General features: G+C 64.6%; 35 protein-coding genes and 1 pseudogene (1 of these 36 running past the window's edge). 17 read left to right on the top strand and 19 right to left on the bottom strand.

Features of this window, described 5'->3' with window-relative positions; all coding sequences use genetic code 11:
* From BST14_RS07400 to BST14_RS07410, 3 genes are all read right to left on the bottom strand, one after another.
* A protein-coding gene (locus BST14_RS07400) for a hypothetical protein (protein WP_231122295.1) crosses the window boundary here: on the bottom strand, window positions 1–1,575 show its 5' end (the start). It extends 1,587 nt beyond the left edge of the window; the window shows 1,575 of its 3,162 coding nt (coding positions 1–1,575); its start codon is at window positions 1,573–1,575; its stop codon lies beyond the left edge, outside the window.
* 41 nt (window positions 1,576–1,616) lie between these two features.
* Window positions 1,617–2,009 carry a hypothetical protein gene (locus BST14_RS07405; protein ID WP_036473501.1) on the bottom strand — a complete coding sequence of 131 codons (393 nt, stop codon included), beginning with the start codon at window positions 2,007–2,009 and terminating at the stop codon, window positions 1,617–1,619.
* A 793-nt stretch (window positions 2,010–2,802) separates the two neighbouring features.
* Window positions 2,803–3,162: a hypothetical protein gene (locus BST14_RS07410; protein WP_051641682.1), complete on the bottom strand. Its 360-nt coding sequence runs from the start codon at window positions 3,160–3,162 to the stop codon at window positions 2,803–2,805.
* A 287-nt stretch (window positions 3,163–3,449) separates the two neighbouring features.
* Between BST14_RS07410 and BST14_RS29415 the strand changes: the two genes are divergently transcribed.
* Entirely contained in the window at window positions 3,450–4,034 is a 585-nt protein-coding gene (locus BST14_RS29415; protein ID WP_139813795.1) for a hypothetical protein, read from the top strand.
* Window positions 4,035–4,981: 947 nt separating this feature from the next.
* On the opposite strand, the gene BST14_RS07425 is transcribed toward BST14_RS29415, so the two are convergent.
* From BST14_RS07425 to BST14_RS07440, 4 genes are all read right to left on the bottom strand, one after another.
* Entirely contained in the window at window positions 4,982–5,914 is a 933-nt protein-coding gene (locus BST14_RS07425; RefSeq protein WP_036473497.1) for a ParA family protein, read from the bottom strand.
* Between the two features lie 760 nt (window positions 5,915–6,674).
* Window positions 6,675–6,908, bottom strand: a complete 234-nt coding sequence (locus BST14_RS07430) for a hypothetical protein (protein WP_051641681.1) — start codon at window positions 6,906–6,908, stop codon at window positions 6,675–6,677.
* Window positions 6,909–6,912: 4 nt separating this feature from the next.
* Window positions 6,913–7,791: a ParA family protein gene (locus BST14_RS07435; RefSeq protein WP_036473494.1), complete on the bottom strand. Its 879-nt coding sequence runs from the start codon at window positions 7,789–7,791 to the stop codon at window positions 6,913–6,915.
* A 78-nt stretch (window positions 7,792–7,869) separates the two neighbouring features.
* The gene (locus BST14_RS07440; RefSeq protein WP_036474044.1) at window positions 7,870–9,510 is read right to left on the bottom strand and encodes a ParB/RepB/Spo0J family partition protein; all 1,641 of its coding nucleotides are present in this window, start codon (window positions 9,508–9,510) and stop codon (window positions 7,870–7,872) included.
* A 576-nt stretch (window positions 9,511–10,086) separates the two neighbouring features.
* On the opposite strand from BST14_RS07440, the gene BST14_RS07445 reads away from it, so the two are divergent.
* The 10 genes from BST14_RS07445 (at window position 10,087) to BST14_RS07490 (ending at window position 23,201) form a co-directional block, all read left to right on the top strand.
* Window positions 10,087–10,317: a hypothetical protein gene (locus BST14_RS07445; RefSeq protein WP_081284089.1), complete on the top strand. Its 231-nt coding sequence runs from the start codon at window positions 10,087–10,089 to the stop codon at window positions 10,315–10,317.
* On the top strand, window positions 10,292–11,140 hold the full coding sequence (locus tag BST14_RS07450; protein ID WP_225337319.1) for an ESX secretion-associated protein EspG: 849 nt from the start codon (window positions 10,292–10,294) through the stop codon (window positions 11,138–11,140). Before BST14_RS07445 ends, BST14_RS07450 begins: the two co-directional genes overlap by 26 nt.
* A gap of 33 nt (window positions 11,141–11,173) precedes the next feature.
* Window positions 11,174–12,751, top strand: a complete 1,578-nt coding sequence (locus BST14_RS07455; RefSeq protein WP_036473488.1) for a MinD/ParA family ATP-binding protein — start codon at window positions 11,174–11,176, stop codon at window positions 12,749–12,751.
* A 3-nt stretch (window positions 12,752–12,754) separates the two neighbouring features.
* Window positions 12,755–14,170 (top strand): type VII secretion integral membrane protein EccD, encoded by a 1,416-nt coding sequence (gene eccD / locus BST14_RS07460; RefSeq protein WP_036473487.1) that lies wholly within the window; start codon window positions 12,755–12,757, stop codon window positions 14,168–14,170.
* Window positions 14,170–15,549 (top strand): type VII secretion-associated serine protease mycosin, encoded by a 1,380-nt coding sequence (gene mycP / locus BST14_RS07465; RefSeq protein WP_036474042.1) that lies wholly within the window; start codon window positions 14,170–14,172, stop codon window positions 15,547–15,549. The genes eccD and mycP overlap by 1 nt, the downstream gene beginning before the upstream one ends.
* Window positions 15,530–17,140: a hypothetical protein gene (locus tag BST14_RS07470; RefSeq protein WP_225337320.1), complete on the top strand. Its 1,611-nt coding sequence runs from the start codon at window positions 15,530–15,532 to the stop codon at window positions 17,138–17,140. Before mycP ends, BST14_RS07470 begins: the two co-directional genes overlap by 20 nt.
* 352 nt (window positions 17,141–17,492) lie before the next feature.
* The gene (locus tag BST14_RS07475) at window positions 17,493–18,887 is read left to right on the top strand and encodes a site-specific integrase (RefSeq protein ID WP_081285079.1); all 1,395 of its coding nucleotides are present in this window, start codon (window positions 17,493–17,495) and stop codon (window positions 18,885–18,887) included.
* Window positions 18,888–18,958: 71 nt separating this feature from the next.
* On the top strand, window positions 18,959–20,647 hold the full coding sequence (locus BST14_RS07480; RefSeq protein ID WP_081285078.1) for a hypothetical protein: 1,689 nt from the start codon (window positions 18,959–18,961) through the stop codon (window positions 20,645–20,647).
* The gene (locus BST14_RS30805; RefSeq protein WP_064942977.1) at window positions 20,644–22,791 is read left to right on the top strand and encodes a hypothetical protein; all 2,148 of its coding nucleotides are present in this window, start codon (window positions 20,644–20,646) and stop codon (window positions 22,789–22,791) included. The genes BST14_RS07480 and BST14_RS30805 overlap by 4 nt, the downstream gene beginning before the upstream one ends.
* Window positions 22,788–23,201, top strand: coding sequence for a hypothetical protein (locus tag BST14_RS07490; RefSeq protein WP_036473482.1), 414 nt, complete (start codon window positions 22,788–22,790; stop codon window positions 23,199–23,201). The genes BST14_RS30805 and BST14_RS07490 overlap by 4 nt, the downstream gene beginning before the upstream one ends.
* Before the next feature lie 24 nt (window positions 23,202–23,225).
* Here the strand turns inward: BST14_RS07490 and BST14_RS07495 are convergent, their stop codons facing one another.
* A complete protein-coding gene (locus tag BST14_RS07495; protein ID WP_036473479.1) occupies window positions 23,226–23,921 on the bottom strand; it encodes a TetR/AcrR family transcriptional regulator in 696 nt (231 codons plus the stop codon).
* Window positions 23,922–24,702: 781 nt separating this feature from the next.
* On the opposite strand from BST14_RS07495, the gene BST14_RS07500 reads away from it, so the two are divergent.
* The 3 genes from BST14_RS07500 to BST14_RS07510 all read left to right on the top strand — a co-directional run bounded on the left by BST14_RS07500 (window position 24,703) and on the right by BST14_RS07510 (window position 29,211).
* Window positions 24,703–27,780 (top strand): MMPL/RND family transporter, encoded by a 3,078-nt coding sequence (locus BST14_RS07500; protein ID WP_081285076.1) that lies wholly within the window; start codon window positions 24,703–24,705, stop codon window positions 27,778–27,780.
* Window positions 27,781–27,859: 79 nt separating this feature from the next.
* Window positions 27,860–28,261, top strand: coding sequence for a PaaI family thioesterase (locus BST14_RS07505; protein ID WP_100882369.1), 402 nt, complete (start codon window positions 27,860–27,862; stop codon window positions 28,259–28,261).
* A gap of 56 nt (window positions 28,262–28,317) precedes the next feature.
* Entirely contained in the window at window positions 28,318–29,211 is an 894-nt protein-coding gene (locus BST14_RS07510; RefSeq protein WP_023870467.1) for an alpha/beta fold hydrolase, read from the top strand.
* A 116-nt stretch (window positions 29,212–29,327) separates the two neighbouring features.
* Here BST14_RS07510 and BST14_RS30810 read toward each other — a convergent pair whose 3' ends face one another.
* Together BST14_RS30810 and BST14_RS07520 are read right to left on the bottom strand one after the other, a co-directional pair.
* Window positions 29,328–29,750: a DUF6188 family protein gene (locus tag BST14_RS30810; protein WP_036473472.1), complete on the bottom strand. Its 423-nt coding sequence runs from the start codon at window positions 29,748–29,750 to the stop codon at window positions 29,328–29,330.
* A gap of 74 nt (window positions 29,751–29,824) precedes the next feature.
* Entirely contained in the window at window positions 29,825–30,430 is a 606-nt protein-coding gene (locus BST14_RS07520; RefSeq protein ID WP_225337321.1) for a TetR/AcrR family transcriptional regulator, read from the bottom strand.
* Between the two features lie 334 nt (window positions 30,431–30,764).
* Here BST14_RS07520 and BST14_RS07525 point away from each other — a divergent pair, with 334 nt between their 5' ends.
* The 3 genes from BST14_RS07525 (at window position 30,765) to BST14_RS07535 (ending at window position 33,701) form a co-directional block, all read left to right on the top strand.
* Window positions 30,765–31,364, top strand: coding sequence for a TetR family transcriptional regulator (locus tag BST14_RS07525; protein ID WP_023870462.1), 600 nt, complete (start codon window positions 30,765–30,767; stop codon window positions 31,362–31,364).
* A gap of 268 nt (window positions 31,365–31,632) precedes the next feature.
* Entirely contained in the window at window positions 31,633–32,217 is a 585-nt protein-coding gene (locus tag BST14_RS07530; RefSeq protein WP_036473470.1) for a hypothetical protein, read from the top strand.
* Entirely contained in the window at window positions 32,214–33,701 is a 1,488-nt protein-coding gene (locus BST14_RS07535; protein ID WP_036473468.1) for a coiled-coil domain-containing protein, read from the top strand. Before BST14_RS07530 ends, BST14_RS07535 begins: the two co-directional genes overlap by 4 nt.
* A 141-nt stretch (window positions 33,702–33,842) precedes the next feature.
* Here BST14_RS07535 and BST14_RS07540 read toward each other — a convergent pair whose 3' ends face one another.
* The 9 genes and pseudogenes from BST14_RS07540 to BST14_RS07580 all read right to left on the bottom strand — a co-directional run.
* Window positions 33,843–34,130: a WXG100 family type VII secretion target gene (locus BST14_RS07540; protein ID WP_036473467.1), complete on the bottom strand. Its 288-nt coding sequence runs from the start codon at window positions 34,128–34,130 to the stop codon at window positions 33,843–33,845.
* Window positions 34,131–34,186: 56 nt separating this feature from the next.
* The gene (locus tag BST14_RS07545) at window positions 34,187–34,477 is read right to left on the bottom strand and encodes a WXG100 family type VII secretion target (protein WP_036473466.1); all 291 of its coding nucleotides are present in this window, start codon (window positions 34,475–34,477) and stop codon (window positions 34,187–34,189) included.
* 97 nt (window positions 34,478–34,574) lie between these two features.
* Window positions 34,575–35,894: a PPE family protein gene (locus tag BST14_RS07550; protein ID WP_036473464.1), complete on the bottom strand. Its 1,320-nt coding sequence runs from the start codon at window positions 35,892–35,894 to the stop codon at window positions 34,575–34,577.
* A 27-nt stretch (window positions 35,895–35,921) separates the two neighbouring features.
* Window positions 35,922–36,239, bottom strand: a complete 318-nt coding sequence (locus tag BST14_RS07555; RefSeq protein WP_036473460.1) for a PE family protein — start codon at window positions 36,237–36,239, stop codon at window positions 35,922–35,924.
* A gap of 205 nt (window positions 36,240–36,444) precedes the next feature.
* Window positions 36,445–40,608, bottom strand: coding sequence for a type VII secretion protein EccCa (eccCa, locus tag BST14_RS07560; RefSeq protein ID WP_064942974.1), 4,164 nt, complete (start codon window positions 40,606–40,608; stop codon window positions 36,445–36,447).
* Between the two features lie 15 nt (window positions 40,609–40,623).
* The gene (eccB, locus tag BST14_RS07565; protein ID WP_036473459.1) at window positions 40,624–42,147 is read right to left on the bottom strand and encodes a type VII secretion protein EccB; all 1,524 of its coding nucleotides are present in this window, start codon (window positions 42,145–42,147) and stop codon (window positions 40,624–40,626) included.
* Window positions 42,144–44,084: a type VII secretion AAA-ATPase EccA gene (eccA, locus tag BST14_RS07570; RefSeq protein WP_081285072.1), complete on the bottom strand. Its 1,941-nt coding sequence runs from the start codon at window positions 44,082–44,084 to the stop codon at window positions 42,144–42,146. The genes eccB and eccA overlap by 4 nt, the downstream gene beginning before the upstream one ends.
* Complete coding sequence (locus tag BST14_RS07575) at window positions 44,081–44,389, bottom strand: YbaB/EbfC family nucleoid-associated protein (protein ID WP_036473458.1); 309 nt, start codon at window positions 44,387–44,389, stop codon at window positions 44,081–44,083. Before BST14_RS07575 ends, eccA begins: the two co-directional genes overlap by 4 nt.
* A gap of 176 nt (window positions 44,390–44,565) precedes the next feature.
* Window positions 44,566–45,273 (bottom strand): annotated as a pseudogene (locus tag BST14_RS07580) (Fis family transcriptional regulator); the annotation flags it as partial.

Consider the following 45,273-nt stretch of genomic DNA (forward strand, 5'->3'; position numbering starts at 1 on the left):
GTTGAGGGGCCCCTGGTCAGCATCCACAGCAGCGGTTTCCGATGCCGGGCTCTCCACACCTCTTGGATTGCTGGCTTCCATCTTGGGCGCGACGGCGATGGGCGTTCGTTGGCCGGGTCCCTCGAGTGCAGCGCTCAGCGCAGCGGCGACCTCGGCGGTGTTCTCAGCGGTCAGGACCTCGAGGATGAGCTCGTCAGTCACCGCCGCTTGGTGGGTCACCGTCATGCGTCCCAGGCGGGAATGGGTGTCGGACAGATCCACTGGCTCACCCGTCGCTTCGTCGAGGCCAGTCGCATAGATCATCGCGGCATCGCGCGCATACACCGGCCACAGCCGGTATTCGCGCGAGATCCGCATCGCTGCCCGCCGGCCACGGAATCGCACTCGCGCGGCGATCGCCGCGGCCCAGGCTGGCTGGAAGTGCTGTCGCCACGCTGGATCAGCCCACGGTTCGGGGTCGGCCAGCGCCTGCAGATATTCCGCGGCAGCCGAATCGACGAGCGCACGTAGTGGCGCATCGTTGGCGAACTCTTCCCGGGCTTCGCGCAGCCGCGTCGACCAGGCTTCCAAGAGGCGGGTCTGCTGGGGCCACACGATCGCCTGCTCGATGCCGAGCCGAGCGGCGGGCAGGCCGGCGCCGCCGTCGCGGACGTCTTTGGCCAGCCCGTCAAGATCCTCGGTGGTCACCCAGGCCAGGGTTGGCGTATCAAGGCGCATCTGTGGGTGAGGCGGCGGCAGCATCTGAGGCAACCGCATGTCACCAGCTGGCGGGAGCGTGACCCTCCACAGTCCGAATGGCCGCTTCTGGCCGGTGCTGGCTGCAGCTGCTGTTATGGCGTCCAGCACCTGCGGTTGGCCGTATCCGAACGTCAGTGTTCCCGCGGCCGCCAGCTCAGGGCATTCCTGGGTCAGCCACACCAGCTGGTCGCTGTGCTCGAATTCCTCTTCGACCTCCGAAGCAGGCGCACACCAAGGTGGCTGAACGCGGATCTCGGCCATAACGTTCGCCGGCAGCACCCCGGGCTCGGACACGACGGCCCCCCGCCGCCCGGCGCGGGCCCGCATGATGCGGTCATTGATCACCGCTGCCGAGGCCGCTCCGCTGCCTGCGGGCAGCGCTCCCAGCACGGCCGACCACCGGTGCAGGCGGCGCCCCAATTCAGCCGCGTCCTCGACAAGATCGTCGCGCTCACCGACTAACCAGGGATGCAGCTCGGCCACGATCTCGACCGAAACACGTTGCGCGCCAACTCCCCGAGCCAGAACGACCGCACGTCCCTTTCCGTGCCGCAGCTCCCAACCGCGCCCCACCAGCGGCGCCAACGACCGCCCCAGCTGCTCGACCAGTCCGGAATCCCCCGCGCCGGGGTCGGGAGTAATCAAATGGCGACACCCCGCACCTACCACCCATATCCGGGCAGGGTCCGCATCGGCATCCCCGGCAGGTATCGGCTGCAGTAGGCCACGATTGCCGTGCGCCCACTCGATTAGCTTCTCAAGCTTGTCGACGGAGTCCACCGGCCCGGTAAGGACATCACCGCCGACCGTGAACGCACCCGAGCCGGTGACAATCACGACGTGACGCTCAACGATTAGCGACGCTGTGTTTGCGTCCGTCATAGGCGGCCTTCAGGCGTGCGGGCGGCCAGGTACGGACGGATGCGCGCGCTGGCCCCCTGCTGGGTCATCCCGAGTACGGCACCGACTTCGGTGTAGGTCGCACCGGCCGCGATCGCCGCCGCGGCGGCGGGTCGCTCATCGAGGCCGGCGGCGCGTAAGAGCGCGGCGCGCGTCAGCTGCACCGCTTTGGTTTCAGCGGCACTGGCTCGTTCCACAGCTTTAACCAGTCGAGCACGTTGCGCAGGTGTAGCTTTGCGACGGGCCACGCGGCGCAGCCAGACATCCACTGCGGCCGCCAGAGATGAATCAGCCATCTTCGAGGCAAAGCTTGCCGATTCCCGTTGCGCGGCAGCCTGAATCGACGCGACGCTAGGATCCGTCGTCGTCATGGCCGCCTGCGTTCTGCAGCTACGTTCAGCACGGGTGTGATGCTATCCACGAACTGTGACACCAACAAGCATTCGTTGTGCTTGTCTACAAGTGTTTCTTGTGCCCCTTGATGACCTGGTCCAGGTCTGGCCTGCATAAAGGCACGACGCAAAACTGCTTATTTGTCACACTCAACGCTTTCAGCTAGTCAGTCCACGTGCGATCACTGTGTTCGCCATACTGAGCCGCCACGTCGTGTGGCGACCCACCGTGCCTGCGCGGATTACCTGGCCGCGTTTCTCGAGGATCTCCAAGTTGTGATAGATGCGTTCGTGAACCACGTCCGCGCCGAAACTAGTTGAAAGACCGCGCCGTAGTTCAGCGGTCGTCATTGGCCCGGCCGCTTTAGTCAGCGCGGCGAGCAGTCCTTGTCGCACCGCCTCCGGCGGGAGGCTAGGCATACGATGGACCTTCGTGGGTGGTCTGCGCCGTACTCGCCGAGGTTGGGAAGAACCGCCGCCCCCACCGCTGTGCCCCAACGGCCACAGGCTGCGAGGTGGCGGACGTGTCCTGGTCGGCAGCCAACAATGTTCCTGCGGATCCGTTCATCGCAGCTTTCACTGCCGCCAATGTGCGGCCACGGTCTACATGCCGACCCCTGGCCCGCAGTGCGCCTTCACCAATTTCGATGGCCGTCATGCCGCACACGATGATGATGCGTAGAACGCGCCACAGCCCGCACACCCGCGATCTATCCGCCATGTAGGTCAGGCGATTCCCCTCCCCCGTCGCTGATCAATCCCCGGTCGACAATTAGGTCGTCAGACCACGGAAATCCTCGTCAGCGCGGTCGCTTTCCATCGCGGCGTCCAGTACCTCCCACCCTGTATCGGAAAGCCGTCCTCTACCGTTGCCGGCCACGAGCATCGCGGCGGCCACGTCGGCGGCGGTGTCGCGGTTCCGGGTGAACATATAGTCGAGGTTGGGCTCTGCCACGCGCACTGTTTTCGGCAAGCTGCCGGCAAGGATCTCACGCACAATAGCGACCAAGGCTGGTTCACCACCAAGTAAGCCGCCAGCAATCCCGCCGGGCGGCCCAACTGCGCGCCGCTCGAGCGCACTCCACGAGACGACCCCTCGGGAGGTGCTGAACGTGATGGTCGTGGCGACCATGTTGGGGGCTCCTCGGTTCGCCGGATCAGTGCCCGTGACGTCGGTCGCACACGAGCCCGCGGTAGGGCGCGCGCACACCGGCGTCGAAACATGCATGGCGTCCTGATGTGGGCTCAGCGGACTGTTCATTGGCCAATTGCGGATCCTCTCGGTTCTGCTCTTAACTATCGGTGCTCCGAGTGACATCTCCCCCGAAACCGGCCGATCAGATCAGTCCCGCAGCCGGCTCGGGTGCAAACCTCCACTGTCCCGACAGATAATGCTTTGGTGCACACACACTATCGGCGTTGGTCGACGCGGTGAGTCCGGTCATCCGAGACGGCAAGAGTTGGCCGATTGGTACGCGCGCGGATGTCGCATGGATCACCACGGCTACCTCGATCGGCGTCAGAATCACGTCGGCGATCCCGCCGATATTCGATGACTACGCCACCGTTTTACTGCCAAAGCCCCAAGCTGAAAAGCAGAGCCACGACCAGGCTATCGTCGCACTACTCACTAGACAGTCGCCGGATCAACAGTGGTGGATTGGTTACCTCGACACTGGGTCCGCGGACGTCGTTTTCCCTGACGCGCCAAGAGTGACGTTGTATGCGAACTGGCCTTATGTACTCGTACAGGCCGGACCAGAACAGGCCGCCTGCTGGCGGTCCGACGACTTATGGTCGTCGCGGTCAACTCGCCTGCCGGACCTGATGTTCCCGGTGGATCGGTCCTGGCTGGTGTCCACGCTGTGGGACGACGACTGGACCTGTGTCGGCGGGCCGGTTCCGCTCATCGACGGCTTCCTGAGCGACCCCGATCTGAGGACCCGCGTGCGGCGCGTCGGCCCCAAAGAGGACGCCACTCCACCCGGGCGCAACGCGATCTGACCGCCGATGGGAATCGGTGAATAGCGCCAGATTTCCCCGAACCGACTGGACGTGAACAGATCCCGCGGGACTAACGCCACGCTGGATAATCACAGTCACCCTCGCGCGCAAAGTACTTGACCGTAGCGGACTTTCGCGGGTCAACAGCTGCTCCCGCTCTTCGCGACGGGCGGATGTGACTTATCAGGATGCGATCAGCAATTTGTTCCCGCTGCGACGCGCAGCCAGGCGAATTCGCGCGAATCAGTCCGGGATGAGCCCAAATTCGTATCTGAGTGCTTGTTCCACGAGTGCGCTTCGCGTGCCGGCGGCCCAGGCCTCGACGAGGTTGTCAAGCCGTTGACCGTTTGCGGCTGTCACTCCTGACAGAACGACGGTGCGTGGAGCGGTTGCGTGGCGACGCCGCCGCGGGACTGCGTGCGAGGACGGGCGTTCGAATAGTTGGCCCTCCCCTACGGCGTATCGCTGGGTAGTCCAGGTTGTCGCCAGTTTCGTCGCGTGGGTTTCGATGGCGTCCAAGACGATGGCGCCCATCGTTCGGGCGAGTCCGCGGCGTACCTTCTTTTCGGCGATCTGGGTTCGGTAGAGCTCGTCGTAGACTTCCGCTGATAGCAAGACCTCGGGTGGACGGGTTCTTGTGCTCGGCCGTCCGGTAGTTGTCTGTCGCGGTTTTGTGGGCTGTTCCGGGCTGGTCGTTGCTGGCGTGGTTGCGCGGGCCGATTCAGTCGCGGGGGCGCTTGCGAGTACCGGTTCGATGACCGAGGCACTTGCCGGCCGCGGGTCAGAGTGGGCCGGTTCGGCACTGACAGCGGTGTCTGCCGGTTGTGGCGAAACCGGCGGTGGAGTCGGCGCGGCAGCGGCGCGTGGACGGGCCGGCCACAGTTCGTCCAGGTCCTGATTGAGCGCCTCGGGGTCGAACAGCGGCTTGCCGCGGGTGCGTGAAGGGCTCATCCGACCCGCTCCCCCGCCGTCACTGATTCGTATCGGCCGAGCCGTGTGACGATTTGGCGGACGAGCTCTTGGTAGTCGGCGGCAAGGCCGGTGGGGTCACTCGTCCACATGGCGCGCTCGGGACTTTGGTTGTCGCGCAGCTTCGACAGTCGAGCTCGGCGGTCGTCGTTGGCTAGCGCAACGAGTTCGCCGGCGGTTTTGTGGAGCGTTCGCATGTCGACGGCGGCCGCGGGTGCGGAGCGGATCGTGATGTCGAACGGCGTTGTCCCGCTGCCTTCGAGCATTTCGCTGACTTGATCGAACACGTCCTGGTTGCGCTTTTTCGCTCGTGGGTTGACATCGAACAGCAGCACACCGAGAAGTTGGATGGAGGCACCGAGTTTGCGTGCTCGCCAGAAGCGTCGCGCCAACCGTTCGACACCGCCCAGGCTGGCTTGGTCGTCGCGGGTGGGGATCAACAGATAGTTGGCGACGGTGAGATAGGTATCGAGCAGCGGTACGTCACCTGGACCTGAGTCGATGAGGACCAGGTCATAGCCTTCGTCTTCGCATAGTTTGGCGAGCTGGTTTTCCAGGTTGGCGGCCATGTCAATGCCGTTCTCGGCCATCAGGTGAGCGCCGGCGCCGACGACGGCAAGTTGTGGACCGCCGGCGACTACGTCGAGGTTGGCCCGTACGTTGCGCACCGGGACAAGCGGCGCACCGAATTGCAGGGTCTGGGCCAGTGATTGTCCGCGGTCTCCGTCGACGCCGAGATCTTCGACGGTGACGTTGGCCTGTGGGTCGCCGTCGACGACGAGCACGCGACGGCCCCTTTTTCCCGCGGCGGCGATCATTTCCGCCACTGCGGCGACGGTCGTTGACTTTCCAACTCCGCCTTTCTGATTCGCTACGAGGATGGCCCGCGCATCGGGCCCAGTCATTGTCATGCGTCGCAACGTACGTACCCACCCGCGAGATGTCATGTAGGCGCACGGACGTGAAGTCGAACCGTTACCTAGCCCACTATTTGGACGTTGCGACCGACGGTCCTTCGCCCGTGGGCCCGGGCGGCGATCGGCCCGTGTGGTCACGGCACTGTGCTGCCGTCAATTCGGACGTCTGCGCGTCCGGGACATGTTGTGGGTGCACGGGTGGTCGCTAGAGCGTTGCGACCGCCGTGTGTTCACGCGGTGGGCCGCACGGGTAGTTGGCTGAGGCGTTGGACGTTGCGCCACACGGGCATACGTGCGTTGTCCGTGCGTGTGGCAACGCGTCGGTCAGCCGACAACGATGCGGCGCTAGACCCGGCACCACAGGCGTCACTGCCACGTACGCAGATTCGCACATAGGGCGGGCAGTCACCCGTTGATGACCCTCATGTTATCCGGTGCGATACCCGCGAGTCACACGTCTCGTTATCCGGTTATCGCCCGGATATCGCAGGTCACACGGGCTATATGGACGCGGCAGTGGGGGAGCCTGGTCGTGCAGCGGGAGGACCCTTCACCGCCCCTCGTGTCCGATGCGGCGCCAGGGCACTGAGTCGCGGCTTCGGATTCTCATGGGCGTAAGGCGAAATCAGCCCGGGTTCTTGAATGCGGCGGCGTGCGCACTCGGGTCAGCAACGTGACCTCAGTATCGTGTGCATTTGGCGTCGCCGCATGAGCCCGACGGCTCATCGTGGAGCGGCGGGGCTGTCAACGCGCCTTAGCGTCGCCCCGGTTCGAGGGGTTGTGGGTCGGGGAGGATCTCGCGGCCCTCGTTGTAGTCGTGCTCGATTACGCGCAGCTGGGCGACGATAGCTTCCTCGATGAATTGGGTGATGGTGTAGCGGCGGCCTGTGACGCGCTCGACGATGCGCACAGCCGCGCGGGCCCTGTGGTGCAGCTCGGTGGGGACATTGACCTTGCTGAGGTCGCTGGATTTGGCGGGGCCGTCCACGGAGCTAGGCTTTGATGGCTGCTGGGCGGAACATTCCTTGGCGCTTCATATGGTCAATGACGTTCTCGTAGTCTTTGCTGACGTCTTTGGCTCGGTATCCATACAGCGGGACGGGAAGGTAGTTGGTGTAGGCCTCATCCACGATCGAGCTACGTCGGACCGCCGGTGTGACCTTGTCACCGAAGCCTTCCTGTAAGTACTCCATCTGTTCGCGGTACACGCCGCCGGTGCCTGGCACGGCGCACGGCACGATGGCCAAAAGCGGGATGTCGATCCTGAAGGTCTTTTTGATGATCGCGAGTTCTTGCAAGAGCGCCTGGATGCCTTCTGATTCCTTGCCTGCTGGTTTGGTGCACATGATCAATCCCCATCCGCCGGAAGGGCCGTCCTCGTCGACTGAGGACGCGATCAGTGCCGTGGTGACTAGTGCGCTGTTGGAGCCGGGGGAGTCGATGAGGGTGACGTCAACAGGAGTGGCCGCTTCGAGGGCATCCCGCAGGCGCAGTACGCCTCCGGTCACGGCCGGTAGTTCGACCATCAGTTTGTCCAGAGTCGAGCGGGCGGCGGGCACGACCGTCAGGTTGCCGATGTGCATTTCGGTGGCCTCGTCGGTGGTGTATTCGGGTTCGCCGGCGTCGGTGAAACCCTGGATGATGCGAGCGGGCCGTTCGATGTCGTCGATTGTGGCTTGCTGGCGTAGTACATCGGCGATGGTGACACCGCTGATGTCGGGGTAGCCCAGCCAGGTGCTGGCGTTTGCTTGGGGGTCGAGATCGATGACGCGCACCCGCAGGCCAGAGCCTGCGAGCTGGATGGCGGTGGTCACGACGGTCGTCGTTTTCCCGACGCTGCCAGACATGTTGGCGACGGTGTAAGTGGACATCGATAATCTCCTTTGAGCATGGGGCGGGTGATGCAGCCTGCATCACCCGAGGCGGTTGTGACGGTCGATGCGGATGGTTTAAGCGCCGGCGGTCTCGAGCTGGCGGTGTTCCCATGGAGTCGGTTGGTAGCCGGCTCGGTTGATGAGCAGGTTGACGTGGGCGACGGCGTCGTCGTCCCAGGCCTTGTCTTTGAGTTCCGCGGTGTGTAGTTCAGCCGCGGCCACCGCACGGTGCCAGGCCCGTGCGTTTCGCGCCTTCTCCGCTGGGCCGTCAGCGGTGGCGTCCCAGTCCCGTAGCAGCGCGCTTACCGCTGATGTTGCGCTGCGCGCGGCCACGCCGGACAGGTATTGCGCCACCAGTATCTTGAGGAGCTCGGCGTTGGAGGGCTGCTGATTGATCAGTACCGCGCAGAATTCCCGCCTTGCGCGTTGGGCCTGGGCCGCGGCTTGGGCGTCTGCCTGTCGCTGGGCGGCTTCCGGAGACGGTTCGTCACTGTGGCCTGGATCCTGCCCTGTTTCTTCTCGAGGCGGGGGTGCGTTCGATTCGGCTGGCGGGTCGAGAATTTCAGCAGCGCCCGGCTGAGCGGCCGGGTCCGCGGCGGCCGCGTCGCCGATGCTCGACGTCGTCGACGTCAACCCTTCGCCGGCCAGGGGCCGTGCGTAGAGATCTAGGGCCCCTGAGGCGGGGTTGATGGCGCCGATGATCTCGGCGCCGGGCTCGTAGTCGGGGACGCGGTGGAGGTGGTAGTTCTCGCCGAGCTCGGCGCGGGGGTCCTCGACGAGGGGGATCCCTAACTCGTCGGCCTTGGCGCGGGCAGTGCGCTCGGCGATGACCCGCTCGGCGGCGCGGGTAGCGATCATCCCACGCGTGAGGATCAGGTGCAGGGCCTGCGTTTGTTCTTCGTGGCGCAGGTCGCTGAGCTGGTCGGGGTCCTTGGTCTTCTGCCAGCGCCGAGGCGGGCCATAGGGCAGCTTGCCGGCCAAGGCCGCGGCCTCGGCGCTGGGTAGGCGGCCGTCGTCGACGGCGTCGCGGACTTCGGGAGCCAGTAGCTTGAGCGCGAGCTTGCGCGACACTGTGGCTTGGTCGACGCCCAGTCGCTCGGCAATGGCGCGTTGGGAAAGTCCAATCTCGGAGTAGCGCGCGTACAACTCGCCCTCGGCAAGGTCGGAGAGGTCTTGGCGGCCAAGGTTTTCGGTAGCCATCGAGTCCAGATCGCCGTCGTCGACCATGATGGCGTCGTCGACGACGGCTGGGACGGTGTCTCTGCCGGCTTCGATCGCCGCGACGCGCCGGCGGTGACCGTAGACCAGTACGTAGCGCGCAGTGGCAGCGATGTCGGCGGCCGATGGTCGCGCCGCCATGAACGCATCGCGGGTGACCACCAGCACGGGCAGCCGTACGCCGCTGGCACGTACCCCGTTGAGGAGGTCTTCCCATTTGGGATCGCCAGGCTGCGGCTGTGATCGCCGGGGATCGTTGAACGGGTGCGGTGCGATCTCGGCCACGTGGATCTGGACGACCCGGTGCGCTTCGTTGGCGACCATGGCTGACATGCCCGCGATAAGGCCGGTTTCTTCCTCCGACGCCGCGGAGTCGGTAGCGGGGGAGGGGTCTGTGCTTGGTGCGGCGTCTCCGCCGGCCAGGGCCGCGAATCGGTTGGCGGTTTTGCGTCCGGCTGGCTTGGCTCGGCGGGCGGGGCGAGCTGTCGTTTGGGCCACGAGCACTCCTTTCTAAATACCGGTATTAGAGTAATAAATCGCGCGGCGCCTCAGCAAGCCTTTTGGCGCCTTTGCACGCTTGACCAAAGTGCTGCGGCCGTGATGCAGCGTGCATCACCCAACCCTCGAAGGCCACCGCAAACAAATCCTTCGTGTCACGTGACGATTTGGGGAGCGGGGGATTGGATAGCACGCGGTAGGGGCCTGGAAGACTCTGACGGGTTCACTCGCGTGGTCCCCATCATGGCAGCTCTTCGCGACACTGGCGAGACATGGGCCGCGCGCCCTGCGGTCATCGGGGAAAACGCATAGCGCATACCGAGCGCATACCGGGCGATGCGCCTCGCGCATACTCGCAGACTGCCTACCGGCATCGGCGGCTCGCGCATTGTGCTTTGGTGCGCGCGGTTGTCGCGCTGACTTCTTCGCTTCCCGAATTCTGCGGGGTGCGAACCTTCGCGATGGCTGCGCGAGGGCATGATTGGCGAACGGGATAGGCGATCTATTTGCCGTGTCCGCTTTATGTGCTCTACTGCGAGCGCGCGGGCAAAAGACCCATTGCGAAAGGGGTGACCGATGGCTGAATCAGACCTGGTACGGGAGTTGAGTGCCCGCGTTCTCGCCCAGGACGACAAGGTCCCGACTACCTTCCGTCTCAACCGGCGGACCCTCAAACGGCTTCGGACTCAAGAGAAACGCTGGTCGACATCGATGTCGTTCATCGTCGAGCGCGCCCTGGAACCGGTGCTGACCCAATTGGAGGAAGCCAAGCTGCCCACCGATGGAGCCGGTGCCGATGACGAATAGGTACGACGCGGTCGAGGTCGATGCGCACCAGGCCTGGTTTCTCGCCGACCACCTGCGCGTGGGGGCCTATCCGTGGATGCTGGCGATCACCGCCCCTTATGTCGATCCAGCGGAGCGGGAACCATTCAACCAGCGCTGCCTCGCGGAGCTGGCTGAGGCCGGCGTCATTGACGCAGAGGGGGACATCAAACCGTCTGTCGCGCAGGCGGTTAAGACCGTATGCCAGCCGCGCCAGTGGCTGGAATGGCGCACGATGATCGATCCCGAGCAGATTTTGCGGGGGGTGCTGGCGCGCACCTCACCGCCAGATGCCGTGGTCGCGTTGCGCTACGCGCAGATGGTGACGCTCACGCCGCTGCAGCTGACCCACAGCGAAGCGATCGTGCCGATCATCACCGCGGGATTGCCCCCCGATCAGCCGCCGGCTCGCTTCGAGGAGTTCTCACTGCCGATGGACACCGGCAAAGCCATCGACGACCGTGTCGCTCGTGGCGCTGACTTGATGGAAGCCCTCGTCGAGCTGGGCATCCCCGAACGAGAAGCTGAGATCATGGAAGTGGCCCGTGCTGGCGATCGCATCACCGTCGAACTGACCGCCCATGAGGCCACCAACGGCGCTCACCATCACACCGATGTCAGTGTCAACATCATCAGCACCGAGGTCGGGCAGATCCTCGTCAGCCCCACACCGGGGCAGCCTCGTGCCGGCGGGGTGTCCATTTTCGCTCCCGCTGAACCGTTTTCGATCGCCATGGCGGTGCGCGACCTCACCGAACGCCTCCCCTCGGGCTCGTGGTTCCCCGACGAAAACTTCAGTATCTGACCCTCTACCAACCCGAAAGTAGAAACCGAAGCGATGAGCACACCTTCTGATTCCTTCCCCCAAGACGACACCCCCCACCACGAACAGCCCACCTCAGACCAGCGCTACCCCTATCCTTCTGGGGCCGCCCCCCAGGAGGACGGCAGGCAGCCCAGCAACGGGCCAGACACCGGGCCAGGGCAGCGTGTGCGGTGGCCGGCGGCACCGCCTCCGCAGCAGGGGTCTACTCCCGGCGGCGAGGCGCCGCATCAGCCGCTGCCTCCTCCGCCGACCCGCGCGCCAGTGCCGCCGCCGTCGCGGCCACAACATGCGGCAGCGCACGGAGCGCCAACGTTCAAGCTGCCTGAACCGGCGCGGCCCAATGCCGAACCGCGCCAGCCGGATCCCGCTTGGCAGGCTGTCGAGGAGACGTCTAACGACAAGACCGCCGAGATCTCACTCGACCAGATCGCCGCGCACCGCGGCCAGCCCCCGCAGCACGAGCAAGGCCTTGACGGCTTTTTCACTGACACGCCGCTGCCGCATGAGCAGCACCTGCCGGCGGGCTGGCCTTCGACCGGGCCCTCGCAGCCGCCGGCCGCTGACCCGCACCAGCCGCTGTTCGGAGACCAGCCAAGCTCACCGGCAGCCTTCGCGCCCAGCGGCTACGGCGCGCTTGACGAAAGCCAACAGTTCGTCACCTCGCGGCGCCGACCTGTAGGCAAGGGCTGGCGAAAGCTGGTGTCGCAAATGACCTTCGGGCTCATCACGCCCGGGCCCAGCGCCAAGCAAGAAGAGCACGACAAGCTCATCCGCAGTATCACCGCACCGCTGCTCGACGTCTACGTGGTGGCGTTTGTCAGCGCCAAGGGTGGCGTGGGCAAGACGACCATGACCGTCGCCGCGGGCAGCGCGATCGCCCGCGAGCGTGGGGATCGGGTGATCGCCGTGGACGTCGACACCGATCTCGGCAACCTCTCGTCGCGGTTCGAGCAAAAAGGCGGCGCCGACGCCAACATCGAGGCGTTGTCGTCGCTGCAGGACGCCAGCAGTTATCCAACAGTCGCGACCTTCACCGTGCAGAACAAAGACCGCCTCGAAATGCTTGGCGCTCAGAACAATCCACGCTCCTCGTACACGTTGAACACGCAAGACTTCGAAGCGACGATGAAGATTCTCAAGAAGCACTACAACGTCATCCTGCTCGATTGCGGCACGGCGATCACATCACCGCTGTTTTCCACCATCGCCAATCACGTCGACAGCCTGGTCGTGGTGGCCTCTCAAGCCCCGGATGGACTCAACGGCGCCTGGACCACCATCCAGTGGCTGCAGGCGCACGGTTTCGCGCGGCTGTTGCCCCGCACGGTGATCGCGTTGAATTCGACGTTCAAGAACAAGCCGTTGGTGGACCTCGATGACGCCGAACAGGAGTTCACCGCCAAGATCCCGGGTGTGAGCGTGGTCAGGATCCCCTACGACGTCCACCTCGCCGAGGGACGCGATGTCACCTTCGTGGAACTCAAATCGCGAGCCCGAAAGGCCCTGATGGCGTTGGCCGGCTCGATCGCCCAGCACTATCCCGCCCGGGGGCCGCATCAGCACCGAACGACTGAAACTGGGGGTTTCTGATCGATGGATCCGGCCGCCGCTACCGGCCAAGTCCGCGTCGCCATCATCGGTGAAGACGCCGCGGTGGACTTGGCCCTGCCGACCACACTCGCCATTCGGGAACTGATTCCGCGGATCCGGGCAACACTGGCCACGGGTCGCGACGACGACGACGTGCCAGCCGATGCCGTCAACGACGACGGGTTGCGCCCTTACTCGCTAGCGCCTCTCGGAGGAACACCGTTTAGCTTGGACGCCACCCTGGCCACGCTGAACATCGATGACGGTGAGCAGCTCATCTTGTGCAAGCTGCCGCCGGGCCCCACGGCGCCGCCAGTGGTCGAAGACATCGCTGACGCCTCGGCGATTCATTCGGCCAGCCAGTTCAAGCCCTTCGAGCACGCCATGTTGCGCACCGCCGCCCAAGCGGTGGTGGTCACCGCGGCGACCTTAACGTGCGGCCTGGCGATCTATGGCTGGCACCGCGGCTACCGCGTGTGGTCGGCTGCAGCTTTGGGTGCGCTCGCGGTGGTCTTCGTCGCCGTCACCATCTGGCTGTACCGGCGCGGCCTGCTTGCTACCGCCGGCCGCCTGGGTCTCGCGGCCGCGGCGCCGCTGGCGTTGGCCGGCGCCGCGGTAGTGCCGGGTGATGCCGCGGCGCCGCGGGTTTTCCTGGCGGCGGCTTTCCTGGTCGCCTGGTCGTTGCTGCTGCTGGCCGTCACTAATAGTTGGGTGGCCACCCACACCGCGGTCGTCGCCGTGACGGCCACCGTCGCGGCCGCGGCCGGCGCCCGCATCCTGTGGCACTTGCCGTACTTGTCCCTGGGGTGCGGAGTCCTTGCGGTGTCCTTGCTGTTGGCCTCCAACGCCCCCACGGTGTCAGCGATGTGGGCGCGCTTCCCGCTACCGAATGTGCCCGCACCAGGCGAGCCCACACCCGCCGCGTCGTCGCTGGCCGAACTGGAAGATCTGCCCCGTAAAACCGCGACCTGCAACTCCTACCAGAGCGGTCTGATCGCGGCCTCGGTGATCTTGTCGGTGATCGGATCGGTGCTGGTGGTGTGGTTGCCTGACGCACCGCCACTGTTGGCGTGGTGGCTGGTGGTGGTCACCACCACCGTCACCGTGCTGCGGATGCGGATCTGGGACTCAGCGATCCCCGCACTGTGGTTTCTGGCGACCCCTTTTCTGACCGCGATCGCGTTGACGGTGTCGTTCACCGCCGCCGGCCACCTGGTCTCGGGCCTGTACGCGGCAGCCGCCGTGGTGGCTTTGACGCTCGTGCTGCTCGGCGCTGCAGCCATCAAACCGCGCGAGCTTTCCATCCCGCAGCGCCGCTGGCTGGACCTGTTCGAAAACGCCCTGCTGATCACGATTCCGCCGGCCATGTTGTGGCTCATCGGCCTGATCAGCCTCATCCGCAACCGAGGAATACTGTGATGATCCGCCGACTGGCCTCACTCGCCGCGACCATCGCTGTGCTGGTGGTGTCTAGCCCCGTGCCTGAGGCCGCCGCGCTGGCATATCCCGTCGTCGACCCAGCTGCGCTGCCCCCTGACGGTCCGCCCGCTCCAGGGCAAGAAATGCGCCAGAACGGCCAATGCCAGGTCTACGGCGCAATGCCCGGGTTCGACCCGGCCGCGGTGCCTCCCAGCCAGGCCATGCTCAACCTGCCCGAAGCGTGGAAAACCTCACGCGGCAGGGGAGTGGTGGTCGCGGTGATCGATTCCGGTGTCACACCACAGCCACGCCTGCCCAACCTCGCCCCGGGCGGGGATTACATCGATCCACCCGCCGGGGGTTTGTTCGACTGCGATGGACACGGCACCGCGGTCGCCGGGCTGATCGCAGCCCAGCAAGGCCCTGACGGATTCGCCGGCGTGGCCCCCGAGGCCGCGATCGTCTCAATCCGACAAACCTCAGCGCAGTGGGCACCCAAGACACCCTCAGGACAAGATGCCCAGCAAGCAAAGACCGCCGGCGATGTCGCCACGTTGGCGCGGGCGGTCCGCCACGCCGCCGACATCCCCGGCGTCCGCGTCATCAATCTCTCGCTGATCGACTGCTTCCCTGTCTACAAGCAGGTCGACCAAGCAGCGCTGGGCGCGGCCGTGCGCTACGCCGCGATCGACAAGGACATCGTCGTGGTGGCCGCAGCTGGAAACACCGGTGAGAGCAACTGCACCAGCAATCCGCTCACCGATCCCAATCGTCCCGACGATTCCCGAAACTGGGCCGGCGCCACCACCGTCTCCACCCCATCGTTTTGGCAGCCCTACGTCTTGTCAGTGGGCTCCCTGACCCCCGAAGGGCAGCCGTCGAACTTCACTATGGCTGGCCCATGGGTGGGCGTCGCTGCACCCGGTGAACAGGTCGTCTCGCTCGGCAACGGCCCAAACTCGGGCATCATCAACGGTCTGCCATCCAGCAAAGAGCCGTTGGTTGCCATCAACGGGACCAGTTTCGCGGCAGCCTACGTCTCCGGCGCCGCCGCCCTGGTCCGCTCCAAGTTCCCCAACTTGACCTCCCGTCAGGTGGTCAACCGCCTGGTCGCCTCGGCGCACAACGCCGCCCGTGCACCGTCCAACCTCGTCGGGGCCGGCGTCATCGACCCGGTAGCCGCGCTCACCTGGGACATCCCTCAAGGTGACGCCCTGCCGGCGCAAATGCCGATCGTGCGAGTCGCCCCGCCAGCACCACCGCCACCGGATAATCGGCTGCCGCGCCTGATCGCCTTCGGTGCGGGCATCGCGGCGATCGCCGCCGCCGTCATCGCTGTCACCGTGATTGGAATGCGCCGTGGTCGCACCACCCGCTAGCCGCGAGTCGTCTCGATTCTCCCCAGCGTGGCCCAGCTGGCGGCGCCTGACAACACTGGCCTCGCTGCTGCTGCTCGGGTGGGCGACGCTGCTGCCGCCAGGGCGAACACCCCAGTGGTGGCACTACGCCGCGGCGGTCGCGGCGGTCGCCGCATTCGTGGGGTCCTGGCACGGCCAGCACGTGTCGACGACGGTGGCCCGCTGGACTCCCATGGCGTGGCATAACCGCCGTCAACGCTCCCAACGCACCGGTCACCGCAGGCGCAGCGCAACCCCGGCGCAGCCGCCGCCGACGCCCCGGGAGAGCGCGCTGCAAGCCCGCATCGTCATCCACCTGCGCACCCATCCGCATGCACTGAGCGCCCCCGGCGACCACAGCGACCAGCTTCCGTGGGAGTTCATCACCGCTTGGCTGGATCGTTATGGGGTGCGCGCCGACGCGCTGACCATCTGCTCGGTGACCCGCACCCCACCGGCCAGCGGATTGCGCAGCGACTCAGCGCCGCTGCTCAGCGGCCGCAACAGCCAGCACCGCGACACGTGGCTGAGCTACACATTGCGCGCAGAAAACAACGTGGGGGCCTTGACCGCCCGCCGGACCACACTGAGAACTCCTCCCGGCGTGACCTCCGACGACGACACCTCGCAATCACAACCGCATCGCGCGGCGCTAGCCGACACCGTGGCGCGCCGGCTTATCGCCGAACTGCGGGAACGGGGATGGCTGGCCACCCTCAGCGACGAGGAAGAACTTCCTCGGTTCGTACCGCCGTCGGCAACGGTGCGCAAGGAAACCTGGACTGGCACAGAGTATTCCGATGGCTTCCGCGCCGTGTACGCCGTGGATCCCGCAGCGCTGCCCGATGTCCTGGAAACCCTCACCACCCTGCACACCAAGGCCACCTGGGTGGCGGTCACCATACGCTCACGCGGCCGCCAACCAGCCACCGTCGAAGCCGTGGTCGGCACGCTGACTGCCAGCCGGCCGCCCCGGCAACTGCCGGGCCTTACTGGGTTTCACGGATTGCATCGACACATCGCGCCGGTGCTGGCAGCCACCGGCATCGATGCGGGCGCCGACGTCGAGCTGCCGGCGACCGAGGTGGCGCCGTCAACACTGGCGGCGCTGCGGTGGCCGACGGCGGCGATCGGTGTTCCGATCGGCTATAACCGCGCACGCCAGCCGGTATATCTGGGGCTGGCCTCACCGGAGCCGGTGCGGATCACGGTGACCGGCACCCGACAGTTCCACATCGGCATCATCGCCCGCCTCGCCTTATCAGGCCAGCCGGTTGCCCTCTACACCGCCGATCCACGCCAGTGGACCGCTCTGGCCAATCACGCGGCGCCGCAACAATTCTCGATACGCCCTACCACACCGCCGCCTGACGCGATTGTCGTCAGCGACGCCAGCAGCGATGCACCCACCGGTGCGATCACGGTGACACTGCGCCGCCCGCAGTCTGCTCAGGCTCCCGCCACGACGATCGTCATCACCCAGGACGGCCGGCACCCGGACCTGTTCTACATCACCACCGCGCATGGCCGTCAGTGGCTTAGCACGCGCCTTGTTCCCGTGCCCAACGAGTAAGCGAGGTCAAAGGTCATGTCGACTACCCCAGAGGAATTCCTCGCCGATACGGTCGAGCTGCCTGAGCGGATGCCGGCGTTACCGTTCCCTGCCGAGTCGGCGTGTCGACTAGGTTCAGGGTTTTTTTGAGTGCAGTCTGGGGATGGCGCGGTGGCTGGTCAGCAAACCAGTCGCGGGAGGGTTTCGCTTGGTGGGCTGGCGAGTTTTCTGGGTTCCGGGTGCATGCTCAGCTCAGGGTGTGCGACCGCGGCTGTTAGCCGGCTGGGTTAATCTCGCGAATCGCGAAGAATCGGTTGGGGTTCGGCCGGGTGACCCTATCTTTTTGTCACCGGAGCGGTGAGTCGACGCGCGGCTGTCCGCGTATGCCCAGACGAGAGTCTTTCGCGGTTACACCGCTGAGACACGGCGCAACCATGTGACCGACCTGCGCTTATTTTTGACCTTTCTGTGGGCAAAGAAGGTGGGTTGGTGGGAAGCGACCCGTGATGATGTCGAGGACTATGAGCATTGGCGTCGGTTCGCCGAGCACAATCCTCGCCGTATCGGCGGGGCGAAGTGGGATCGTGAATTGTCAGCGTTGGCAAGCTTTTACGCTTGGGCTTCCGAACACCGGCATGTTCCGCGTAGTCCCGTAGCGATGAAGCGTGTGATCGCTCGTGATGGCGCGGCGGTCACGGTGCCCGCGGCACGGGCGAAGGATGTGCGCCGCAGTAATGTGCACTGGCTTACGCCTCGCAGCTGGCGGCGGTGGATTGATGTCGGGCTACGCGGCTATACCTGCGACGGTGTGCTTGACCGCGGTTGGGGTGGACGTTTAGAGGACCGCAACGTCGCTTATGTGCGGCTGATGGTGACATCGGGTCTTCGACGAGCCGAGGGTGGTTCCCTTCTGACAGTTGAAGTCCCGGCCCGTCGCGGGGATACGAGCCGCTACTGTCGAGGACGGATCGCCGCCGAGGTCACCAGGGCGAAGAAACCGAGAACGTTCTACGCTGCCGCTGATGCTGTCGCTGAGGTGGAGACTTACTGCGATTCCTCCCGCGCGCTCGCGGTCCGCGGCGCGCAGCAGGCGCGGCGCTATGAACGCCTGGTGGAGCGGCGTGTTGTCACTGAGATAACCCGCGGTCTTAGCCCGCTGGTGGTATGGCGGTGCCCGGATGGCTCCATCGTGCGACGTGAATTGAACAGCCTGACCGTCAATGAGCGAATTACCCTGTTTGTTGAAGGCGAACATGGGCTTGAGCCGTTGTGGCTGTGGCTGAATGAGCAGGGACTGCCGTTTCAGGTGCATTCGTGGGACGGTGTTTTCACCGCGGCTAATCGCCGATGCGATACGGTCCTGACTCCGCGGCAGCGGCTCGGGTTGGATCCGCACAAGGTGTATGCGCCTTATGCCACACCGCATTCCGCACGGCACAGCTTTGCCCTCTACATGCTGGTCGTGCTGAATTCTTTGATGGATCAACGGTATGGGCTGACACCTGAGGATCGTCGGGACTTCCGCCATCTCTACGGCGATCCGTGGTTCATGGTGCAAAATCTCCTCGGTCACGCTTCCCGGGAAACCACCGTTGAGCGTTACCTCGCACCGGTAGCTGATCTGCAACTGCGCTCGATGCTGGCAGATGCTGTCGATCCGGTGCCAGCGCCCATGCCTGAGCTGGATGCCGTATTCGCGCGTATTGCCCGGGAATCGGAAGGCATTCAAGACGTTGATGACTTCGGTTGGGCAGGCGGCGGCACATGACTGTGCGTGGCCGGCCCGCAGTGCTTCCGCCTTCCGATCACCGTCGACCCAAGGCGCTGGCACCGCAGGGCTTGGTTGTTTTCCACTGCAACGCTGCGGGCCGGGTCAAGGAATATGACTTCGCCACGTTGCCGGTTGACGAAGCTTTGCAGCGATCGTTAGCGGCGTTGTTCGCCCGCCGCTGCGTGCCACAAACCTGGACCACGCATAGGACCTCGCGCGGCATGTGGCGACAAATCGTGCGGTTCGCCGAATTCCTCGTCGAGCAACCAGAGCACGTGCGCGATCTCGATGATCTCAGCGCCGCCATGGTCAGACGGTGGCGCAATAGCGTGGTCATGCTCAACGACAAACGCCCCTTCACTGAGGTCGCGCTGCTGTTGCAAGAGGATCCGCGACTGCAGTGCGGGCCGGTGGCCGACGAACTTGTGCGCCGCTTCAGGCGAGCGCAAAGCGCCACACAGTCATACAGCCACGACGAGTTTCAGCTCATCAAGGTCGCGGCCCGACGGACCTTCCGCGCCGCGTTAGCGCGCATCGAACATAATGCTCGGCACTTGCACCGTTGGCAGCAAGGGGAATTCGTCGGAGACAGCCCGGATTGGCTGGTCGGGCACGCGTTGAGCGTTCTCGCCGATACCGGGTCCATGCCCGAGTACACGATGAAGAACGCCAGAACCAAAGAGGGAGCGCATCTGCTCAAAAAGCGATATCACGGACCGCTGGGTGGCACCAGGGCAGAGGTGACGTGGCAGCGGCTGTTTTTGTCCAGGATGGAGGCGGCAGCGCTGGGGGTGCTGATGATGGCCGAATACGGGTGGAACTTGTCGGTCATCGACGGGCTGGCGGTGCCTAAGGCATCACCTGATGCTGGCCACGATGGTCGGCCGACGTATCGGGTGGCTTTGGAAAAGCCGCGACGCGGCGCTGGGCGGTATCACGAATCCAGGAACTTCACCGATGACGGTGCCGCCTCGGCCGGGCGGTTGATCACGCAGGCCTTGCGGGCGACCCGTTTTGCTCGCGCGTTGGTCGAACAGATGGCTCCGGGAACTGACCGGCTCATCGTGTGGCGCACCGGCAACCGCGGTCATGTGTGGGTGCGCGGGGACCGTCATCCTCCTGTCGGGGATTTCCGTTTCGGGGTGTCGTCTTTTGACGCATCACTGTGGGCGCAAGCTCAAGGGTTGACCGGTTCGCCATTTCGTCGCGGTCGCAGAACGGTTGTCGCCCTGGGCCGCCGTGAGCCCACGCAACACTCTGAGCAGACCTTCGATCGTAGTTATGCCTTGGTGGACAAGCGTGTTCAGGCCGAAGCCGTCGAGGTGATAGCCGCGGGTGCTGAGGATGCGTTGGGTCGTGCTCAAAAGGGGGTTCTGGTCGCCGAATTGCGCGACCGGCCGGCAGCGGGCGATGTTGAGACAGCGACAGCCGATTGCGCCGACCCTGCGTCAAGCCCGTTCGCAACCTCACCCGAAGACGGCTGCACAGCTTCGTTTTTGATGTGTCTGGCCTGCCCCAACGCGCACGTCCATCCCGGACACCACGCGCGACTGGCGCATTTGCATCAGGCTTTAACGAATCTGCGCTCGGTCCTTCCCTCCAAGACGTGGCGTCGCGATTGGGCCGAACACCATGGCCGCCTTGAAGACCTCAAAACACGTCTTGGCGATCCGCTCTGGGAGCAAGCGCTGTCACAACTGACCGATACTGACCGCGGTCTGGTCGATCATCTGCTGGTGGGAGTGCTCGACACATGAGCACTGCGGCGCAAGATGATCCGTACTTGTTGCTGATGCCTGGGCCGCGTAGCCCGGTGGTGGCACCAGATCTGGTCAAACCTATTCACGCCCACCTCAACCCGTACTACGGGGATCCTGTGTGGTCGCTTGCTGCTCTGACAGAAAACCCTTCGGCGGTACGGCCCAAGATCCACTGGAGAAACTGCCCCGCAGCGTTCGAGAACGAACTGCGCCTTGCTGTCTGGTGTCTTATCAATGGCGAGCTGCGCCCCACTTTTGTCCGCAGCCGCGGTACCAGGATGCGAACGCGCCCGGCGGTCTCGACGCTCATTACCATAGTGCGTCACTGGCTAGAACTGGCCCAATGGCTCGACAGTCGCGGCGTCCGGGGGCTGGCCGATTGCGACACCACCACCCTTGATGGCTACGGTCGGTATCTGCTGGCGACCAAGGCCGAAGTCCGCTCCAGCGCGCTTCGGCGCCTGGTCGCACTGACTCGATTGTGGGCGCTCGACCAAATCAGCCCCGCCCCAACCGGTCTTGGGCAACCTCCGTGGGAAACCACCGGAGTCGACGACTATCTGCCAAGGCCAATCCCGTTGGGTAATGAGAATGCCGCTGCGCCGTTAGCTGAGGAAACGCTCGGGCCGCTCCTTGTCTGGGCCATGCGCGTGGTCAACGACCTAGGCGACGACATCCTTCGCGCGCACGCCGAGCATGCGCGTCTGCTCAATGCGATACCCGACAGTGCGCGTCCCGAGGGCCGACGGGCATTGTGCGCCTACCTTGATGCCCTTCTTGAGTCCGGTGATCCGTTGCCCGTTCATATCGAAGGGGACCGGGTCACGTTCGTGGCCGCCTACATTTGCGGTCGCGTCGGCGCTGCGAAGTCGCAGATGAAGGAATATCCGCGCCGCGACCAACTGCTGGCGGCCGCGACGCAACGCCTGTCGGGCTGTCCGCTTGGCATCCCGATCACCGGCCGCATCGACGGAAAGCCCTGGCGCGACGACATCGACTACGTGGAAGCGTGGCCCTTGTGGCGCCATCTCGGTACGGCGGCATTCATCGTGTGTGCCTATCTCACCGGGATGCGCCCCAGCGAAGTACTTGGTCTGACAACGGGTTGTTGCCCTGACCCCGAGCCTGACGCCGCGGGCACAGTCGGGCGACACTTGATCCGCGGCCGCGAATACAAAAGCGCGGTCGACGAACACGGCAACCATCTCTCCGCCGGGACGGACCGCGACGCGCCGTGGGTGGCAATCACCCCCGTCGTCAACGCCATTCGCGTTCTGGAGAAAATGGTTCCCGACGGGGGGCTTCTGTTCGACTCATCGGCCCACGATAGATACAACCAACCCACCGCGACGGGTTCAATGGTCCATAGGTCGATGCGTTCCAGGATCGATGAATTCGTTGACTGGGCCAACACTCAAGCCGCACGACACAACCTGGCCAGCGAGACAATCCCGCCCGACCCGCACGGCAGAATCGGGCTCAAACGCTTCCGCCGATCCCTCGCCTGGCACATCGCCCGGCGACCAAATGGACACGTCGCACTGGCCATCCAATACGGGCATATGCGTTCGGCCGTCGTCTCCGGACGCTACGCCTCGCGCGGCCGCGACGGTATCCACGACCTGCTCGACATCGAAACCGTACGCGCCGTAGCCGACACCGTCGCCGAACTTCGAGACCACCTCAACGACGGCGGTGGAGTCTCGGGCCCAGCGGCCCGCGACGCCATCAAAATCGCGGCACACGCACCCACATTCAGCGGGACAACGATCACCGCGAAAACCGCTCGCCGGCTCGTCGCCAACCCTGACCTGATGATCTACGACAACCCGCAAGCGTTACTGCTGTGCCGCTACAAGCCAGACCGGGCCCTATGCCAACGCGACGGCATCAAAGATGCCCCCAAGCTGGAAGCTTGCGATCCCCGCTGCGGCAACGTCATACGCACCGATCGGCACGCCGCCCAGCTACGCACCCGCGCCGACCAGCTCGAACAACAGGCCACCCACACCCCCCAACCGATCGGTGAACGGCTGCGCGCCAACGCCGCAAAACTCCGCCACTACGCCGACACCCACGACAACACGCGCGTCACCTCGAGCGGGGAAGACAAACACCACCTGACCGAGGAGCCCATGTGACCGCTGCACTCGACGAACGCGACCGCATCCGCGCCGCCATGGACCGCATCTTCGCCGGCACACCCCAGCGTTCCAACGGTGCACTGACGATCGTTGCCCTCGCACAAGAAGCCGACGTACCCCGCAACGCCCTAACCCAACGCCACACCGACCTGAAAAACCAGTTCTACCAACAGGTACGGGGAAAGGGCGGACCATCAGAACTGGAGACAAGACTTCGTAACACCATTGCAAAGCTTCGCAAGACCATCGTCAACAAGAACGGCGAGCTTAAACAACTCCGAACAGATGTCCCCGCCCTCGTACGCGTCGTCAACCAGCTCACCCTGGAAAACGATCTACTACGCAGCCAGTTAGCCCAATCCGGACGCACAGTCATTGCGTTTCCCAAGGTGCACCCGCCCATGTGAAGGCCCCCCAAAGGTTATGCCGCGTTACCTGGAACGGTTTGTGCCGGACGAGGATTTCCGGGCCGAGGGCCGCGACGGGGGTCTGTCTGTCGGGCGGCGGTGCGCGGCGAGGAAATCATCGACGATGCGTTCACAGTCGTGACGATCGATTGCGCGCAGCCCGGTGAGTCGAGCGAACGCCACCGGGCCGACGAGCTGGCACAGAATCAGTTCTAGATCGAAGTCGTCGAGATCGGCCCGGGCTTCAGGGCCTTCCAGAAGGCTGTTGAACGGCCGGCGATAATGGTCGATGATCCGCGTCCGCAGCGCGTTGCGATCGTAGGTCTCCTCTGTGCCGTCCGGTGTTGGCCCGAGCGCGACCCAGGCCAGCGTGGTGACATGCAGCGGCGCCTCTTGAAAGAGGGTCGCCTGTCGGCTCAGCAGCTCGATCAGCTGGTCGCGTAATGTTCCCGTGGCAGGTGGTGGGGTGACCTGCGGTAGCAACCGTTCAAATGTTGCGGCCAGCAGCTGAGTAGAGCTGCTGAAGTGCCGATACAGCGTGGTGCGTGCGACCTTGGAGGCTTTGGTGACCGCGTCTATGGTGACGGCTTCGATGCCACCGGCATTGAGGAGTTTCGTGGCCGCATCCAGCAACCGGGTCCGTGACCGAAGGCGGCGGGGATCGACGTCGTCGTCGACATCGACATCGACATCGATCGGGATTTCAGCGTCACGCTCCACGTAGTCACCGTAAACCCCCCACGGACCTGGCCTACAGCGAATCGCATCGGGGAAGTCGTTCAATCCGACGAACGGTACTAGTAGTATCGTAGCGATACTACTAGTACACTTCGGCGGTGTAGGCCAAGCACCGAAGGAGGATTGGTGATCAGGCAACCGGTCGAGCGGTTCGGGACCCGGGGGAGTCGACGGCGCTGCCCCCAATCGGCCGGCCGCGTGGCGATCGAAAAATCCAGCTTCTGCCTCCGCGCGGCGACCTCACGGACGAAAGACGTCAAATCCTGATGAATGTGCCGATTTCGCTGACTAAAACCCACCTCTGGAGACGTGCGGTTCGGGATATCCGGCTGGCCAGTCGCGGTATTGCCAAGCGGCTGCACCCAGCGCCGCCGGTCCACCAGGGCCGCGTTCGTCCACGTCACTATCCCCCTCGCTCTTGCTCGTACCTGGACGACGATCTGATGAGTCGGGAAATGTACGATCATGTTCGCGATGAGCCGATCAGGCTCAGTTCCCGGCTGGCATTTCGCCTACGGCGTTCGTGAGATTGTCAGCAGCCAGAGATGACCCATGGCCAACGTCAAATAATCTGCATACCAATGGATTACGCAATGACGTACCCGATACGGAACCGGCAACAGGACATCGAGGTCGAGCGCAAGGGCCGACGCGGCGTCGCGGCGTGGGCGGGCTGGCGGTAGCAATTTCGCCGACACCATGAAAGGGTACCGATAGTACTGTTGCGATACCATTGGTTTCTTTCCAGTAGTGGAGACGGGGGATGGTAGATACCGGGTGGGTTTCGTCGGGCGTGGCGACGTTGAGTCGGCCGGTCCGGGAAAGACTCCGTAAGGTCACCGCTGGTGAGGGCGTTTACAGCGATCGATTAGCCCGCGTGGCGCGGTTTAGTATCCGGCACAAGGTGCTGGTCATCGGTGCGTGGGTGGTGGCTGCCGGCGTCCTGGCCGCGGTGTTTCCGCAATTGGAAACAGTCGTAAAGCAGCAGTCGGTGAACCTCATTCCCTCTGATGCGCCGTCGCTCCAGACCGTTGAGCGGATGGGGATCGCATTCGGCGAGCAGGGGTCCAAGACGACCGTCTTTGTCGCGGTGGAGGAACCGACGGGCCTGAGTGCGCCGGTGCGTCAGCGTTACAACGCGATGGTTTCGCGGTTACGTGCCGATTCCAAGCATGTGCGACTGGTTCAGGATCTGTTGGCCGACCCGGTTACTGCCGGTCAGGCGGTGAGCCAGGACGGCAAGGCATGGTATCTGCCGGTCGGGATAGCGGGCACGCTCGGCGATCCCCGAGCGGCCGAATCCGTCCAAGCGGTGCGCGCTATCGCCGCCAATTCGTTTAGCGGTACCTCCACGACCGTCCGCGTAACCGGCCCTCCCGCGACGTTCAGCGATCAAATTGACTCGGCTGAGCAGGATTTGATTGTCGTCTCCGTCGTGACCGCGGGGCTGATCGCGCTGATTTTGCTGGTCATCTACAGGTCATTGTTTACCGCGTTGCTGCCACTGTTGGTTATCGGCGTCAGTCTGGGGGTAGGGCGTGGAGTGCTCTCGGGGCTGGGCGAAGCGGGAATGCCGGTATCGCAATTCACCATCGCGTTCATGACGGCGATTCTGTTGGGTGCCGGCACCGATTATTCGGTGTTTTTGATCAGCCGGTACCACGAGCAACGCCGCCAGGAGGTCTCGGCCGACCTCGCGGTGATCAATGCAACCGCCACCATCGGACGCGTGATCCTGGCCTCCGCGGCCACTGTGGCGTTTGCATTTTTAGCCATGGTGTTTGCAAAACTGAGCGTTTTTGGCGCGCTGGGCCCAGCGTGCGCGATCGCCGTCTTCGTCGGAGTCGCGGCCACCGTGACGTTGTTCCCACCGGTTTTGGCGCTGGCCGCTCAACACGGCATCGGCGAGCCCAAAGCCGACCGCACACGCCGCTACTGGAATTGGATCGCGGTGGCCGTAGTCCGCCGGCCCGGCCCATTGCTGGCCGCCAGCCTGGCTCTCGTGTTAGGGCTAGCGGCTGTGGCGCTGACCATGCGCATGAGCTACGACGACCGCCAAGGCCAGCCGCCCTCGACCGCCAGCAACGAGGGTTATCACCTGCTGGACAGACACTTTCGCAAAGATATTGTCATCACGCAGTTCATGGTCGTCGAATCACCGACCGATATGCGCACCGGTAAGGGCCTGGCCGACCTTGACGAAATGGCGTCTCGCGTGTCGCAATTGCCGGGTGTCACCAAAGTTTCCGGCGTCACCCGGCCCACCGGTGCGCGACTGGACCAGGCGCAGCTTTCTTGGCAGAACGGCCAGATCGGGACCAAGATGGCCGATGCCGTCGCCAAAGGAGACGCCCACAAGACCGATCTCACCAAACTCACCGGTGGCGCCGACCAACTCGCGGGCGGCTTGGCGCAACTTGACACTACCCTTCGCGCGGCGTTGACTCCGCTGACCGGGATCCTCAGCCAAGCCCAGTCCAGTGGGGCACAATTTCAGCGCTTTCGCCCGCTGCTGCAGCAGCTTTCGGCTACCACACCGACCATCGACCAAGCTATCCGAAGCGGGCCCGGCTTACGCCAAGAAGCTCAACAAGCCCAGAATGCGATCGCCACCATCGACCCGTTGGTTAATGCGCTCAATACATCCCCTTGGTGTGCCACCACACCCGAGTGTGCCCAGATCCGCGACCAGGTACGGATTCTAGTGACCTTGCGCGATGGCGGCTTTTTCAACCAGCTCGCCAACCTCGGCGACATGTACCAGCCGGGCGGCGATACGGCGGGGGGCACTATGGCAGACCTGCAGAACACGGTCACCTCGCTGAACAACGCGTTCGGAGCGCTCGGCGACCCCGCCGACATGGCCGGCAACATCCGCCGCCTCCAAAACGGCATCAGCCAGCTCGCGTCGGGCGCACAAGCCCTAGCTACTGGTGTGCACACCCTCGCCGACAGCAACATCGAAATGTTGTCCGGCATGGGTCAGATCGCCACGCAGCTACAGAATTCCGCGCGGTCTAGCGCCGGTTCGGACAACTCTAGCGGCTTTTACCTGCCCGCTAACGCCTTCGAGAATCGCCAGTTCTCCGATGTGGCGAAGCACTTTCTGTCTGCTGACGGCAAGACCGCGCGCTTTGCCATCGAATCCAGTTACAACCCCTACAGCAGCGAAGCGATGAATCTCGCGCAGAAGATCACCCGCGTTGCTGATGCCGCACGCCCTAACACCTCGCTGGCCAACGCACGGATTTCGATGGCCGGCTTCCCCGCCGTCAATTCCGATATCCAGCGCTTGCTGTCGGCCGACTTTCACCTACTGGCTTTCGCCACGCTCGTCATCGTCGGTTTGATCCTCGTCGTTCTGCTACGCGCCTTGGTGGCCCCGCTCTATCTGCTCGGTACAGTGGTACTCAACTACGGGGCCGCACTGGGCATCGGCACACTCGTCTTCCAATACGGCCTAGGCAAGGAAATCGCATGGCCCGTACCGCTTTTAGCGTTCATCATCTTGGTCGCGGTGGGCGCCGATTACAACATGCTGCTAATCTCGCGGTTACGCGAGGAATCTGCTCACAACGTTCGCGTCGGCGTGCTGCGCACGGTCGCGAACACCGGCTCAGTCATCACTTCGGCCGGGCTTATCTTCGCGGCCAGCATGTTCGGCCTTATGGTCGGTTCGGTCGCGATCATGATCCAAGCCGGACTCATCATCGGCTGCGGCCTACTCTTGGACACCTTCGTGGTCCGCACTCTCACGGTTCCCGCGATCGCCACATTGCTCGGTGAGGTCAGCTGGTGGCCTCAACGGAAGTCCTTGGCCCCACGCGGTAGAGCACGCTGACGATGACCTGTCACCCAAGGGACTGCATAGCGTGACCGGCGTGGACTTCGTCCGGTTCGACGAGCGAATCGCCGAGCAGATGCTCGGTGCGGCGGCGACTGCGGGTGGGCTGTCGACCTACCTGAACTTGCGCCATACCCAGCTAACCGCGGGACGATTAGTTGCCGAAATGGATGCCCGCGAGGACCTGCTTACACCGTTTGGGAATCTCCACGGCGGTTGTCTGTCCGCCATGGTTGACCACTGCCTCGGGGTGGTGTTCTATCCGGTCATGCCTGCAGGATGTTGGGTCGCCACAACAGAATTCAAGGTGAATTTGGTTCGACCTGTCTCGGGCGGAGTGTGCGTCGCCGTCGCTAACATCATTTCGTTGGGCAAGCGCAGCGGTGTAGCACGTATCGATATCACCAACAGCGGGATGCTTGTGTGCGCCGCTCAAGGCACCATTACCGTCATGCCGCCGAAAGAAACCAGGCAATGACTAAGGCCGTACATGCCTCTCATTAGGGGGCGTTCCGCCCGAGGGAAACGAACTACATGACCATTACTCAGGAGCGCATCCGCACGCGCGACGGCATCACCCTCGTGGCGGATTGTTACACGCACGCCACGACTGGTCCTGTGGTGTTGCTCCTCCATGGCGGCGGCCAAAACCGCCACGCCTGGGCCACCAGCGCGCGTCGCCTCCACGCCCATGGCTACACCGTCATCGCGTACGACACCCGCGGCCATGGCGACAGCGACTGGGACCCAAGCGGACAGTACGACGTCGAAAAGTTCGTATCCGATCTGCTCTCGGTACGAGACCACGTCAGCCCCGACGGTCCCCCCGCCGTCGTTGGCGCGTCGCTGGGCGGGCTGATCATCCTCGCTACCCACCAGCTGGCCTCACCCGACCTCTGGGCAGCCGTTGTCCTGGTCGACATCACCCCGCGAATGGAATTTGATGGGGCCCATCGCATCGTGTCATTTATGGCCGCACACCCCGACGGATTCCGCACGCTCGGTGATGCCGCCGATGTCATCGCCGAATACAACCCACGCCGCGCGCGACCCGAAAATCTCGATGGCCTGCACAAAGTTCTGCGCCAACGGAGCGACGGCCGATGGATCTGGCGCTGGGACCCCGCCTTCATCAGCTCCAACTTCGATGTCCTGCAAGGCAATCTCATGACCGGAAGCGAGGCATTCGACACCATCAGCGGATTTCTCGCCGAAGGAGCACGTCGAATCACGGCCCCAACGCTGCTCGTGCGCGGCGCACTTTCAGACGTCGTCTCCCAGGACACCGTCAACGAATTCCTCCAGCTCGTCCCGCACGCCGAAGCGACGGACGTCACCGGGACCGGTCATATGGTTGCCGGCGACAACAACGACGCGTTCACCGGCGCTGTCACCGACTTCCTCGACCGCACAATGGGGATGGCATGAGGATCCAAGCGTTGGACGCGACCCGCACTGCTATTGATCCTCGTTGAATTCGACGAATCCGGCCGCCATTACGACTAAGAGCCCTAGATGGTTCCCTACGTCCTGCATGTAGCGAATTACGTATTATCCGAGTCGTCCTCTTCGGCAGAAAGGTCGTGCCGAACCGCTCGGACTCGGCCCCGAGGCAGACACGCCATGTAGCCGTGCCGTTTGCCATAGAGTTCCCACGCGGTCGCTGCCGCGTCTGGGGGGACATCGATGCGGTGTCCACCGGAGAACCCGAGATGGAGCGACCCGTCATCATCGAACCAGGCCCGCGTGCATACCGCTCCGGCCAGGTCCAACAACGTCCGCTCTTCAGGCGAAAGGTGGGCAGGGTCGATCAACACCTCTTCCTCGGGCCAGGCTCCTACTGCAGGAAGCGTCAACCGCATCGGCCGGGAGATTACGAGCTCGCTGTAATCGTCGAGGTCGAGTACCAGGCCTTCTTTCAGTGAGACTCGCTGGACAGTGCACTGCTCGATCCATTGTGTGTGCATAGCCGCTCCCTTCGACACGTCAGCGGAGCCACACTTATAATACTGATCGTATCGCAGCGATACGATCGGTATCGCTATAGGTTGCCAGCACCCTCCCATGCATCCAGAACACGCCGTGTAGCTCTGTTGATGCACTTGCGTGTCTGCTCCGCTGTCGCCCGGCCGCCGACGAAGGCCATCAGGTTGGCCAGCCAGATATCAGCGATGAGGCTGGCAATCTGTCGCTCGTAGATTCCTTCCGTGCCGCCACTGAGTGCCCGTGCCAGCATGCTTTCGATCAGGTCGGCGGCATGTTGCGCCCCCAGAGCTTCATCGGTGTCAGCAATAATGAATGCGCGCATCACGGCCTCGGTGAGCTTCGCATTTTGCTGCCATTCGTCGTGAAGTCGGCGAGTCAAGGATTCCACTCGCCGAATCGGGGATGCCGCACACGTGCTCCAGTCGCGTTCTTGATCCAGCCGCACAAATTCACGGGCGAGTAGCGTCACCAACAGGTGGGTCTTCGACGTGAAATGGTCACACACCGACCCGACCGTGACGCCGGCCTGCTTGGCGACCGATTTGAAGTGGACCGCCTTGAAGCCGCCCAACGTTGCGACCACCTGGGTGGCATCGAGGATTGCTGCGTTGCTCGCGGTGTGCCTCCCAGGGCGTGACATCGCGGCCTCTGACTCAGCCAACAAGACACACACACCTCTCCTCGAGGATGGACCTAGCAACCTGAGGCTTGCGACGTGCCATTTTCCAGTGGAACGCCGGCAACCGGGACAGCGCCGTGAACGGCAGGCGCGAGCGCACTGTCTGGCGAGGGATTTAGCGGGCGCCTGGGGCCGCGGCTGCTCGCGAATATTCGTGGGGCAGCCGCTATTTCCCATGCAATCCGCGTCACCTGCCACGGTCCCCGACATCGCGACACCAGCAATAGATCCCCTAGTACTGTTGGTTTCGCTACGCTACTGTTCGTACAGTAACTCAGGAAGCAGCCTGGAATGTCGGATTGACGAAGGCGATGTCATGCCCTCCGCAAATACTGGCTCGTTAAGGGACCGGCGCCGCGCCGAGCTGTTCTCGCAGATCCAGGGCACCGCACACCAACTTTTTGCCGAACGTGGATTTGCTGCCGTGACCACCGAGGACATCGCTGCCGCTGCGGGGATATCCATCAGTACTTACTTCCGCTACGCGCCTACGAAGGAAGATTTGCTAATCGCGCCGTTGCGGCAAACGGTCGCCGAAATCGTTGCGGCCTACGGCGCTCAGCCATCGGACCAATCGGCAGCCGACGCGCTGATCGCGTTGTTTGCCGAAACCGCCTGGGACAAAACCAATCCGAACCCGCACTACTGGCAACAAGCCATGCTGACCGCCCCCCACCTACTGAGCGAACCGGCGCTGATCAGCGACAACGATGACCGCAAGTTCATCGAGCTCGTCGCTACAAGGATGGGCATCGATGCGGGATCCGACATCCGTCCCTCGCTGCTGGTCCACACGGGGTTGGCCACCGCACAATTCATACTTCGGCGCTGGCTGAGCGCAGACATTAAGACACATCCACCGCTGCACGTTCAGTTGGAACAGGCCTTGAGAATTACGCTGGCAGGATTCGACTAGGGCAGACTACTTTGAACCCCGGGGCATACGGTTGGCCAGGCAGACGGAATCTGATCCCGTCACAATCTTTGCCTGGGGCCCCACGGACACCGCTCGCCACGACCGCCCGCAGGGCGGCAACCAACTAGCCCAGCGACCCAACACGCTCACCCGATTAAACGAACCCAGCAAAGCCATAATCGCGATTAAAGAGCGCGACGTATCGCTAGTGTGAACGCTATGCCGAGCGCAATCGATGACACCCTTACCACCTGCGCCAACACGCACAATGAATAGGGAACTGCCCCCGGCGCGCGACTTCCTGGTCTCAGGCGGGTTCGGTGGCGCGGCAGCACTAGTCGCCGTACTCATCTTGGCCCTGATCGCGGTGGTGGCGCTGCGCCAGGCTGCCAAAAGGTTCCGCCTGCTATCCGAACAGCGGGAACGCCACCACCAGGAGCTTCGGGACGACGAACGGCACGCGGCGGCGATCAAGGAATGCCGTGAGCGCCTGGCGTGGGTCGTGGACAAAGGCAGCATGGAGCCGGCCGCGGCCGCGGATGCCACCGTGGGATTCGGGCCAGAGCTGGCGCTGACGGTTCTACAAGGCCTGCTCAGTGAGGCACGCCAGCTCGAAGACGCCACCTTGGCGGCCGCCGCAGCGGTGCAGCTCAAGCAATTCTCGCGGGTGCTGGCTCAACAAGGCAGCGCACTGCTGGCAACCGCCGACGCCGCGGCACCCGCGGCCGCCACTGGCGCTGACGAACCATCCAGCCCTGAGCCGGATCACCCACCGCTTGAGGTTGCCGCAGATGAAACGCCCAGCGCTTCACGCCAGCAGGCCAGCACGGGCGGCAGAAGGCGGCGCCGATGACCACGTTGCAGCAACACATCGAGGACCTCGATATCGAGGAGTGGGCCGCGTTGACCAAACGCGCTGCCATGGCCGCGGTGGCCGCCGCTGAACAGCTCGGGATACCCGCGTCCGAAGAGCTCGCCAGGGTCGCGGCGATGAGTGAACGTGAGCTCGTCGACCACCGCAACCGCTTCGGCTCGAGCCCCAAGCGCCTGTCCCCGCTGATGCGGCTCGTCCAAGCAGACCAGCTACGCGTCTCGGCCGAGCGTCAGGCCCGCCAAGCCGAGCAGGACAAGCAGGATGCTGATGCGGCCGCGCAGATGGCCCGAGATGAAGCTGCGCAGTCCGCCCGTGTGGCTCAGGACGCCCGGGAACGCGTGCGCGCAATCCAAGCTGAGGCCGCACGCAAGGACGCAGAGCGCGCCGATCAACGGCTGGGCGAACAGCAGGCCTTGCAGCAGTTGCGCGGCGAACTCGAACAAGCACACGCCGACCACGCCAGCGAATTAGCCGCAGCACACGAACGGACCCGCGCCGCAGAAGCACGCGCACAACAACGCGCTACCGAACGCGCCACCGAACGCGCGAGCACCCAACAAGCCCTCGAGGAGCTCCGCGGCCAACTCGAGCAGGCACACGCCGACCACGCCAGCGAACTGGCCGCAGCACACGAACGGACCCGCGCCGCAGAAGCACGCGCACAACAACGCGCCACCGAACGCGCCACCGAACGCGCAAGCACCCAACAAGCCCTCGAGGAGCTCCGCGGCCAACTCGAACGTGCCCAGGCCGACCACGCCACGGAGTTGGCCGCAGCACGCGGTCAGGCCGAGGGGCAGGTAGCGGCGGCCCGCCAAGCCGCTGATGAGCGGATCGCGCAGGCGCTCGCGGACGCCGAGGCTGCGACAGCTCAGGCGCAGGCAGACGTTGAGCGCATCGGCGCGGAGGCGGAGTCGCGGGTGGCCGCGGCGCATGAGCATGCCGAGCGGCAGGTCGCGGCGGCCCGCCAAGCCGCCGACGAACGAGTCGCGCGGGCACGAGCGGACGCCCAGGCGGCTGTTCTCGCGGAACCGGGACAGCTGGGGCTTGCCTTGAGCGTCCCTATTCCGACAGCGGAGCTGCGGGCGCACACAGGGCCGATCGAAGAGGCGTTGGCCGCGGTCCGCGAGATCGACTATCTGCTCGAAGCCGGTGTGGCCGACCAGCAAGCGCGTCAACCGTGGGACATTGAGCGAGTGCGCGTCTTGGTGCACACAGTCGCGCAGCAAGCCTGGGATTTGGCTCAGCAGTTGCGCGGTCTGCCGGCGCGGTACAGCGCTGCACCGCAGGTGCAGGCCGCCGACAGCTACGCCAGCGCTGCAGCCAGTGTCTATAGCGCGTTCCTGCAGCGCATTGCTGCCGCTAACGAGCGCCTGGCCAGCCGCGGTGACAGCCGTGATTCCGATGTCGTGGACGTGGTCGCTGCCATGTTGGACGACCACCCGTGGCGAACCGCCGGCTAACAGGTCGTAGCGGGAGCCGCCTTCAGCAACGAGCTGCCCACGTGGGCGAGCAGTCGCCGGCGCCGCATAACACGCAGGTGGGGCGGCCACCTTGTATCGGTGACCGCCCCACCTGTCTGTGTTGGAGCTAGTTGCGCCGGGTCAGACCCACTTGGCGGCTTCGTTCTGGTCGTAGTTCATCATGTTCATCGTGTTCTGCTCGTGGATCTCGACCAGGTTGTTGTGGCGCTGAGCGAGCTCCTCTTGCGCCTGGTTCCACTGGCTCAGCCACTGGTTGGCGGTCTGACCGGTGTCGCCTTGCCAGTTGGCGGCCAAGGCGGCCTGCTCGGTGCCGATGGTGGAACCGATCGAGCGCAGAGATGCGTTGTGGGTCCGCATCTCGCCGACGTGCGCGAGCATCGCCGGGTACTGGTAAGTGATTTGGCTCATGAGATGTACCTTTCGCTTCGTCTAGTGGATGTGTAGCCGGGGTTACCCCCGGGCTGCTACATGACGTATTCGCCGGCCGCGTTGGAGTCGGCGGTGGTGTAGGTGGTCGCGCCTTCGTGCACGTTCTGCTCGGCGATGGCCAGCAGCGCGTTGACCTTGTTGGCGCTTTCGACGAAGCGGGCGTGAGCCGCTTGGAAGGCCATCGCCGAGTCGCCCTTGTGGAAGGCCTGGGCGGCCTGGGCGGATTGCTCAGCGGCGGCCAGGGTGCTCTTGTAGATGGCCACGTTCTGACCGAAGCTGTTTCCGGCAGAGACCATGGCTGGAACGTTGGTGTCAAGCAGTCCCATTGTCGGTGTCCTTTCTTGGCGTACCGATGTTGATTTTTCGGTGGTAGTTGGGCTTGTCGTGAGTTGATGCGATCCGCAGTGCGTGGGTGAAGGCGTCCTAGCGGGTCATTGCGTACGCCTCCTTTTCGCTGTCGGCGTCCTCGTCGACAGCGTCGTCGGCGTAGGTGTTGACCCGTTGACCGCGGGCTCGGGTGTTGTGGACGCCGCCGCCCATCATGCCGCCGCCAGCACCACTGCCGCTGGAGCCGGCGGCGCCGGGGAGTCCGGTGGCAACAGGGGTGATGGCACGCGCGCCATTGGCCAGCGACGAGGTGGTGCTTGGCGCCGCACCCCAGGTGGAGGGCATCAACGGTCTGCTGGGCCCGCTGCCGAATGCACCGCCGGCCAGGCTGGTCATCCCGGCAGGGTTGAACCCTGCGAGGGCACCCGTGCCGGCGAAGCCGACCGGCACCGACTGCTGTCCCAGGGAGCTGCCCCCTCCGCTGAATTGGCCCAGCAAGCTGCTCAATTGCTGGGGTGCCTGCAACAGTTGTTGGGGGGCTTGGGTCAGCAGTTGTCCGGGGCCTTGGGTGAGCCCCTGGGCGGCTTGCGGGCCGATGGATGCGGCTTGCTGCAGGAAGCTGCCGGCCATGTTTTGGGTCAGCCCCTGCTCGGCGGTGCCGTCTTGGTTGCCGACCCCTTGTGCTTGATTTTGCGCCGGTGGCAGTTTGTCCGTGACCGATGCCGGGCTGCTCGCGGCTTTGCCGGCGAGCAGCTTGTCACTGGCAATATCGGAGCCGGTTGCCGCGCCGCCACCGGTGGTGCCACACCCGGCGGTATGGAATCCCGCTGTGACGGCGGTCGCCAAACCGGCTTCCCCGGTACCGACGCTCAAGGTGACCGGAGACATCGGGGTGGGGGGTATGGAGGTTGCGGCGGCGCTCGAGGCGCCATCCCAGGTGCTCATCACATCGGCGGCCAGCTGCCACATGCGCTGATAGTCGGCCTCATTGAGTCCGATCGGAATGGTGTTGACGCCCATGAAGTTGGTGCCGATCAGCACGCCGTGAACGAAGTGGTTTTCGAACAATTCCCCTAGGGTCGGCATCGCGCCGACAGCGCCCTCGTAGGCTGCTGCGATCTCGCCGTGGGATGCGGCCGTGAACGCCGCCTTGGCTGCGACGTCGGCCAGCCACAACAGCATCGGCTGGTGAGCGGCGACGAACTGGGTGGCTGCCTCGCCTTGATACTGGGATTCGACCGCCGCGATGATCCCTTCGAGTTCGGCCAGGGCCGCCATGTATTCCGCACTCAGATGCGTCCACGACGTTCCCGCGGCGGTGATTCCCGCCGCGGTCGCGCCGGCGTTGAGCAACGCCGAATGGACTTCGGGCGGCGCCGCCACCCAAATCTGGGCTAGGACCGTATCGAAGGACATGGGTGCACGCTTCGCAGATAACCGAAGTTAGACGCTGATGCCGGCGTTAGCCGCGTAGGCGCCGGCCTGGATGCCGTCGACGAGGGTGTAGCCGATACCGGATTCGCCGACGCCTTCTGAAGAGGCAGCTAGCTGGGTGTTGCCCATGCCAGCCATCGCCTGGTGCGACACGCCCTCAGCGACTAGGGATGCAGCGGTTTTCACCGACACCGCGTCTGCGCCAGGCGGCAGAATGGCCCCGGTGGCCACAGCATGGGCGGCGTTGGTGCCCAAAAGACGAGCGGTCAGTGCAGCCACCTGAGCTGAAGCGGCTGCCAGCGCTTCGGGTGTGACATCAACAAGCATGGAACAACATCCCCTCTGGTTTCACTATGTGCGATTGTTCCTGTAGTAATTGTCGCTGCCCCGCCTCAGTGCGGCCACCGACAATTCGCCTCCCCGTGGCGGTCCGGTTGAGAGCACGGTACCGCCAACACATGACAACTGCCTGTTATTGCATCAGGTGCAACTAACACGCTAACACCTCTATCGTGCACATTTAACATTCCGGTTACATTCGGTCGGGCATCGCCAACTGCGCATATCCCTCGTTTTGACCGCCGCTGGCCAGGACATAGCCGCGGCCTGGATCGAGGTCCTGGAATTTCATTCCACCGACCTTGTCGTTGACCGCTGTAGAACCCAGCATGATGCGGACGGCGTTTTGGTTGGCCAATTGACCCGGCACTGAATTGGGCGACATTTCCGCAGCAGCGGCTCCTTGGGCCCGGTGGGTCATGATCACCCGCAACCCCACCTCGTTGGCAGAGGCGAAATGGCGCAGCATCGGCTGCCAGGTCTGCACCATCCGACCTGATCCACTGGCCGGGACACCGCCGGCGGGGACGTGGTCATAAATCTGCTGCTGGGCGGGAATGGCGTCGAGGTCGTCGACGAAGAGGTAGATCAGCGCCCCTTGCAATTTCCAGGCCCGCTTTTCTTCCCAGGGCAGATCCTTCGGCGGTGTCCTGCCGTCGAGGACGTGCGCCATCTGCTCGAGGCGTTGGGCCATGGAGGCGAAGTCGGTCTCGTAGTAGTCCTCGCCCTCGATGAGCCGGGCGGTCTCTGCGCTGAGCCCAAGCCCCCTGTCGAAGACGCACACAATCGCTTGCTCGGGGCCCGAGCGGCGGGCGACCACGCTGCGTAGCAGGTGGGTGAGGAACGTCGTCTTGCCCTTCTCGTCGTCGCCGTAGACGCCCACGAGGGGGCTTCGGGTGAAGTCGTGCACCAAGGGCTGCAGGTCTCGGCCACGCAGGCCCAGGGCGAACTGCTCTCCGTCGAGCCGATCTTGACCGAGGCCGCTAACGGTGACCACTGCGGGCAGCAGTTGCGGGCACGGCACCGCGGGGTGGCCTGCGTAGTGCTGGGACACGGTGGCCACGGTTTCGCGCACCTTCTCGTCCAGGTTGTCCATGCTGGGCTGGCCGTCGAGGCGACCCACCGCGAAGCGGATGACATCACCGACACCGTTGATGCCGCGACCCAGATCGTGCTTGGGGATGCGGTCTTGCGGTCGGATCATCTCGTCGGTCTTCTGCGGCTTGATTTGGGAGTCCGACGCTTGGGAGAGTTTCAGCTCGAAGCGGGTGTTGATGTGGTTTTGCACCTCGTTGCCGAACTTCAACCAGCTAGCCGCCGAGATCAGCACATGCAGGCCTCGCCCGGCGGTGGCCAACCGTTCCACGCTCTTGAGGTGCGGGTTCTTCGGATTCAGCAGCGTGGTGTTGTCGTCGAGGAAGTTGTCCCAGCCGTCGACCACCAAGAACAGGTCGGTGGGGTAGCCGTCGTCGAGTCCTGGCTCATCGCCTTGGCTTCGGCGCCGCCGGAACTCACCGAGCGAGCCGATGTTGTACTGGTCGAAGATCCGCCGCCGGCGCGCGATGACGGCCTCGAGGTCGCCGAAGATCCGCAAGTTCAGTTCATTGCGCTCGTTGCCGCCGATCGCGCCGATATGGGGCAGGCCGTTGAGCGTCCCCACCGCGGGCCCGCCGTAGCTCATCACGTAGAACCCCACGTCGCGCGGGGAGTGGCGGGCGGCTGCGGACAAGATGAAGGTCTGCACCGCCATCGATGCTTCCTCTTTGCGCATTCCCAGGATCGACACGTTGCCGTCATCGACGCTGTAACTGAGCAGGCTGTGGGTCAGCTGGCGAGGCCGATCGATTTTGCCCAGCGGCCAGCACGGGGCCGCTGACGGTGCGGCCGCGTCGGCAGCAGCGGCCTCGGTCAGCACGGCGTCCAGCGGGATCGGCTCATCTAGCGGCGGTGACCACAGCTGCGGTGAGGGCTTACCGTAGGCGGCGGCCAGCTGCGGCCCGACGGTCAACACCAGCGACCGCGGCGGCCCCTCGATCACCGATTCGCCGGCGATTTCCTCTTCGATCACGGTGTCGGGGTCAGGCTCGACCCGACCGGCGGTGAACACCCGCGCGCGGGGCTTGGCGTTGATCACCTTGCGGCTGATGGTGGTCGGCGGCTCGTAGCGGGCAGGGAGCATGAAGCCGCGGTATTTCATCGGCTCGGCACCAGGCGCGCGCACGAAATAGCCTGTCCCTTTGACGTTTTTGCCGTCGGGAATGTGGTAGGCGTCGCCGTTGCCGATCACTTGCCGCGAGATGGATTCGCTGGCGACCTTCAACCCGATGCGGTAGTTGGTGTTCTTGTCGATGTCCTTGATGTGGCCCTGGTCGAGGGTCTGGCTGGCAAACAGAAAGAAGATCCCTTGCGAGCGGCCTTTGCGGCACACGGTGTCGAACACCTTGGCCATCTCCGGATGCTCCCTGAGCAGCAGTGAGAACTCGTCAATGATCACGAACAAGAACGGAATCGGTGGGAGGTCTTTGCCGGCGGCGGTGGCCCGCGCCTCGTTGTATTCTCGCAGCGACTCAAACGCCGCGCCTCTGATTCGGCGACCGGCGTGAGCAAACGCGACACCGCGCTGGTCGAGCAGTCCCAGGCAGGTCTCACCGAACCGCTCGACGTGGGATCTCTTTTCCTCGAGGTTGGTGATGACAGCAACCGCGTGCGGGTAACCGGCGAAGCCGTCGAAGCCGGCACCGTCTTTGAAGTCGACGAGGATGGCCTGCACGACGTCGGGGGAGTGGTGCGCAAAAAGGGTGAACACCAACGTTTTCAGCGACGTGGACTTGCCTGAACCGGTCATGCCGATCATCAGCCCGTGCGGCCCGTTGCCGCCGTCGGCTTCGTCTTTGAGGTCAAGCATCTGCGGTGCTCCGCTGGGCTGCAATCCCAGCGGAACCCGCAACATCGGTGACAGATCCACTGGCTCTCCGGTGCCCACGGGCAGCATCCGTGGTGCCCACAGCGACTCGACGTCCAGCTTGGCGGCGTTGGTGATCCCCAGCAACGCCAGCAGATTCTGCGCGGCTGCCGATTCGGCATTTTGCCGGCTGGTCGGCGCCGCGTCCCACTTCGACATTTGCCGAGCCACGTGCCGGGAGACGTGCGCGTCGAGCACGTCTGGCTCGGCGCAAAAGGTCTGCCAGCGAAAGTTCTGCCACGTGTCCATTTGCACCGCGGCGGCGCCGTCGTGGGCGTCACGGCCTACCCGCAGCAGCAGCTCGCGCGAGTGGGGCGCGTAATCGCGGTCTGGGCCGGCGGTCGCGCGATAGACGATCACCGTGACGCCGTCGCGTGCGGCGATGCGCCGCACGACCTCGTGCGGGGCGCCGGGGTCATCGACGACGACCACGACGTGTTTGTGCGATTTGCTCACCGCCGCCGAGTCTGTGTTTCCTTTGTCGTCGACGACCTTGTCGCGATCTTTGATCAGCGGGCTCAGCATGGTCTCGACGTCACGCAACGAGATGCCGAGCAACCGTGCTGGTCCGGCGCCGTCGATGTCGTGGCTTTCGGTGTGCGGCAACCACTTCGCCCAGTTCCATTGCGACTCCAGCCGCGGCGAGGCCACCGCCAAAGCGATGTCGTTGGGGGTGTGCCAGCACACCAGTTGCGCGATCCAGGCCCGCAGGATCGCCCCGAAAACAACCTGGTCACCGTAGACGGTGATCATGCCGAAGCCGGCCAGGTCAATCGCCTTGGGGCAGTGGGGAATCGATTGCTGCACGGCCCGTAGATGCTGCAGCGCCGTGTAGGTGACCGGTTCCAGATCGAGTTCGGACTCAACGGGTTTGACCTTGATTTTGCTCTGCAGGCGCACCTCGTCACGTCCGACGCGCACGTGCAGATAGTCTGGGTCTGTAGCGCCGCGTTCCCACATTCGAGGTGATCCAATCACCGCTTCTAGCACCTCGGGGTCTGGGTGTGACCACTCCGCGCTAGCTTTCTGTGTGGCCGCGACCTCCCGGATTTCTTCACCTTTGCCCGACAGCCAGCGCAAGTACTCCGCGCGTTCGGAATTGACTTCGGGCGTCGACATTTCGCTGGTGCCGCCCTGGGCCTGCATGGACTGAAACAGCGCGATCACCATCATGGCGACAAAGAACAGGTACATCGGCTGCATCTGCCGGTACCCAGTCATGAACATGAAGATCACCATGACGACCATCGACGCGCCGAAAACCCAGGGCAGCGCCTTCTTGAGGGCGCCGACTTCCACGGTGCGTGGCAGCTCCGGCGGGGGGTTGAGGGTGAAATCCTTGGCCTTGTGCTGGGGGCCGGCCACGCGGCGCCGATGGGGGAATCGTTCTCGCATCAGGGCTCTCCATTATCAGTGCGCAACCAGCGCATCGGCTTTGGACAGGGTGGGGCCGGGGGCGAACAGGCTCAGCACCGACCAGGGAATCGGCAGTGGAGGCGAGCTCAAGCCCAGCACTTCTGCCGTGGATGTCGTTGACTGGCCGGCTGCTGGGTCCTCCAAGCCGTAGCGCACGCCGAGGTCAGAGACCCAAAACAGCGACTCTTTGGTCGTCGCCTGCGGTTGCTGCCCGGTGACTTGCACGTAGTAGCCGTTGCCCCGGGGCAACACGACGCGCGCGGCGGTGGTGGGCCCGGCGCCAGTGAGCCCGACGGACTTGGCGTCGGCGGCAATGGGCAGGCTCTGCCCGGACAGCAGCGTCAGGCTCGACGTGGGCGCGCCGCCCAGTTTCACCCATTGCCCACAGGTCACAGGGTCGGTGTTGGGATCCATGATCCGCAGCGCCGATGACGGGTAATCGTCGACCGAAATCGGCGTGGCTTTGGGCGCTTTGGCGACCTGGTCTGGCGTCAGGGCGGGCGGCTCGACAAGACCATAGGCGTCGTTGGCGCGCAGGATCGCCGCCACCACCGGGGAGATGGCCTGTAGCCCGTCTGCGGTCACGACGTAGTAGCGGATCTGGTTGTTGGTGTCATGGTCGATCACCACCGAGGCGACCGGCGGGGGCGTCTGTCCAGGGACCGGCCACACAAAGCGGGGCGGATCGCCGGCGTTGGCGACGAACGGCACCACCAGCGGCGCGGATTCGGGAATCAGATTCAGCAGTGAACGGTTGATGGTCCGCGGTGCGGGTGTGTCGGCGTTGATCCCCACTGCCGCGGTGACCGCGGCGTTGTGCAGGTCGATTTGACTGCGTTTGCCGCCCCAGATCAGCCAGGCGGTCTTGCCGCCGTCGCTGGTGGCCAGCACCGCCGAGGACGCCGGCAGCGCCGCCGCATGTCCTGGGCCGGCAACCGGATCGCCGAAGATAACCGTTGCGCCGCTTTCCGCGCCGCCGATGGCGTCACACACCATCCAGCGCGCGTCGCGGACACTCGACTGCACCATGCGCGAGGGCGCATTGGGGATGCCCAATGTGTTGCCCAGTGGGAACTTGTCGATCTCGCTGGATTTCACCACGGTCGGGGTGTCGGGATGGCCCGAAATCAGGCGGGCGCTGGCCAGGTTGAGCACCGGATGCAGTTCATCGTTGACCACCACATACAGCGCGTTGGTGGATCGGTCAGCCAGCACGTGCTTGGTGCCGGTGACGCCGGCGGGTTTGAGGATCGACAGCACCAACGCCCCGGCCACCAGCACGGCCGCGATCAGCGTGCCCACGCTTAGCGCGCGGCCCTGCCGGCGTAGCGGATCGGTGAGCATCCGCGTGTCACGCAGCGCGACGCCGTTGCTGATCCGGCGGATCAGGAACCGCCAGCCCGAAACCTGGTGGCGGGTAACGAATCCCCAGGGCCGCTTGCGCGCCGCGGTCGGGCCTAGCTCGACGCTGCGGGACTTAAACCCCCGCCGCGGACGTGGGGTGACCGGTGCGCTCATCGCGCGCCTCCGTCGGCTTGGGTACCGCCGCGGCGCCATAAGTCGGGTTCAGCCGAACCCACCGGCTCTGCGCGCTGCGGGGCCGCCGTCCCTGCGAGCGGTCCTTGATTGCGGTCGTGGCGCGATAACTTGATGTTCTGTTCCTTGTCGGCCCGCTCGAGTTCACGCGCCACTGCGGTGCTCACGTCTTCGGCGGTGATGGTCTGCAACTCCTCGGCGGTGGTGTCGTCGTGGTCGAGTTTGCCGGTGACGTCGAGGCGGTGGTCGCGCTGCTCCTCGGCGAACTGGATCAGGTTCTCGCTGAAGCGGGCGTTACCCAACACGTCCATCGCCGGACGGCGCCGCCCGCTGGTGTCCACGGCGGTGGCAGCGGCGAGCTCGGCGTAGGCCGCGCGCAGCGGCTCGGTATCGGAGATGATGCTGCCGCCTTTGGCGGCTTTGCGCACCGTGATCTCCACCAGCTCGTCGACGGTGTAGGACGGCAACCTGATGCTGCGTGTAAACCGGGACCGCAGCCCCTCATTGGAGTCGCGGAATTCCTGCATCTTGTCGGCATAGCCGGCCGCAATCACCATCAGCTTGCCGGCGTGATTTGTCATGGCGCGCAACAGTTCAGCGATCACCACCCGCCCGTAATCTCTCTCCGAATCTGATTCGGTGAGGGCATAGGCCTCATCGATGAACAGCACCCCGCCGCCGTCGTCGATGATGCGGTCGATGATCGCCTTGATCTTGGCTTCCGAGCCGCCGATAACCCGGTCCACCAAATCTGAGCGGCTGACTTCGACAAAGGTGTCCGACGGCAGCACATCGGCAGCACACAGCAGCTTGGCGATCACCCGGGCGATCGTCGTCTTACCGGTGCCCGGTGGGCCTTCAAGTATCAGGTGCAGCGATTTGTTGCGCACCGGCAGCCCGAGAGCTTCGCGTCGCTTGTCTCCGCGCACGCTCGATTCCAGCCGCGCGATTTGGTCTTTGACGTCGACCATGCCGACGAAGTCGGCGAGCTCGGCGGCGGCTTCGGCCTTGAGCTCTTCGCGGCGAGCCGCTCCGAGCTGGCGCGCGAAGTCACGTTCGCCGGGCTCGGTGTCGGGATCCCAGTAGTCGTTGCGGGCATCGATGCGCGCCGCGGTGGTGGGGTGGATACCGAAGCCCGGATCGCTCAGCGCGGTCGCGATCGTCGAGCGCACATGGTCGGAGACCCCCACCACGGCGTAGGCCTCGTTGAGCAGCGCGGTAGCCGCCTCGGCGCGGCCCAGCGCTCGAGCGCACAAACCCGCACCGAGCAGCGCCTCAGCGCTGGCCGCCGCGATCGGCCCCTGCCCCTGGCTGCTCAATTGGTCAAATCCCTGCTCCCACAAGCCCAAATAGGCGCCGGACAAACCGAGGGCCACCTGGACTGCTTGGTGCAGGAACGGATCGTTGCGTACCTGTGCGGCCAGCGGCGCCAGGACCCGGCGCACGTCATGCCAGCGTTTTGCCCGGAAATAGACCACCGCCAACACCCAGCCGGCAGGGCCGGGGACGGCCGAAAGCACCCGGTCGGTAAGCAGTTCGCCGGCGCCGGCGTAGTCACCAGCGGCGGCGCGCGCGGCCGCGCACGCCATGATGACGCCGTCGGCGCCGCGCGCGTGCAGCTGGATGTACATGCCGGTATCGAAGGCGAAATCGATTGCGTCCGCGGCCACGTCACCGGCCGTGATCAACTCACCGCAGGTGTCCAGGGCGCGGTAGGCGTTTTCCAGGACGGCGCGGCTGACGTCTCCGCTGGCCGCCAGGCCCAGCCATCCGTCGCACTGATCGGGGTACTGCGCGGTCAGGCGCTCGAATCCGCTGCGCGCGGCGCGCTTGTCGGGTACCTGCCGGCGTCCGTACACCTCGGCGCCTAGGGCTGCGCAGCTGCTCAGGAAGAGGTCCAGCGCGTCGCTGCTTGTCATCGCTGCTCCACGACCGCGGCGACTTGGGCGCTGACGTGTTGTGACACCTGGGAATATCCTTCCTCTGACATGGCCAGCAGCAGTTCACTGAGCTTGTCGCCGGGGTAGCGGTCAAACAGGTCCGCGGCGAACGACGCCTCGACGATCATGCCGTCGCCGTCGAAGACGAGCGTGTTGTCGCCGTCGGGGCAGCTCACCGTGACCCGTAGTTGTTCGAGGTTTCGGCGCGCCGATCGGATTCGTTCGAGGAATTGCTGGCCGCGCGCCATTTCGGCGACCACAGCGGGGTGCAGGGGGATATCCATCAGAAGATGTCGCCTAACACTGGTGGGCTGATGGGATCGCACAGCGGGTGCGCCACCGCAGCTGACCCCAAGGGGGTCGCACTGTGGTGTGCGGCGGCTGGCCGCACCGGCTGATCGGTCATGCCATTAGCGTGGCACAAAAGTGCGACAGCGGGGGGTGCAAGGGTAAGCCACCGCTAGGCGTCGTCGCCGGTCGCGGTTGCTTTCTTGCGGGCAGCGATGCGCGCCTTGACGGCGTTGTGCGCTTCGGGTTTGACCACGGGCTCAGCTTTGGCGGCAGCCCCGACGACTCCGGGCCTTCCTTCGGGTTCGACTTCGGGTATTGGCTGCTCGTAGCTGTGCACCTTCTTGGAGTCGGTGCCTTCAGCGTGGCGCCCCATCGGCATCATGCCCATGCCGCCGGATCCGCTGGCGCTCGCGGCGGCGGGGGCCGCCGGCTTGCTCGGCGCGGCAGGAGGCGAGGAGGCCGGGGTTCCGGTCAGCCCGGCCGAGTGGACCCCGCCCAGAACGGCAGGTTTGATCGGGCTGCCACCGCCTCCACCCTTGTGGGCTCCACCTCCTGCCGGATGCGCGTGAGTTAGCGCGGCGGGCTTGATCGGTGGTTTGGTGGCCTTGGCCAGATTGCCAGCCTGCTGGCTGAGCTGCTGGCCGAGTTGGCCCAGCGACTGTAGAGGATTGGCTTGGCCCAGTGACTGCATCAGCGGACCGAGTGCCCCCATGAGGGAGCCGAGCATGTCCTGGAAACCCGATCCTTCCCCGGACGTCGCTTTGGACGTCTGCGGGGTGCCATCACCTGATGTCGGCGCGTGGGGATCGTCTTGTTGATCGGTTTGGCCCGGTTTGTCAGCGGTGTTGGGCGTGGGTGAGCCGGGAGCGTTTGGGGT

This window comes from Mycobacterium arosiense ATCC BAA-1401 = DSM 45069 (assembly GCF_002086125.1).
Taxonomy (GTDB): Bacteria; Actinomycetota; Actinomycetes; order Mycobacteriales; family Mycobacteriaceae; genus Mycobacterium; species Mycobacterium arosiense.

What these genes read in the sequence shown, in the direction of transcription:
- BST14_RS07405 (WP_036473501.1), bottom strand. Translation starts at nt 2,009, where the DNA reads ATGACGACGACGGATCCTAGCGTCGCGTCGATTCAGGCTGCCGCGCAA.
- BST14_RS07410 (WP_051641682.1), bottom strand. Translation starts at nt 3,162, where the DNA reads ATGGTCGCCACGACCATCACGTTCAGCACCTCCCGAGGGGTCGTCTCG.
- BST14_RS07450 (WP_225337319.1), top strand. Translation starts at nt 10,292, where the DNA reads ATGGAGCCGGTGCCGATGACGAATAGGTACGACGCGGTCGAGGTCGAT.
- BST14_RS07575 (WP_036473458.1), bottom strand. Translation starts at nt 44,389, where the DNA reads ATGGATATCCCCCTGCACCCCGCTGTGGTCGCCGAAATGGCGCGCGGC.
- eccB (WP_036473459.1), bottom strand. Translation starts at nt 42,147, where the DNA reads ATGAGCGCACCGGTCACCCCACGTCCGCGGCGGGGGTTTAAGTCCCGC.
- eccA (WP_081285072.1), bottom strand. Translation starts at nt 44,084, where the DNA reads ATGACAAGCAGCGACGCGCTGGACCTCTTCCTGAGCAGCTGCGCAGCC.
- BST14_RS07540 (WP_036473467.1), bottom strand. Translation starts at nt 34,130, where the DNA reads ATGAGCCAAATCACTTACCAGTACCCGGCGATGCTCGCGCACGTCGGC.
- BST14_RS07530 (WP_036473470.1), top strand. Translation starts at nt 31,633, where the DNA reads ATGAATAGGGAACTGCCCCCGGCGCGCGACTTCCTGGTCTCAGGCGGG.
- BST14_RS07425 (WP_036473497.1), bottom strand. Translation starts at nt 5,914, where the DNA reads ATGACAATGACTGGGCCCGATGCGCGGGCCATCCTCGTAGCGAATCAG.
- BST14_RS30805 (WP_064942977.1), top strand. Translation starts at nt 20,644, where the DNA reads ATGAGCACTGCGGCGCAAGATGATCCGTACTTGTTGCTGATGCCTGGG.
- BST14_RS07550 (WP_036473464.1), bottom strand. Translation starts at nt 35,894, where the DNA reads ATGTCCTTCGATACGGTCCTAGCCCAGATTTGGGTGGCGGCGCCGCCC.
- BST14_RS30810 (WP_036473472.1), bottom strand. Translation starts at nt 29,750, where the DNA reads ATGCACACACAATGGATCGAGCAGTGCACTGTCCAGCGAGTCTCACTG.
- BST14_RS07500 (WP_081285076.1), top strand. Translation starts at nt 24,703, where the DNA reads ATGGTAGATACCGGGTGGGTTTCGTCGGGCGTGGCGACGTTGAGTCGG.
- BST14_RS07445 (WP_081284089.1), top strand. Translation starts at nt 10,087, where the DNA reads ATGGCTGAATCAGACCTGGTACGGGAGTTGAGTGCCCGCGTTCTCGCC.
- mycP (WP_036474042.1), top strand. Translation starts at nt 14,170, where the DNA reads ATGATCCGCCGACTGGCCTCACTCGCCGCGACCATCGCTGTGCTGGTG.
- BST14_RS07510 (WP_023870467.1), top strand. Translation starts at nt 28,318, where the DNA reads ATGACCATTACTCAGGAGCGCATCCGCACGCGCGACGGCATCACCCTC.
- BST14_RS07545 (WP_036473466.1), bottom strand. Translation starts at nt 34,477, where the DNA reads ATGGGACTGCTTGACACCAACGTTCCAGCCATGGTCTCTGCCGGAAAC.
- BST14_RS07505 (WP_100882369.1), top strand. Translation starts at nt 27,860, where the DNA reads ATGCTCGGTGCGGCGGCGACTGCGGGTGGGCTGTCGACCTACCTGAAC.
- BST14_RS07555 (WP_036473460.1), bottom strand. Translation starts at nt 36,239, where the DNA reads ATGCTTGTTGATGTCACACCCGAAGCGCTGGCAGCCGCTTCAGCTCAG.
- BST14_RS07525 (WP_023870462.1), top strand. Translation starts at nt 30,765, where the DNA reads ATGCCCTCCGCAAATACTGGCTCGTTAAGGGACCGGCGCCGCGCCGAG.
- BST14_RS07455 (WP_036473488.1), top strand. Translation starts at nt 11,174, where the DNA reads ATGAGCACACCTTCTGATTCCTTCCCCCAAGACGACACCCCCCACCAC.
- BST14_RS07435 (WP_036473494.1), bottom strand. Translation starts at nt 7,791, where the DNA reads ATGTCCACTTACACCGTCGCCAACATGTCTGGCAGCGTCGGGAAAACG.
- eccCa (WP_064942974.1), bottom strand. Translation starts at nt 40,608, where the DNA reads ATGCGAGAACGATTCCCCCATCGGCGCCGCGTGGCCGGCCCCCAGCAC.
- BST14_RS07535 (WP_036473468.1), top strand. Translation starts at nt 32,214, where the DNA reads ATGACCACGTTGCAGCAACACATCGAGGACCTCGATATCGAGGAGTGG.
- eccD (WP_036473487.1), top strand. Translation starts at nt 12,755, where the DNA reads ATGGATCCGGCCGCCGCTACCGGCCAAGTCCGCGTCGCCATCATCGGT.